A 57436-nucleotide genomic window follows, 5' to 3' on the forward strand; every position below is an offset into this window, starting at 1 on the left:
AGCTTGTTCACGTCGAGCCCCTGCCCCATGGGGACGACCAGGGCGTTCGGCAGCTTCTTGGCTACCTCGGTGGCGAACTCCTCACCGGCCTTGTCTCCGTCGGCCAGAACGTAGACCGTCCGGTACCCGAGGAACAGCTCAGTGAAGTAGTCCTTCCAGCCGTTGACTCCCTGGATGCCGACGGCGGGTATCCCGCACATCTCTGCCGTCCAGGTGTCCGGCTCGCCCTCGCAGATGGCTATCTCGTCGTGGGCCCTGAGGATCGCCTCGGCGTTGTAGACGCGGTGCGTGTCGCCGGGCATCGACTCCATCTTGCCGTGGCCCACGTGGGCTTCCTCGTCCCGCCAAGACCCATCGGGGTTCTTGATGCACTCCGCCCGCACGCACCGGAAGCGGATCGCCGCGACGGTCGTCTTCCCGAAGGGATTCCGGCGCAGGTACGGCACGGCCAGGCGGCCCATGTATCGCTCGAACCCGCTAGGAGCCGAATCGTCGACGAACCCCAGCCTGAACCTGTCGGCCAGCAGCTCGGTGTCCAAATGTCGGGCGGACGCTAGGTACTCCTCGGCCGGGCTTCCCTGGAACTTCAGACTCATGTCGTACGCCGTCTGAGTCAGCAAGCTCTTCCGAGATGCGGAGAGCCGTTGCGTAGTCAACTCCCTCTTCCTTCCTGATGATTGAGATGGCATCCCCCTTGAATCCGCACGCCTGGCACTTCACTGCCCCAAGCTCGTAGTTCACGGACGCCGATGGTGTGGCCTCGTCGTGTGCGGGGCAGAGCGTCTTGAGCCAGCCTCGACCCGGCTCCGGGGGTAGCCAGTCCGGGTAATACCTCTCCAGCACTCCCCTGATCGGTCCAGCCTGGTGGATATCAAGTCGTCGAGCGCCGAAACGGGACATGGCGAACCTCTACAGGGAAGACGCGGTGAGCCTCAGACATGAGGGACCAGGTGGGGTCGAGAGTGTCAGCCGGAAGCCGGTCGAGCTTCTGAGAGTTGCCGGACCGCTTCGGGCCGTACTGCTCGTTCATTCTCAAGGTGCCTTTGCTCGTTGGTGGATGTCAAGTTGACTGGCGATAAAAACGCTCTCCTATGAGCCGGGGAGCGGGTGGGTCGTCGAGATAGTCAGCAGCGGATCTAGCCACTTGCGCGGAGTCCCTGAGACCTCTTGCAAGCAACTGGCGATTGCAGCGAGCGCACAGCAATCCTCGGACGACGTTCGTCTTGTGGCAGTGGTCCACATCGAGGCGCCTAGTGCGTGACTGGCGGCATATGGCGCACAAGCCGCCCTGTAGGGCTAGGAGCTGGTCGTACTCTCCCGGTCCAAGTCCGTACGTAGCCTGGACGCGTGCCGCGTGGGATGCCTTGGACCGCTTGCGCTTCTGACATGGCTGGCACACGCGCCCACGGGTCCCAACGAAGAACCTCAAAGCCCGACACCGTTCGCACCGTTCGCATCGCTTGTACCCCTTCTTGCAGCTTGGGACTTTCGCCTCGCCGGCCTCGGGACCTACGCCCCTCCGCGGGGCGCTCACAGCTCGATGACCCTGACCCGCTCGTCGATGACGAGGCAGACGTACTGAGCCCTGTCCCTGGCGGCTTCCTCGGTCGGGAACTCCTCGGTCACGTCGTGGCCTCCCGAGTGGTGGTACTTGATCTCGTAATTCATGGGTCAGCTCCTTTCGCACGCGGCCTGGAGGCCGGTTGCGCACAGCTCGGCGGGGGTGGCGTTCTTGAACCACTCCGCGAACTCGGGGGTTCCTACAGGGGCAGGGAAGACCGTCGGTAGCGGTGCGGGCTCCGGCTTGGGGGCTGGGGCCTCGACTGCGGGCTTCACGGGCTTGGGCTGAGGCTTGGGAGCCTCCCGCTTCTTGCGGGCTTCCTCGGCGTCGTTCTGGCGCTTCTCCTCGGCCGCAGCCTCGGCGGCCTGGTCGGCCTGGCGGTGAACGTCACCGGCCGGTGCGTGCGGGATGGTCAGGTTGGGCAGTGCCATGACCCGTCTGTCTCGGTCCCGCTGCTCGATGTCCTTCTCCACGGTGACGTATATCCCCGCGACCAGTACGGCGAGGCCGACACAGAGGGCCGCGAACGCCCTTCCAAAGGTCATGACGCGAACTCCGCGGTGCTGAACGCGTCGTCCCGGAACTGCATCGTGCTGCCCTCGAACTCCAGCTCCACGAAGGTGCCTCCGCTGGGGTCGCTGCGTCCGGCCCTGTTCTTCACGGTCGACACTGCGAGGGTGTTCTCGTCCGGCTTGTGGAGCGTCAGCACCAGGGCCGGAACTCGGGTGATCTGGCCCTTCACTCCCGACATCGGGATGGGGCTGTTGCCGTCGTTGTGAGGGCCTGTCGTGTGGTGCAGTCCGGCCACGTGCGCGCCCGTCGTGCGGGCCATGTCGTTCGCCCAGTCCATGAGGGCTTCGAGCCCTCCAAACGGGTCCTCGTCGTTGGCGGCCGTCCCGCCCCTGATGTTGGTGATGTTGTCCAGTACGATCATGTGGGCGTCCTCGCCGTACAGCTCGTACCAGGCGGCCACCACGCGCTCAACGTCGTCGATGCTCGGGGCTGCGTCGTAGTTGAAGCGGACCGGGTGCCGGTTCAGGACCTCCGCGTACGGGCCCACGTTGTTCTTCCGTACGGCCTTCATCGACTCCGCCATCTCTATGCCGGTCAGCATCGAGATTGCCCGTGAGAGCTGGATGTCTGCGCTTGAGTCTGCGCTGAAGTAGATGCAGGGAATCGGTGTCTCTGCGTTCAGGATGCGTGCCAGTGTGTACGCGCTCTTTCCTGTGCCTCCACCGGCCACCGTCAGGGAGAGTTGTCCCCGCAGGTACTTTGTTCCTAGTCGAGACATACTCTTGAATGCTTCTGGAAGAGGGTCACCCGCATCACCCTTAGCGCGGATTGACTGACTCAAGGTGAACACTGCTCGACCTCCTTTCTGTCCCGTAGATACCTACGATGCAACTTGCTTGCCTTGGTGCGTTCCGTCTAGGTGGATGTCAGTTACAGAGCGTCCGATATTGGCCTGGGAACGAGTTGCTGTACCAGGGAACGCAGCTCCCGCATCTCCTGACGAAACTCCATGATCACTTTGGACTGGTCGGCGATCTTCCCGCGAAGAATCTTCCGCTCCTTCTGCGCCATCTCGTCGTGCGCCCTCAACTCGTCCCGCTCTTTCATCGAGATGTCAATGGCTACCTGCACCCCCGCGAGGGCCCTGGGGTCTACGACGCCGTTCTCCGTCAGGAAGTCCCTCGTCTCCTGGAGCTGCTCCTCCACGTAGTCCTTGATCGTCTCCTCGTTGGCGCTGATCATCCGTCCAGCAGCTTCCGCAACGTCTCCCCGTGTGGCGTACGCGTCAGCGTCCGAGACGTTCTCTCGCGCGATGTCACCGGCCTCGTCCGCGTCGCCGTTGTCGGGAATGAGGTGGGCGAACTCGTGGATCATGTGTGGTAACTCTTCCTCTTTGCCGGAGCTTTTATTGCGCTTTGCCGTGCTGAGTGTAGGACTTCTTGGAGTCCGGTTTCATACGCCGTAGGTACAACTTCTCTGCACTGGACACCTGCCACAAGCCTCTCCCGGCTTGGGTCGAAAGTCCTGGGCCTTTACTCCCTCGTCCATGGTCTTAAAGACCTCCACGATTTGATCCCGTGAGGCGGAAAGTTTGCGGGCTCGGGACGGTCTGCCCGTCTTTCCTGACCAGAAGTCCCCTGTCTCGCAGGAAATACCGTACTGGTCCTTCATGGCTAGGGCGTACGTATCAAGCTGGAACGTGTCGTCAGCCTTAGGTATGACGCCAGTCTTGATATCCCTGGCCCGGGGACCGTTCTTCTTGGTCTCGATTACCTGGTCAATGAAGCCGATGACCTGCACCCCGTCTAGGTCTAGGTCGAACTTCAACTCGATGGCCGCTTTACCTTCAGCGTCCTTCCAGATGACCTGATCCGGGTTGGCCTCGTACCAGTCCAGGTACTTGCGAACCTGGTCGAGCCCCAGGCCCCAGCGCCGTTCCAGGTCCACGAATCCCGTATACGGGCCGCTGGCCTGCCATCCGGTCTCGTTCGGCTCCGCCTCAAGGCCGCGGTTCGCCATCTTGGCGTACTCACCCTTGAAGACTTCCTGTGCGCCTTCCAGTCCCAGCGACCGGCCCGACTTCTCCCAGGCTTCGGCCGCAGCGTGGACGGCGACACCGTGACCCAGCCATGCGGCTTGCAGCTCAGGTTCCCGCTTGATCCGGGCCAGGTAGTACCCGTAGGGGCACTGGTCATACTGCTTGGCCTGGCTCACGGACCGGGGCCGGGTTGCGTAGTCCGCTAGCCGCTTCTCAGTCTTGTCATCCATCACTAGAACCTAACATACTCTTGGTGGGTGTAAAGCGCGAGTCCTAAGCTAACCCCCGGATACCGGGGGCTGCTTGCTACAGGCTGTCGAAGTCCACAGAGAGCGCCTTACGCTGCTCGTCCGTCACCTCGCCGTGCGGACGGACCACCATGTCCCCGTCGGTCGGCATGCGCTTCTCATACCGCCAACCACCGCACCTCGCGAGGTCGTTGGGCTCCTGATCCGGGTCGTGGACGATGATCAGATTCCGCGTCACGGCCAGATTCTTCCACCAGCTCTTCAAACGACCGGTCTGGTACGCGCTGAGCCCCTTGGGGTCCAGCCGGTATTCAAGCTGAGCGGAGAGCATGTTGTACACGCCGCACTTCTGCTGAGGGGCCGGGACTGAGAAGGGGCGGAGCTTCTTTACCGCTTCCTTGTTGGGCTGGGAAAGCTGCTGCTTGTCGCCCTTGATGTGGTGGTACACGCCCTGGCGGGTGATCCCGTACAGTCTGGCGATCTCGGCGACCGGCATCGGCGGGTCCAGCGTCCGAAGCGTCTTGATGTTCGCCGGACTGACCCCTTCCCTCTGCAATCGATCGATCGTCTGTTGCCGTGTCTCACTCATGATCTCTAACCTACCACCTTCATGTGGCTGTCAACTTGCTCTCGTCCCCAACTCCTCGAACCCCCGAGGTGCTTACAGATTTGCATTTTTGGCTGGTGGTTGTCAAATTACATCCGGTCACTCTGGCTAGCTCCCGAATAAGGTGGCTGTAAAGCTGCACCCGTTAACGGTCGACCCCTTCATACGTCTTCCGTACACTGCGTAGGGTCTGCCGCCCTCATGCTCCGGGCCCCCTAGTGGCCCGCTTTGCGCATGGCCGCCTTCTTCCGAAGGTCCCCAGCTACCACTGCCAAGCCGAGTAGCACTATCGCGGCCATGGCGTATCGCACGGTCTCGAACATGATCAGCAGACCTGCCCATGCGGCCAGCGCGAACGCCCCGGAAACGATGCTCTTCACGTCCTCTGCGCCTCTCGTCAGACTGCCGGGGTGTCTATCCAGATGCCACCCCGGTTCATGCAGTGGTGATTGATGCCCGCGATCATGTGGCGCCGCTTGCCGTCGACCAGGAGCTGTACCGGGTCGGGAGCCTCCCCGGCTTCCTCAAGGGCGTTCAGAACGGCCGTGAGCTGTCCCCACAGCGCCGCCTTACGGTCGTAGTCCGTAGCGTGCCCGTACCCGTCCACGCCGCGCGCTACGAGCGTCGCGGAGTACACCCACGCGTTCTGTACGTCCGCCCGAGCTCGACCGGTCTCCGGGTCGTAGACCCGCATCATGGACCCGCGATGGGTCACGTCCCCCGCGATCTCCTCGCCGTCCGGGGACGTCGCCAGGATCACGAGCGTAAGCCCGGAGTCTTTGGCCTTCCACCACATGTCAGACAGCTGCATTGCGGTCGGGTTGATGATCACTGCTCTACTCCGGTTACCAGGGGTGGTCATCCAGGCCGGCTCGGTAACTCCGGTTCCTGGTCTTACTTTTGAGGGGCCTTCACCCATACGTCACGCTGCGAGGCACCAGCGGCCATACCGGCCGCCCCGGTTACCCCCATGGCCGCGCCGCCCGCTGTGGCGGCTGCACCGCCGCCCATGGCCGCTATGCCAGCCATGACCAGGGGGATTCCAAAGGGAAGGAGGATCAGGGTCAGGCACATGATCCCGCCGATCACGACCATGAAGAGCCCGCCCACGACTCCGGCAATCCCTACGGTTCCAACTGCCGCGCCGGTGGCCGCTGCTGCGGCTCCCGCGCCCATCGCTCCCGTACTGGCAGCGTTGTGCGTCTTCATGATGTCCGCCCGGGGGCCCCACTGAGGGGCGCTGTACTTGTTCGTCATGGGGCCTAATTTGTCGGCAACCAAGGTGCTCACGGTAGGGCCTTTCGTCGTTACTTCTAGGTGGTTGTCAGTTAGAAAGAGCGAAGAATGTGCCAGGTCCCCCCACCCTCGTACAGTCCGAACATTTCGCCGCCGCACCGTGCGTCACGCGCCATGCCTTCCGCGATGCGATCGCGGTACATCTCAGCCCACTCGGGGAGGTCAGAGAAACAGCCGTCATCCATCAGGCTGAGGATGTGTTCCGCAATGGCGTCCTCTTCGTCGCCCCAGCAGTCTTCGACCGTCTCCGCCAGGCGCTCGCTGATCATGTCCTCGATCTCGTCTACGTCGTCCGCCTCGTTGCGGAAGTGCTCCACCAGGAAGGCCCCGTGACTGTCCACCAGTTCGGCGAACTTGGCGACGTCCTCGAAGGTCTCCCACTCGCTGAGTCGAAGCTCCCCAAACCCGTCGTAGTCGTGAATGGCCCACTCCTCAGCCGTGCACCCCTCAGCCTTGGCGGTCGGCGACAGGGTGAGCATGCTTTCGACCTCTGCCATGATCGCGCCCGGGTCCTGGTTCGCATCGATCCACTCGCCGTGCAGCTCTCCCGCGTTGTAGTCCGTGAGGCTCGCAACGTAGATGGTGGCGGTCATGATGGTGTCTCCCAGTTTCTAGGTGGCTGACAAGTGGGGAGTAAGAAGATGACCCCGAGGGTTGTAGCAACGAACCGGTTTCGAGTAGTGGTTTGTTCCCTCGGGGCCCTGTACCCGTGCCAGGCTTTGCACTCTGGCTAGTGGCTAGCGGCTGACTGCCGCCCCTTCCGGGCCCCTGTCGCGTTTCCCGCTGATATGTAGAAAGTTACGTGGTTTTCTAGGTGGGTGTCAAGTTAGTTCACGGTGAACCAGGCCACACCCTTTATGTGCCACGCTGCGGCGATACAGAGAACGCCCATACGGTCCACTCGCGGACTTTCATCGCGCCGGGGTCCTCCGGGTCCCCGACGATGCGCCGGACGTTCCCGAACACCGCCCACGGGTTCCGTGCCATGCGTCGCGCTACCGCGTCCGATGCTTCCTGCGGAGTCCCGAACTGAGTGCCGTACTCCCCAACGTCAATGCGTCCGTCGGCGTCGACGCTCGTAACTGTGTAGTCGTACATCCCGGTTACCACCCTCTCTTCGTTCGGGACTTTGGCCCCGCGGCCGGCATGGCCTTTAGTCCTGGTCCAGGCCCATGGTCTTGACTGCCCTCCGTCGGGCCGCTTCCCACTCGGGGTAGTGCGTCCCCATCTGGACGTGGCCTAGCGCGTACCGGGCTTTCCGGAGCGCCGCTAGCGCTTCGTTCACCCTGTAGTCCGCTACGTGCGGGTTCGCTTCCTGCCACTCATCTACCGCCTCAATACCCGCGTCTATCTCCCCCAGGGTTCTGCCGATTTGGTCGGCGTAGGCAAGACCCAGAATCCCGCCGTCGTACATCCTCACGCGCTCGCTCCGTCCGTCTCGTCAAGGGGTCGCAACAGGGGGTTGTTTGCCATCTTGCGGCGCCCGACTACCTCATACCGGCGCCCGTCCACCCTGATCACGTCGCCGCACCGGATCGGCCCGTAAACCGGGGGGTGGTCTAGCGGGTGACGACTGATCACCCCAGCAACCGGAAAGAGCGTTGCCGTTCCGTCGTCCCAAATGGCCACGTGGTGACGGAAGTTGGGGTTATGGAATCCGGGCCCATCCGTTGTGAAGACTCCCCGACTCTTGCGCCCGTAGGTGTCCGACACGGTGGTCACGTCGTACATGTCGCTTGCTCCTTTCCTCGTTCGGGAGATTGGGAGCCCTAACCCCTGTCCATTAGCGCGCTTACCGATGACCGGCCTACGCACCCCCTGGGTTAAGGCACCGAATCCCCCGACGCATTCAGGTGGATGTTAAGTGCGGGACCTAGATAAGGGTCATCTGTCCTGCGGCCTCCAGTTCCTTGCGGAACGCTTCCGCGTAGGCCCGTCGTACGGCCATATCCAGCGGCTCACCATCAATGAGCGCGTCAAGGTCCGCCCGGTACGCGGCACCCTGGTTCGTGGCGTAGTCCCGTACGTATCGGTCGTACACGTCCGGTTCTACGTCCTCCCCGCGCACGTAGAACTCTGCGCACTCGGCACACAGAGGCTCGCCCGTACGGCAATCCCCCGGGGTGACGTAGTCGTTGCAGTCCGAGCAAGGCTCGTAACCCTGGCTACCAAGGATTTCGTCCGCATCCCACGAAGAACACCCCGTGCAAGAGCTAAGGCCCATGTCGTGGCCCCACTCGATAACGTCGCCCACGTCGACACCATCGGGAAGGTTGCGGCACTCCCAGCTACTCAGGTTTTCGTGAAGGTATTCGTCTTCGAGTTCCGAGCAACGCATATCGTCAAGCATCGGGTAGTCAGACAGGGCCCTGCTGATCTCTTCCGCGCACTCCCGAAGCGAGTCAACATCGCTGCGGTACACGATGTACTCGCCCCACTGCACAACCTTGTCCGTGTCGTGTCCGTGACCGTCGCCAGACGACTCCCGCATGAGGTAGAACGCCTGATTAAAGTTGCTGTGGTGTATCGCTGCCTGGCACGTGTGGCCGTTCAGTTCGTTGTCGGTGCAGTCCTCCAAAGGCTCATCCGTGCCGTCCAGAACCAACGCCCATTCCCCGCCCGTCTCCTCTCCGAGCCAGTCGATAAGGTCCCATGCCCGCATTCCGTAGGGGTACCGGTCCAGAATGCTTTCCGTCTGAGTGGTTACGGCCGTGGCGTTCATGGGTTTTGCTCCGTTCCGTTCTTCCTGCTTACGTCTACGACTCTATGCGTGTTCTAGGTGGATGTAAAGCTAGAAGCCAGTGAGCTGGGTCACAGTGCGTTCTAGTCAGCTTCTATCCAGAGAGTGTCATCCCCGTACTGTTCCCCGATGCTGGTCATGATGCGCTCCGCGAGCGCATGACCGGGTACAGAGGCCACGACGATGCACTCCCCGTGACTCGCTCCGGTCCAGTCACGACGGATCCAGATGGTGTAGCTACGCATGCCGCTTTCTCCCTCAGCCGTTCGATGACGTCCCGCAGATACTCGGCGTCTTCCCATGTCGCATCCGTCTGCAACTCGTCTAGATCATCTGTGTCCGCCCCGCCCGCAGCATCGTTGTACGCAGGGTCATAGCTAGGAACGTTCTCCGCGTAGCACTGGACATGATCACGCTGCCTCTGGTCATGCTCCGCGATGATCTGCCGCACTAGGTCCAACATCATCGGTCCTCTTGTTCCTCAATCGCCCATGATCCGTCTTCCATGAACTCAACCGGGAAGTCGTCCCCGCCCCACGTCATGCGGTAAGTCCCGTTGACGTCGTCAAGCACTCGGTTACACGCTTCGGGCCCGTTCCCGCACTCTGCCCGCACGTGCTTACCGATCGCGTCCGCAGCACCCGTAAGCGCTTCGTTCATGACGTCCGCTGTATCCGGCCGTGCCTCACTCGCGGCCCCTGGAGAGACGCACACAAGCCCGATGCACGCTGCCGCTGTAGCGATGACGGTAAGGAGTTTCTTACGCATGGTGGATGTCCAGCCTATCAGGGTGGTTGTGAAGTCCTATGCCGCAGAGTAGGCGAACGTATCGGCCAGAGTGTCAAGGTCGTTGTTTCGCAGCCTGCCACTCAGGTACCGCATGCGACGCTGCCATTTCGCCTCTGCCGCCGTCTGCGCCCGCTTGTGCAGGGTTACCGCTCCCGTGGACTTGCGAAGCTGCCGCATCTCCCTGTGTCGGTCACAGAGGCTGTATCGCACGTGCCCAACGCACGTCCATCCGTCCCCGTATGAGTCATCTGCGCATGCCGCCTGGTCTGCCGCTACAGCCTCTACAGCTTCGGCCCACATCAGATCCTCGTACTCAGCCATGGTCATGATCTCCCCGATCCAACGACGCTTGCAGGTCTCGCAGATCGGTACGTTCCGCTGGTAGCCCCACTCTGCGGCTACGTACTGGGCTTTGACCGTCATGTGCCACGTGAGACAGATCGTGCAGTTCATCGCGTGTTCTCCGTTTGCTGCGCTTCCTTCGTTCTGTCTCAACAGTCGCATGCGTCTAGGTGGATGTCAAGCACGCATCTCGCGCGTGCATATAGGGGACAAGGTGAGACAAGGACTGTGCACAGCCGTAGATGTGAGCGTGAACACATGCGTGATTAAAGGTGTGCGATACAAAGACATATGCATTGAAGGCTTGATGCATTGAACTATTGACAGTGCAACGTGTGCGTATGCATGCATAGCTAAGTGCATGGGTGCATAGGTAGAGGGGTGAGAGGGGGAGGGTGCATAGGTGATTGATTGAATCAAAAGCAAATTGTTTTGTTGTTTGTTTTTCTTTCTGTTTCTTTTTAATCAAAACATTTTGTTCAACGAAATTGTTTCAACGTTTGGTTTAAGTGCGACGAAAACAATTCAATCAAAACGAAACGAAGGGGATAGATGGGGGGTCAGGGAAAACACCAATTCTTCTCGGCCGGGGCGTCATAGCGGCTCAGATCGCGTACGGGTCTGGAGACGTGGAGTGGGCATAGGTTCACCGACTGTCAGCAGCCCTAATCCACTGACGTTGGCTTCGACGGATTAGCCGTCAGCGACTGACATCACCGCAGGTCAACCGATGGATCGCATCATCGCAGGTCAGGACGTTGGGGTCCATGCCGGCCAGTGACCCGCATCACTCTTTCTGGTACCGCGGCCTCGCCCCCTATGGCTGAGGCCCCTCTATGTAAGAGGAAGCGAGTTTCACGAGCGCCAGGAGGCGCTAGCCGACGCAGCGCGAGTCCGAGCGGCTTCGCCGCACGAGCGCCGTAGGCGCACGACAACAAGCGGCCCTTAAAGGCCGCTCGATTCGATATCGATATTGACAGCGCCTAAAGCGCTGATCGAACGATTACTCCTTCCTTCGGTCGTCGTAATCGTGTGAATCGACTTTGATACCGATGGCCACTTTGGAGTGGCCGATCAAACTACCAAACTAACTAACCGGAGGATCAGTGACCGATGCTCGACCCACCTTCGAGGGTGGGAAAGTCTCAGCACCGTCGCACCGCTGGGGTTCTCGCTCCGGTGAGCGTCAGGGCCTCGGTCGCCAGTGGCACATCAACCGCCCTATCGCCTGGAAGCGGGCCGCGGGCCTCTGCCAGCACCACCGGTACGACATCGACGCACCGTGCCTTGCTCCTGGAGCTGCGGTCGACCACATCAGGCCGCACCACCTTGGCGGCACGAGCGATCTTCAGAACCTTCAGATCCTCTGCAAGTTCCACCATGACCAGAAATCGGCTCAGGAAGCTGCCGACGCGAAGCGTGAGAAGCGGCGTAAGGCGTCTCTATCGACGAATCGGAAGCGCACTTTGGGCGCTATCTGAATATGTGGGCCGGCTCACACTCTTATGGGGTCACAGGAAGGGCCGTGAGGCCACTCTATATAAGAGAGGGAGAAACAATCTCTCACCTAAGCCGACCGCGCTGGGACTCCGGATTGAGTTCGTCAGACGATCCCTGCGGGTCTTTTGGTTGCGGTTGAGGCCGCCTGTTGTAGCGAGAATGCGCTCCAGGCGGCTTCCCGCCGAATCTAAGGATTTGAAAGTGATGAGCGATGCCTCGTAAGGCATGGAATAAGCGACCGTCTTCGTTCGAGGAACGAGCTGGTCGTCGTCAGCGTGCCGATCTTCAGAAGACGCGCGAGTTCGACGAGCTGCTTGCCGACTGGGAAGACGTACTGGACGACGAGGAAGCGCTTGACGGCTCTTCGTACTGGAAGGTGGCCTGATGGCCCGCAACGGGTTCAGCGGACCTGCTCCGAAGGCCCCTGAGGCTCGACGGCGACGCAACGCCGATCCGGTCGAGACGGTGAAGGTCAGCAAGCAGACGTACGCGAACGTCGCGGCCCGCGAGGACAACTACAACCCGTCCTGGCACCCGGCCGCGCAGCTCCTGTACCGCTCGTTCTCGGAGTCCGCTCAGAGCTACCTCTACGAGCCGTCGGACTGGGCGACGCTCCGCATCGTCATCGAGTCGGCGTCGGCCTCGCTCCTCCGCTACGAGGACCGCGTGTCCATGGACATGGCTGCGTCGGTCATCAAGGGCCTGGAGGAGTTCCTCACGACGGAGGCCACCAGGCGCCGCGTGCGCGTCGAGCTGGAGAAGCCTGAGGGCCTCTCCTGGCCCGAGCCTGAGGAGTACTGGGCCGACCTCGCCGCGGATTGGTACGAGAGCCTTCAGCGCTCCGGCCAGGCCGCCTTCTACCAGTCGACTGACGTCGCCTTCGCCTACTACATGGCGGAGGTCATCACTCGCTACCTGGGCGCCGGGCTGAAGATGTCCGGTCGTCTCCTCGATGTGGTCATGAAGGGCTGCACGCTGCTGCTCGCCACCGAGGCGTCTCGCCGGATCGCTCAGATGGAGCTGACCAAGGTCGAGTCCAACGAGATGGACGAGCACATCACCAATCTCATGGAGGCGTACGCCTCCGTTGTCTAACGAGCGGAAGGAGGCGGAACGTGAGACAGGTCCGCACGGTCCCAGACCGCGTTCCGCAGTGTCCTTCATGCGAGACCTTCGGCATCTCCCAGTGCGAGCATCGGACGCTCGGCTGGGAGATTCTTCGTTGGTCGGCAGAGCACTTCAGGTCCTCGTGGAAGTTCACGCCGTCGCAGATCAAGCGCGTCTTGCGCCTGTACGAGATAGACGAGCACGGGAAGTTCATCTGGAACCAGATGGTGCTTCAGCTCGCCAAGGGCACCGGTAAGGGTCCGTTCTTCGCGACGCTCGCCGCCATCGAGTTCCTGGGGCCGGTCCGGTTCGACCGCTTCGACGAGGACGGCAAGGTCGTCGGCAAGCCCGCTGACGAGTCCTGGGTCCAGCTCTTCGCCACGAACATCGACCAGGTCAAGAACGTCACGCTGACGCTCCACAGCCTCTTCAACGATCACGCCAAGGAGAAGTACCAGATCGACCCGGGCCAGGAGCGCTACCACGCATACCAGCCCGACGGACGCTTCTGCCTCCTGGAGGCGAAGACGGCGAGCTTCCGTTCTGCGGAGGGCGCCCGCCCATCGGCTCTTTTTGCGGACGAGACGTGGCACTGGAACGAGTCCAACGGCATGGTGAACGTGTTCAACACGATCACTGCCAACGCCGCCAAGGTCGGCGGCCGCCTGTTCTGCGCGACCAACGCCTACGTCGTGGGCGAGGAGTCGGTAGCGGAGCGGATGCACGTCGCCTGGCAGCGGCAGCAGGACGGTCGCCAGAAGCGCACGGGCCTGTACTACGACGCCATCTCGGCCGACCCGGACTTCGACATCGAGGACGAGGCGGCCCTGCGGGCGGCTGTGACGGCCGCGTACGACGACTGCTTCTGGGCGGACATCGACACGATCATTGACCAGTGCTACTCGGGCGTGATCACGCACGACGAAGTGCTGCGGAAGTACTGCAACTTGGTCACCGCGGCCGGTGACGCTCTGATCGATCCGGTGTCGTACGAGGCGTGCTTCGTCGAGGGCCTGGAGCTCAAGCGCGGAGACCGCATCACGCTCGGCCTGGACGGCGGCGTATCGGACGATGCGACTTGCCTGGTGGCTCTCAGGCTCCGTGACTCGTTCATCCACCCCATCGCCTTGTGGGAGGCCCCTGACGGGCCGGAGGCGAAGAACTGGAAGGTCGATCATGACGCAGTCTCGGACATGGTCGACTGGGCTTTCGCCAACTACAAGGTCGAGGCGTTCTTCAGCGACGTCGCCTTCCTGGAGTCGTACGTCGACAAGTGGTCCGAGGAGTACGGTCCCCGCCTCGCCGTGAAGGCTTCCGGCAAGTCGACCTGTGGCTACGACATGCGTGGCAACCAGGCCACCATCACGACCTCGAACATGGCGCTTGTCGGTGCCATCGAGAACCAGCGCATCAAGCACAACGGGCACTTCGGCCTGTCGCGTCATTTCAAGAACGCGAAGAAGCGAAACAACAAGTACGGGACGAGCTTCGGTAAAGCCTCCCGTGATTCTCAGTACAAGGTCGACGCCTATGCGGCGTCCCTTCTCGCGTACATCGCCCGCAACAAGCTCATTGAAGCGGGCAAGTTGAACCAGGCACCGAAGCGCATTGCACAGATGACGACGGTTGGAGGGTTCTAGAACAAGGGAGAGTGCATGGAGACGGCAGACACGCGCATCAAAGCGCTTCGAGCCCGCGTGAAGCATGGTCTTCAACGCCTCGATACCGATAACGAACGGCTTGAGATCGTCGATCGCTACGTTCGCGGCTTCCAGAAGTCTCCCTACCTTCCTCGCAAGGCCAACCCTGAGTTTCGGGAGTTGGTCAGGCGGTCGACTCACAACATTCTTCCGCTCCTGATCGATGCGCCCGTGAACGCGCTCGCGGTCGAGGGCTACCACCGTCCGGGGAAGAAGGGGGCTCCCGCCGAGTGGAAGATGTGGCAGGAGAACCGGCTCGACATGCGGCAGACGTACGTTCACCGCACGGCTATCGAGTCGGGCCAGGCGTACGTGTCGGTCCTGCCCAGCGCGAAGGACCCGAGCAAGCCTGAGGTGCGAGCCCATCACCCGATGCAGATGTGGGCGGCCTACGAGGATCCGCTGTTCGACCAGTTCCCGATGTACGCGGTCTGGGTTGAGCGTGAGGGCGGGGCATCTGAGACCAACCCCCTGCGGGTCCGGTACTACGACGACAAGGCCGTGTACGAGCTGCTGATCGGCAGCGAGGTCAAGGTCGTCAAGAAGACGGTTCACAACCTTGGTGTGTGTCCGATCGTTCGCTTCGCTCCGAAGCTCGACCTGCGCGGTCGGGCAGTCGGCATGGTCGAGACGCTGATCCCGCTCCAGGACAAGCTGAACCAGATGTGGCTCAGTCTGTTGATCGCGCAGCACTACACCGGTCACGCGATACGGACAGCCACCGGCCTCGCGCCGATGGAGAAGGTCGACGAGTACGGCATGCCGGTTCTCGACGAGGACGGCCAGCCGGTCTACATCTCTCCGGTTCTCGACCCGTCGACGATGCTCATCTCCCCCAACCCTGAGACCCAGTTCGGACAGCTACCTTCCGCCCCGACCGGAGACTTCCAGCACGCAATCGAGCTCGTGACGAGGCACATGTGTGCCCTCACTGAGACCCCGCCGCATTACCTGATGTCGGGCGCCATGGTGCAGTTGAGTGCAGACGCGCTCGCCGCAGCCGAGTCGGCGTTCACGCGGAAGTGCGACGAGTACCGCCAGGCGTTCGGAGAGGGCTGGGAGTCGGTGTTCCGGCTCTGTGCGCTGATCGCTGGTGACCGTAAGGGCTTCGAGGCCCCGGACGTTCAGGTCCAGTGGGCCGACAAGGGCAACCGCTCGATGGCACAGACGGTCGACGCTGCTCTGAAGCTGACGCAGATGGGTGTTCCGACCGATGTGGTCCTGAAGTTCATCCCTGGCTTCACGCAGACAGACATCGCTGACGTGAAGGACCGCCTTGAGGACCAGGACGGCATCAACGGCATGGCCGACAAGTTCGCCGCCCGCCTGGCGGGCGACGTGAAGTCGCCGAAGGACGCCTCGGTCGAGCGGAGCAAGGAGAAGGAACTTGAGCAGGCAGCGTGAGTCTCATCGGCTCCTGAAGTTCTACCAGCGGGCGCAGGCCGCCTTGGGCAAGGAAGCCTACGAGCGGACTCTGCGTCGCTGGGACGACATGCGGCCGGACACGCTACTGACGAGCCCTGACCGATGGGTGGTCGACTGGCACCGAGAGACGGACGAGCTGAGAAGGAAGTCTCGCCGCCTGGGCCAGTCCTACTACCGCCTTGAACGTGCGATCTGGCTGGACGCAACTGTCGACGACGGCACGGCATTTGGGCAGGACACGACGCTCGCGAAGTTGTGGGAGGAGTTCAACACCTCCGCAGGCCGGCGAGTGAGCAAGACGACACAGAGCGTGAAGCCGGTGAAGGTCGATCCGTCTCCTTGGAAGGAGTACGACGCGGCCCACTCCTGGCGCACGACGGCGTCCTCGTTCTACGTGAAGGGCGCCCAGCGGATGAAGCGCGAGGAGCGCAAGCAGCGTGCTGGCGGTCGGTCCGTCCTGGACTCGATTGACGACCTAGAAGCGACGTTGGAGTCCATCGGCAAGCAGATCGCTGGGGAGGCTCAGCGCATCACGGAGGACGGGGGCCGGGAAGCGATCAGCGAGGCCGTTGACCACGACCGCAAAGCTCTCGCGTACATGCGAGTTCCGAACCCTGGCGCTTGCTACTTCTGCTTGATGCTCGCCTCGCGAGGGGCTGTCTACAAGAGCAAGCACTCGGCGGGTGACCACGAGGTTCGCAAGTTCCACCCCAACTGCCAGTGCGCTGCGGTGCCGATCTTCACGAGGTCTTACGAGTATCCGGCTGCGGTGAAGCACGCCGTTGAGTTCTGGAAGAACAACTGGAACGGCGACATGCGGGACTTCCGCAAGGCCGTGGAGCAAAGCAAGAAACGTCGTTAGCTGAAAGGGAGAGAACATGGCTGACAACACCGAGACTTCCGAGACCGTCGAGGAAACTCCGATCGAGGAGACCGAAGCTGCGGCTGAGGTCGAGGAGACGGAAGAGACCGTCTCCGAAGAGACTCCCGAGGAGGAGTCGACTGAGAACCGTGAAGACGAGGAGTCCGCGGAGCCTGCCGACGAGCCGGTTTCCAAGGATGACGACCTGGACTTCAAGGGCATGTACGCCGCTGCGAAGAATCAGCTCTCTGACCTTGAGTCGAAGTTGGCTGAGCTTGAGCAGAAGGCTTCTGAAGGTGAGTCCATCAAGGCCGAGCTGGAAGAGATTTCCAAGCAGGCTGCGGCTGACAAGCTGGAACTCACGAAGAAGGTCGTCGGCACCAAGTACGAACTGCCGGACGAGCTGATCGGTCGCCTCAGTGGCGACTCGGAAGAGGCTCTTGTCGAGGATGCGAAGAAGCTCGCCGCCCTGGTGGGCGGCACAGGTTCTTCTCTCGGTAAGGGTGGGCTCGAACCGGAGGTCGAGGAGTTTGACCCGACCGATCTGGTTTCCGCGTACCGGAAGCAGATGAACGGCGGTCTCTGACTTCACATCCACCTGAATCCCCAGCCCCCGACATAGGGGGCTTTCTTATGTCCTCTTTCAAAGGAGAGAAGAATGGCTATCACCCCCACCACTCGCCAGTTCCAGAACGCTGACAAGCTCGTCGCTGCGTCCATCAAGAACCTTGAGGCGCAGGCGGTTCTCGCCGCGACCGTCCAGAAGCAGGCTGCGGGCCAGTTCGACGGCACCGTGGGTCAGGCCGTCGCGATTCGTCGGCCGTCGATGCTCGTCGCCAACCAGGGCCGAGTCGACGCCCTCAAGGGCGACACCTCGAAGATCACCGTGACCAGCCTCGCTGAGACGGTGCTGAACATCGAGCTGGATCAGCACATCTACAGCGCCGTTGCGCTGTCCGACGCTGAGCTGTCCCTCGAAATCCCCGACTTCGCCGCGCAGGTTGCCTTCCCGCAGGCTGACGCCGTGGTCGACAAGCTGGAGCGTCTGATCGTCGGCCAGATGGAGACCTTCAAGGGCTTCAAGGACGCCAAGACTGGTGTCCCTGCCGCAAAGTCTGAGCTGGACCTTTCCACCGGCGACGAGATCTCCAAGGCTCAGAAGATTCGCTTCGCGCTCGCCCAGGCCGCCGCTCAGCTCACCGGCTTCAACGTTCCGACCTCTGGCCGCTTCGCGGTCCTGGGTGCCGAGGCCGCGGGCATCCTGATGAATGACCCGAACCTCACCCGCGTCAACGAGGCCGGTACAGGTTCCGCGCTGCGCGAGGCCGTCATCGGCAAGCTCTACGGCTTCACGCTCGTGCAGTCGAACCACATCGACCCGCTCGCGGTGTACTGCTACCACCCGTCGGCCGTGCAGCTCGTCAACCGCGCCCCGATCGTTCCCCCGTCGGTCAAGGTCGGCTCCTCGCAGGCCCGTGACGGCTACGCGATCCGCTGGGTGCGCGACTACGACGCCTCGATCGCTGCGGAGCGTTCGTTCTTCTCCACCTTCGCTGGCGCCAAGGCTGTCGACGACAAGGTTCGCGACGCCAAGACCGGTGACGTGAAGGCCGGTGGCGTCGTCCGTGGTCTGAAGTTCTCCCTCAAGACCGCCAACGCAGGCGGCTGAGTCCATCTCCACAGCTAGCCAAAGGAGTTCATCATGTGCAGCCCCTTGGCAACCCTGACGGAGCTGGAGGCCCGCATGGGCGAGCCGTTCGCGGATGAGTCGGCACGTCGACAGGGCACTGCTGCTCTCGCTGACGCTTCCGACTTCGTTCGCGGGTACGGCAATCCCCGCTGGGGATGTGACTGCAACGGCCCGCGCATCAAGCCGGTTGGAGCCGTCAAGGCTGTCGCTCTGGCCATGGCCGAACGACGGATGCGCAACCCGGAGAACTTCGTCTCCGAGGGGGCGGGCGAATACAACTACCGCCACGCAGAACAGGGTTCAAACGGTGCGGCCCCCTCGAAGCAGGAAGTCGACCTCCTTGAGCGCCTGTCCAACAAGAAGGGTCGACTGCTCACGCCAACCGTGACTCGCGCGATCCGCGTGAACCGCCATCAGCTGTACCCGTACGGCGCTGACACCAACAGCGTCATCTCTGACTACTGAAGGGGGCCCGATGGGAATCTTCGATCGGGCTCCCCTGGAGATCACCGTTCATGAGTACGCCGAGGTCGATGACGGCTACGGCGGTACGAGGCCAGGCAGAGGTCCGGCCCACACGTTCAGGGCCTTCGTTCAGCCGATGGACGCTGACGACAACAGCTCGCAGGGCTGGACAGAGCCGGGCCGGTACAAGGTGTTCGCGAAGTCGTTCCCGACGCACCGATGGGGTGAGGTCGAGTTCGACGGACGGTCCTGGACGGTGAGTGAGCTTCCACGCCATCACCGCGGATCGAAGCGAACTGAGTTCATGTCCGCAGTGATTGAGAGGAGGGGCTGATGGGCTGGGTCAACCCACGATCCGAAGTGATCGTCGCGGGGATGGAAGGCGTCATGGCTCACCTCGGGGAAGTCACCGAGCGGCAGTACAACAAGGTCATCGCTGCGGCAGGCGAGCACGTCGAGACGGGCCACCTGATCAGCCACATCCACATGAAGCGGCACAACAAGGGCTACGCCATCGTCTTCGACGATCCCAACATCCTGTCGATCAACTGGGGCCACTTCCAGACGTACACGAACGACAAGGGCCTGAAGCAGAAGCGTTGGGTCGAGGGCATTCACATCGCAGAGAAGGGGCTGACATGACGGCACGCCTCCTCCCTGACAGCGAGGCCCTGGCACTGGAAGCCGCCCGCTGCTACATGGCGAAGCTCTACGGGGCTGAGTGGAAAGCGAAGGGGCATGAGGTCACCTTCGTCGTAGAGATGCCTACTGACTGGCACTCGCGGGGCCCCTTCGTGATGATCCGGAGGTCCAGCGGCACGGCGCGGGATTCGCGCGTGCTCGACTCCGGAGTCTTCACGGTCCACACCTTCGCCGGTTCGCGGCGCGACGCCTCTCGGCTTGCTCGACAGGTACGGCAGTGCCTCTACATGGCGGCCCTGGAGAGGTTCCACAACGAGGAAGGAGCCCTGACGTACTTCAAGGAAGTGACGGGCCCCCTCTACTCGTCGGGAGACACGCAGCTCGACCACCCGGACGTGAACCGGTTCGTGGCGAGCTACATCCTCTACAGCCACCCGCTCTGACTACCAAACCAACTAACCAAGTTCGCCCCCTCTCCAAGGGGGCTTTTTTCATGCCCTCTCAAAGGAGACTTCTATGGCAGAGATTGAGATCACTCAGAGCGATGCTCTGGTGCCCGCGACTGGTTTCGTCTTCATCGCGGAGGCGAACACGCCTGCCCCTGACTTCCCGCTTCACAAGCTGACCTCCAGCGACACGGACATCAAGCTCGACGGGTATAACGAGTCCGACCCTGACAAGAAGAAGCTCATCTGGAAGTCCGTCGGCAACACCTCGCTGGACAACGGCATCGAGATGGCGATCGACGGTGACGACCCTGAGACGCTGGGCTCCTGGCAGGTTGCGGCTCTCGCCGCGACTTCCCCGAAGAAGTCCTTCTCGCTGACCATCAACCTCCACGACATCACCGTGGAGACGATGGGCCTGTACTACGGCACGAGTGCCGCCGAGGCTGTGCAGAGGGCTGGCCAGTTCGTCATCCCCTCGTCCGCGACGGCCCAGAAGCGCGGCCTGCTCATCGTCGGCCAGGACGCGACGGACATGATCGCCTGGTACTACCCGAACACCGACATCATCGGCGCCGACTCGATCACGCTCGACCCGTCCGCACTGACCGAGGTCCCCGTCAAGGCGACCATCGTCGAGGGCGTCGTCGACAAGGACGGCGAGAAGCCGATCCGTGCGATCGGCAAGGTGTTCCAGAAGCGGCCGTTCAAGCCGTCCTCTGCGTACTTCACCGATGGTTCTGCCGTACTCACGGACTGACATCCACCTAGAACCACCCCCGGGACATGTTTCCTCCCCTTTCCGTGTCCCGGGGGTTTCGCATTGAAGAAAGCGGGAGGCGAAACCATGACTGCAAAGGGAGAACCACATGAAGACTCTTGACTTCAACGCCATCGCCGAGGCTGCCGACAAGGACCCCGGGCTTCAGATAACCTCGCTGGACGGCGAGAAGATTCAGCTCCGCAAGTTCGAGAACCTGCCGGGCGATGACTTCAAGACGGTCATGAAGCTGATCAACATCATCCAGGACGAGAAGGTCGGCCAGGACGCGAAGCTCGACGCGATGGACCAGTGCCTCGTAGCCGCGTCCGACAAGAAGGAGTCGATGAAGTACTCCCTCGCGCGCCTTCCCCTCTCCGCTCGCAACGAAGCGTTCGACGCCTGGATGGACAGCGATGAAGTGGGAAACTCCTAAGCCTCTGCAAGTACCTTGACGAGTACGGCGGGGAGATCGCGTCTGATCTGCTCAGGTTCTACGGCATCGATATCCGGGACCTGTTCGGCGGTGGCCTGTCTCCCCGCTTCTGCATGGCTCTCTTGGAGAACCTTCCTACTGAGTCGTGCCTGAAGAGTGCTCTGCTTGCCGACGGAGGCCAACAGGACCCCGGTTGGAGCCGCACGGCTTTCATCACGGCCGATCTGATCGATGCGATCCAGGCCGTTCACACATCCGTGGTCCGCTCGAAGGTGAAGAACCCGAAGAGCATCCCTGACCCGAAACCGTATCCACGGCCGGGCAAGGTGCGGCCTGAAGAAGACCGCAAGAAGAACAACCCCTTCTCTTCCGCGTTCAGCGATGACACCACTGACACTTCCGCCATGACTGGCGGCAAGGCCGTAGCAATCCCCAAGGAGATTCTTGCTCGTTCAGGCATGAAGCCAGTCGAGGACGAACCTGCTCCTTTCAAGGTTTCATGAAGGAGGTAGCACATGCCTGGACCGGGAGGAGAATCGCTTGGTCGCGCTCATATCCGAATCCTGCCTGACACGTCCGGATTCACTCAGAAACTCCGCGCCATTGTCGAGTGGGCCGAGAGGCAGACTCTTGAGCTCACGCTCGACCTAGACGCGAAGCAGGCCGAGGCCAAGATTGAGCGTCTGACCCGCGACCGCCGCCTTGACGTAGATGTCGATGCGGACACCACTCGGGCCAACGCAGCCGTACGCAAGCTGGAACGACAGCGGGCCAACGTAACGGCGATCGTGAACGCCAAGATCAATGATCTGGATGTTCAAGCTCGTCTTCTCGCTCTCTCCAACCGCAAGGTCGACGTAGAAGTTGAACCGAAGTTGGACGAGGGCATGTTGGCCGCGCGGCTGGAGGCCCTGTCCCGCAACCGAGATTTCGAGCTGAAGCCCGACCTGAACCTGGCTTCGGTTGAGGCTCAGCTCAAGACCCTCGAAGAAGACGCCGTCCACCTGAAGGCCGAGGTGGATACGGCTGCCGCTCGTGCTGAGTTGCAGTCGATGACAGCACGGCAGCGCGTCGTGCGAATGACGGCGAATCTCGACACGGCCGATGCGAATGCCCGCATCAACGCCCTTGTCCGTCGCCATCGCGTGATGGACGTCCAGGTCGACCTGGACACGGCTATCGCCAACCTCAAGATGCGCCTGCTGTCTCGCGACCGCATGGCCAGCATTCGGGCGAACATCGACGGTGCCGCGAAGGCCGAGGCGATCCTCAAGTTCCTCGCCCGCGACCGTACGGTCAACATCAAGGCCAACCCTCGTAACAACGCCCTGAACGCCTCTCTGCGGGCCTTCGAGGCGGGCACGCGGCTGGTGTCCACGTCGCTTCGCGGCATGGTCTCTGTGGCCGGTGTGGGCTTCAAGGCAGTCGGCTCCTCGATCGGTGGGGCCGCTGGCCTCATGGGCAAGCTCTCCGAGGGCACCGCGGAGGCCGGAAGCACGATCGGCCGGATGGTCTCTCGGGTCTCTGGCCAGATGGCCGAGATGGGCAGCCGGGTCGGTGAGTCGGCTACTCAGTTCGGCAGCATGGCGGCGCAAGCTGGTGGCTCTGCCCCGATGGCTCTCGCCAAGATGGGCGGCTCGCTCGCTTCCGTGTCCGTCGCAGCCGGTGCGATGGCCGCCATGGTCGGCGGCCTGGTGCTCGTCCTCGGGTCCCTCGTCCACGCGCTCGTAGCGGTTGGCGGCGCCCTTATCGGCATCGTCGGACTGCTGGGTGCGGCTGCTACGGCTATGGCTGCGGCGGCCGTAGGTGCCGTTGCTCTGGCTGCTGTGCCGCTGGCACCTATCGCGGCTGGCCTTGGTCTCGCAGTTCTTCAGGGTGACCGATTCAAGAAGAAGCTCGAAGAACTCAAGGGTGCCGTCACCAAGTTCGTAGTACCTGCGGCGAAGAGCATGTTCACCGCTTTCGATGGTGCTTTCAAGGACATTCAGAGCTGGCTCGAACGAAACCAGGACATGTTCCGTCGCTTCTTCGAGGCGGGTTCTAAGTTCGTTCAGCCCATGGTTCAGTCCCTGACGGACTTCGCGGACAACCTGATCCCGCGAGTTACACAGGCCCTCGATTCACCCGGGATGAAGGCCGGAATCGAAGGAATGAAGCAGGGCTTCTCTGGCCTTGGAACTGCCTTCGGAAACACCGCTATTGAGCTGTCGCAGCACGGTCAGCGCTTCGGTGCCGTTTTCAAGCAGATCAGCATGGACCTGAACCAGCTCCTTCCAGCGCTGGCGAGATTCATGGGTCAGGTCTCTGTTGCCCCAGCACAGTTGAGCAAGTTCACCGCTGGCATCACCGGCTTCTTCGAGAAGCTGGGAGCGTCGATGGAGCGTGCTCTCGACTCCCGCGGCTTCGAGGAGTTCATGTCGAGCATCCAACGAGGTCTGACTGATCTCGGTGGGGCCATCGGCAGGTGGGTCGAGGAAGCAGCTCGTCACGGCGCAGACTTCGGCTTGGCCTTCGAGTCGATAATCGGCTTCCTGGACCGCACGGCGGAGCCGATCGCCCGCATCATGGCGGCTGGCGCTCGACAGATGCCTGAGCTGATGGACTCCTTGGCTGGAGCCATCGAGAAACTGGAGGGGCCCCTCACCCGCTTCATGGATGCCTTCACTCCAGTGACGGCCACCGTGATCGACGAACTCGCCCGAGTTCTAGGGGTGTTGTTCGATAAGCTCTCCGAGCCGGCCATTACGTCGGCCCTCCAGGAACTCGCCACGCAGTTCGGCGACTTGCTCGTCTCCATCATCGGATCAGGGCTCCTTGAGTCCCTGCTCGACCTGGCCAACTCCTTTATGGAGCTGGCAAACGCGGTGACTCCGACGCTCGTCTCGACGCTGACGATGGTGGCCGATGGCCTCTCCAAGGTGAACGGTGCCCTGACGCTCGGAAGTCAGCTCCTGACGGGCGACTACACCAGCGCCTTCGGCACGATCGGCGGCCTGTGGGACTCCCTGAAGGACAAGATCACCGGTGGCACGTCAGAGGTCGCTCAGCAGCAGACGACGGTCTTCTCGGACCTGCGGAGCAACGTGTACGACACGCTGTCTGGCATCCAGCAGCAGTCACTCGTCGCCGCCCGCCAGGTCGCGGCCGACCATGGCCAGATGTCGGGCGATGTCCTGTCGAGCTGGTCGAACATCCAGCAGTACACGAACCAAGTGAACTCTGGGATCGGCACTGCGTCTGAGGCATCTGCCGCCCGTGTCGCTGTCGCTGCGGCGGAAGCTGACGCGGCCTGGACGTCGCACATGCAGACCATGCGCGACAACACGAAGACGGTCTTCGACTCGATCAGCTCCTCCGGTGAGGTCACCCGCTCTCAGCTTGAGCTTCAGGCGGAGCAGATGGCCCAGAAGGCAACCGAGTCCGGCAACAAGGCCGGTAAGGGTGTCGGCGACGGACTGAAGAAGGGCGAGACCGCAGCCAAGGGCGCCTACGACGGCATGTCCTCGTCCTCGAAGAAGACGTGGGACAAGATCGTCAACGATGCCAAGACTGGCTCGTCCAACATGAACGTCACCTCGGTTCAGGCGTGGAACGACCTGGCGAAGAAGATCGAGTCGACGCTGACCGCAGCGACGTCCCGTATCAACTCGCACAGCAAGGACGCCACCAAGCAGCTCGGTGCGGTCCCGAAGGACGCGGGTGGCAAGTGGCCGCAGTACGCCACGAAGGTCCAGTCAGCCATGTCCAAAGCCGTCTCTGCCGTACGCAACGCGTGCTCGCAGATGAAGTCAGCTCTCAACCAGGTGACGTCGGGGACGTACACGATCAACGTCAAGGTCAACACCACGAAGACCGTGACCGAGATCAAGAAGGCCGCATCGGCGGCTAAGGCCAGCGCTCAGGCGATGGCTCGGGCTCCGCAGATGCCGCCTCCGGGTCTGTACGCCGCTCCCCCGATGTTCGCTGCGGAGGACGTCTACGAGACTGGCACGTTCCTCTCCAGGGCCGCCGGGAAGCGGGATGACCGCGAGGTTCAGAAGGTCGAGCGACCGGTCAACAACTACAGCGCAATCGTCAATGCCAACACGAATGCTGATCCGAATGAGATCGGCAGGGAGGTCACTTGGCAGTTTAGGAGGATGACACGATGAGGACGACGGCCTACGTCGGCACCTACGAGCCGGAAGACTGGACTCTCTTCTATCGAGGAGTCCTCCTTGGCGGCGACTCTCCGCTTCAGCCCATTGAAGTTTCGGGGATCGCCGACATGCCGGATGTGAAGTCCTACGACCTTGAGATGGTCGCTACTCATGGCCTCTGGCCGGGTACCGACTGGATGCGAGGACGGACGATTCACATGTCCTTCCGTGTTCTCGCGAAGGACAGAGAACAATTGGCGACGCTCATGGGTGAGGTCAACGCCGCGTTCACATACGGCGCGACGGAAGAAGACCTTGAGTTTCAGATCCCTGGTGTCGCTCAGGGTGCCACGGCGAAGGTTAGGGGGCGGGTGAGGAAGCGTGCTTCAACGATCGACGACAAGTACGCGACGTCGCTCGCCCCCGTCGTGGATGTGGAGTTTTCATGCACTGATCCATGGATCGTTGCTACCTCCATCAACGAACGCGAGATGGAGGCATCCATCTTCGATGCAGGCGGTATCGACCTTCTGAACGACAGCGTCTTTGACTTCACGCCGGAAGGTCTCCTCATCCCGAATACGGCGAAGATGACACCTGCCAAGCCTGCGGTCATAACCAACGGTTCAATGGCCGAGACTCCCATCAAGGCAGAGATCTACGGTCCGCTTCAGGGCGGCGTGTTCTTCGAGGCCCGTGTAGGCGCTGCTGCCGCTGACGGTCAGCTTCTCGCAAGCGAGAGGGTGAGCGACGGTGTCGGCATCGACGTTCTAGACGGGTTTCCACTCAACATGGAGATAGGCGACAAGCTCGAACTCGACTCAGGAACCAAGAAAGCGTTCCTGACGAAGCGTGGATACAACGGAGATCTCCGCACTGACATCACGAGCAAGCTCACTAAGAAGCAGTGGTTCAGCGCAAAGCCGGGCACCACGATGCAGTGCTATCTCTCCGTTGGCGACACCGGAGCACCCGTCTACTACAGCGCCGAGTTCGCCGACATCCCGAAGCCGCACGGCAAGGTCTTCTGGCAGCTCAGCAAGTTCATCTGAGCAAGGCGGCCGATCAAACTACCAAACTAACTAACCGGGGAGCTTGAATGGCTAACATCAACTTCACCAACGGGGCCAAGTACCCCGCAAGTAACTTCCGGAGGATGTTCGGGTCGTTGCAGGACTTCGCCAAGGGGTTCGATGACCTGAAGTCCTTCGCCGTACCTGAAGGCTCGGACTCGCAGCGCTTCGTTGTCATTCAGCCTGGCCGCGCCTGGATCAAGGCCGACGAAGGCAAGGGCAGTCAGGGGGTCTTCTGGGTCGAGAGCCAGGAGGAGATGCGTATCCAGCTCGGTGCAGGTGAGGGTCTTCTCTACCTGACCGTGGTTGGTCCCGAGTTCGACTCCAAGTTCACCGCGCCTGAGCTGAGGCTCGCCGCGACGATCGACATAAACCAGTCCGCCCTTCCCGAGCGGGCCATCGCCTTGGCCGAGTACAGGCGGACAAGTGAGACGACCTACGCGCTCCGGGACGTCCGGTTCGACCCGGCGTACTCACAGTTCCTCATCACCCGCACCGGCCCTGGTGGTCTCGGCGCTCCGGTTGAGGCCATGCTCGCCGTCTTCCGGCCTGGCACGCAGTACACGGACATCGCGACGGGTTCCCGATGGGTGAAGCGCGAGAACGGCTCCTGGCTGCGAGACGGCAACAGCATCTTCCAGAGCGGCGACGCACCGGACGAGACCGCGGGGCACGTTGGAGACCTGCACATCCGGACTCACACGGAGGACAACCCGCTTGCTCCTGGGGCTGCCTGGCACGAGCTGTACGTGCGCACTCCGGAGGGCTGGGACAACACGGGGTCTCTGCGGGCGAACAAGTGGCTCGCGGGAGCCGGTGAGCCTCAGGACGAGTACGGCAGTGACGGCGACCTGTATGCCAGCGGTGACGGCAACGGCAACATCTTCCAGAAGGTGTCCGGCGAGTGGGTCTCGCTCGGCTCGATCCGTGGGCCGATGGGCCCCCAGGGCGTACAGGGCCCCCAGGGCAGTCGAGGCGCGACGGGAGCCACCGGAGCCAAGGGCGACAAGGGCGAGCCTGGGAACGACGGCAAGGACGGAACGGGCCTTGAGGGCGGCAACCTGAACGTGAACGGGGACACATCTCTCAACGGCGTCCACATCGCTGGCAACGTCGTCGCACAGGGAACGCTCACGCTCGGCGCCTATGACGTCGGTGCGACGCTGGGCGACCTCAACTCGAAGACGGCGACGCTCAGCACCAAGATCGACAGTGTTCAGCAGAGTGTGGGTACCGACATCCAGAACAAGGTGAAGGACCTTCAGTCCAAGCTCGACGCCCTCACGACTCGCGTGGACAAGGTCGAGAAGATGCCGAAGTACTACCAGCCTCGTGCGGGCGCGGTTCGCTTCGCCAAGAACAGCGAGACGCTGCATGTGATGTGGGCCGCTAAGGAGAGCGGCGGAGCGGTGATTCGCGGCATCGGCGTCAAGGGCACGCAGAACCTTCCGACGAGCGCTGGCACCGAGTCTTGTGGTGACGAGGTCGAGATCAAGGAGACGGGCAAGTACCGCGTTCTCCTGGGCATCGGCATGGACCGCATGTCGGGCACCGCCACGACGAAGACCGAGTGGTCCAACTCCGCGGAGTTGATGGTCAAGCGGGCCGGTTCGACGACCCTGACTCAGCTCAAGCACTCGAATGCCGGATCGTCCACGCGGACGGTCTACAAGGTGTCCCTCCAGGCTATTCGTTGGGAGGGCAACCTCAACAAGGGCGACAAGCTCGTTGCCCGCGCTTGGTCGGGCCTGTTGGGCGTCAATATCGCCGCCGCAGGTGCCTCGCGCGAAGGCACGTACTTCAGCGTGGAGAAGGTCGCGTAACTCAACAGCACAGCCATGGCCCCCGGCTTCGTAGGGGGCCTTTTGCATGACCAAGCACGGAAAGGGAGACCATGGCAGACGAGAGCCGTTATGAGGTGCGCCTCTACAAGTGGCAGCAGCAGGGCAATCCGGCGTACGACGACCCCAAGCACGCCAAGCACCAGGAAAGCCTGAAGATCAAGGGATGGAAGCCACTCATCGCGGCGCGCAACATCCCCATCCACAGCGTGAGTTGGACGTACCGCCTGGACGAGATCTCGCAGGCCAACGTCTCCATCCCGATTGACCTTCGCGACGAGGTTGGTCTCCCTGGCCACGTCTTGAAGGACTTGGAGCCGTACAAGTACTGCGTCGGCATCTTCAAGAAGCTCAAGGGCAAGTGGCACCTGATGTGGGGCGGCATCATCTGGACGATGCGCATCGACCTCACCGATCGCACGCTCGACATCTCGGCACGGGACTTCTTCTCGTTCTTCGAGAACCGGCATTGGGCAGGTACCGGCAAGGACAAGCCCCTCGGTGAACTCATCCACAACGTCTTCCGCAGCACGCAGAAGGACTGGGGTATCAATGTCGCTCTGACGACTGACGAGAACGGGAAGAGCAAGCAGAACATTCCGGCAATGGCAGACCGCAAGGTGTCGTGGCAGTACACGTACGAGGAGTGGAAAGAAGGATGGGAGATCATCCAGGACTTCGTGGACAGCCAGAACGGCTTCTTCATCAACTGCTACCCGTACATCGAGCAGGGCACCTGGGACACGAAGAACGAGAAGCTGAGGTTCGCTCCTCACTGTACTGAGAACCGAGTCCCTAGGCATCCAACGACGAGGTACTGCCTCTGGACCGATGTCGGCATTCGAGACTGCAAGATCGAGCAGTACGCCGACGTCTACGGGAACAAGGCACTCCTCGATCACATCAACTGCGAGGTCGAGGAGATCTACTTCGACGGCACGCAGATCGCCAACGTCGCTTACGCGATCGGCACCAACAACACCACGACCGTGAACCGGCGCCGCAACAACAAGAACGGCATCAAGAAGTGGCCCGTACGAGACGCGGTAGCGCGCTATCACCAGGTGGCCGGTAACGCGGACTTGGACGCCAAGGCTGACACGCTTCTGGCTTTCGGTGACCCCGGCATCCGTGTTCCGCGCATCGTCACTTACCCGAACGCTTTTGAAGACCCGACGAGGTTCAACCCGAACCTTGGCGTGAAAATCGCCGTGAAGGTCAACACCGGCTTCATGAACGTCAGCGAAGACTTCGTTGTGACACAGGCCGACATCCGCGTTGAAGCAGACGGTACGGACCGTGTTGCTCTCTCGCTGACGCAGGCGGCTCTCTTCAGGAAGGAGAAGTTCAGTGGCTAACCCTCGCATCATGGCTCCGGGACTCAGTACGGGCCTGGCCGATATGGACGGTCGACTCAAGCTCCTGGAAGCGCTCACGACTCAACGGCCGGTCATCGACCGTTTCAACGTCACCCATCACGCGGCGTCCCAGTACCTCAGCGCCTGGCAGCCCACGAAGTTCGACGGCGAGACCATTGTCGGCTCGGGCCAGTGGAACGGCTCCAGGACGGTGTCGGGTGACACGACGAACAAGGGAGGCCACTCCCACTCGGTTGGAGCCGTAGGTGGCCACTCGCACGGCATTGGCGGCTCGACTGGCAGCGCTGACGGGCACTCGCACAGCCTTCCCGGCTCCACCAAGAGTGGTGGCGGCCATGGCCACAGTCTCAGTGCGGTCGGTGGGCACACCCACTGGTTCAGCCGGACCATCACGGGCCTGCTCAGCGGCTTCAACTACAAGACGGTTCGGTACCCGAGCTGGAAGGCGCTCACGAGCGCGAACGGGTGGGTGCCCTGGTACTCGATCCAGGCACACGGCTCTCTCACGGACACGCTGAAGTTGAACTTCCTGTACGCCGGTAGTGATCGGCACCAGGTCGAGATCATGGTCACCAAGGAGACGGCTCGACCTCTCCCCTGGAACGGCCAGCGCCCCTCGTACTCGCACCCCTGGCATCTCATCCGTAAGGGCGAGCGGAGCCGAGTGCACTCCTTCGAGCTGGAGTGGCAGCACACCCTTCCTGGTGAGCCACTGTCCCCGTCGAGCGCGATGTGGTTCGTGATCTGGACCAAGACGTCCAACACCGACGACCGCGGTGAGCCCGTGAGCGGTCAGTGGAACCGTGACGGCGCCATGATCGCACCGCCTGAGCTCGCGATGGGCCTTCGTCGAGGCAGGACGAACATGCAGTACCTGAGCGACGACGGTAAGCACTCGGGCAACACGGGCAACGCCGCTAACTGGGCTTTCAGTACCTACTACTTGAACCGCAGTCCGACCTAAGGAGGACACATGGAAGAGGACGAGTTCGAAGGCGCTCCCCGAGCGACAGTTCGCGGGAAGTACCTGACGCCGACCGGACTTCCCTACAAGGGCGTCATCCAATTCAGCATCCCTCAGTGGGCGTTGACTGAGGTGGGCATGGTCGGCGGCGTCAGCGATGTGGTGGAGCTGGACGAGGCCGGCGAATTCGAAGTCCGCCTGATACGCGGGGAGTTCGCCTACGACGTCATCGAGACCTTTGAGGGGATGCACCCCAACCGATACAAGATCACCATCCCTCCACTCGCCGAGGACGAGGGGGACGAGGAGGCCGTGTGGAACATCCGCGACCTCTACACCTCCCCCGACTATGAAGGGCTGATCGTCCGCTACCAGGGGCCGCGCGGAGAACGCGGAGCCGACGGCAAGGACGGCATGCCTGGGATGCCTGGCGTGAAGGGCGAGACCGGCAGTGAAGGGCCCGCTGGCATGGAGGGTCCCGCTGGGCCTGAAGGACCCGAGGGCCCGGAAGGCAGGCCAGGATCACTGGAGGCCAACTCCGGAGCGACCATCAACGGTCCTCTTGTGGTGGAGGGTTCCGACTTCACCGTCAACGGATCAGACGGGGGCACCTTCAAGGTGGCTCAGGACGGATCGACGCACACGAACTGCGATGTGGTGGTCAACGCGGAGGTTGGCACCAAGCAGCTCTCCATTCGGGTGGACCCCGAGGCGGAACAGCCCTGCACTGACGCCGACGGTCCAGTCATCAACCTGGGCAACATCACGACCAGCCCCACGTACTGCCCGAGCAACGGAGTCACCCTCTACTCGCAGGGCGGCACGCTGCACGTCTCCGGTGCCGCTGGCGACGTGAACATGAACAGCGTCGTCGACCTGACCAAGGACAACGCGAAGAAGGTCACCGACCTTGGGACGCGAGTGCAGTCGACCGAGGGTTCCATCCGGCAGCTTGATCAGAAGATCGACAACATGGCCGACTTCACGAAGCCCGTCGAGTTCAAGGACACGCTTGTCGTCTGGTCGAAGAACCAGCCCACTCAGAAGGTAATCGACATCACTACCGGTGGCGACGTCGGCTCTATGTGGCTCAGCCGCAAGACATCTACCAGCAGCTCCAATTCCACCACGTTCAACGTCGCCAAGGAATTGGCTGCGGCCGAACAGCTCCGAAAGGACTTTGACGCCCTCAAGAAGGCGTATGACGCGTTGGTAAAATAATCGGGGCGAAGGCAACACCGAAGAGGGCAACCTTCGCCAACAACTCCATGCAGTCGGTTCACTGGAATCCGTCCGAGCGTAAGGCCGTCGGAATTCCGAGCGCATGGGACTTTGAGTGTCGAGTAACCGGCTATTACTCAGTCGAGTCACAGGTGACCGTCACTACAAGCATCGCCAACAGCTCAATCCTTCGCAGCAAGGTTGTGGCAGGTGGACGCGATCTCACGAAGACATACACGGGCTCGCAGACTCACGCATCCGTGAAGACCACCGAGAAAATGCAGGTAGCCAGGTTCAAGTGGAACAAGGGCGAAAAGCTCGGGGTTCAAACAAGCCTTAGCTTTGGCGGCTCGACTCACACATGGACAGGCGGCAGCATCACCATCAAGTACCTCGGGAAGACGTAAGGGAGGTGACATGAAGACAGCAGAGATCATCACCGCCGTGTTCGGCGCTGGAGGAATTGCTTCCCTCGCAATCCTCTTCAAGGCATGGCAGGTACGCCGAGACGGCTTCAATCAGGCCCGCGCCCAGCACATCGAAGACCTCGCCCGCTGGCGGTCCGAGCTCCAAGACCAGGTCCAGGAGCTACAGGACATCGTGGAGAAGTACCGCCGCAGGGCGGCCTCGTTCGAGTACCAGCTCCGGTCGAACGGTATAGAGCCCCTGTATCCAGACTCGCCCGATGACACGCCGACCAGCGGCATCCGGGCCGTCTCACTGACGCGCCCCCCGACCTAGCTACCAAACTAACTAACTCATGCCGCACACTTGACAGCCATCCTGATCCACTTGACATCCACCTAGGATGGCTGACACTTTGAGACCGAGGGGGGTCGTGGAGCCTCAGGGCTCCCTACAGAGAAAGGAGGTCGACATGGCTTACACAGCAAGCGAGGCGATACGCCTTGCCCGGAAGGAGACGGGCTACCGAGAGAAGGGACAGAACGACACCAAGTTCAACCGGCGCTTTGGCCGCATCGGGGGCTACCCCCATGACGGCTACGGCTACCCGTGGTGTCAGTCCTTCCAGTCGATCATCCACAAGGACGCTGGGGGTCGCCCCAACGTTGAGTACCCGTACACCGCTGCCTGTGCCGCCGCTACGGCCTGGTTCAAGCAGCGCGGCCTCTGGTCGAAGAACAGCCCGAAGCCGGGCGACTTCATCATGTACGGGGCCAACGGCGGCACTCACGTCGACATGGTGACGGAGGTCGAGCTTGGACGCGTCCGCGTCATCGGTGGCAACACCGGGGGCTCGATGAACGGCGCCTACTACAACGGCGACGGCGTGTACGAGAAGTGGGTGGCCAGGTCCAACAGCCGCATCCATGGGTACGGCCGACCGAAGTACGTGGCGGCCGGGGCCGACGACAAGACGTCGGTGCTCCCCAGCATCGGCACGGACAAGCCCAACAAGCCGATCGTGTCCGGGAACAAGTTCACGATCAAGAAGGGCATGACCCTGCTGGGCATCGCCGCGCTCCTGGGCGTCGGCATTGGTGAGCTGTTGGACGCCAACCCGCAGATCAAGGACAAGAACAAGATCACTGAGGGACAGCAGATCAACGTCCCCGAGAAGAAGGAGGCCAACAAGAAGCCCAAGCCCGACGAAGGGAAGAAGCCGAGTGAGAAGCCGCCTGTTTCGAAGCCTGGTACGTCTAAGCCGACGTCTCCGGGAACGCCAGACCGGAAGCCAGGATCGTCCAGCGTGGCGGCCACTACCTACAAGGTGAAGAAGGGCGACTCGCTCACCAAGATCGCCGCTCGCCACGGCGTGAGCTACAAGGCTCTCATCGCGGCGAACAAGCAGATCCGCAACCCGAACATGATCTACGTCAACCAGACGGTGAACATCCCCGCCAAGCACGCGGTGCAGCGCTCTGCGCCTGCCCCGAAGGTGGAGACGATCAAGCCTGCGGCGAAGAAGTACATCGTGAAGCGCGATGACACGCTCTCGGGTATCGCGGTGAAGCACGGCATCTCACTGAAGGCACTGCTCGACATGAACGAGGGACGGTTCCCTGACCCGGACCTCATCTTCAGCGGCCAGCACGTGTACCTCTCCCCTGGCGCCAAGCTGGTGGTACCGGACACGGTCAACAAGGACCGCGGTGGGACTAAGGACCCCCAGGCCGGCGAGTCGAAGGTCCCGAAGCCCTCGAAGCCGGTCACGCCGAAGCCGGTGACGCCTCCAGCGCCGCAGGGCCAGGCCGTGACTCTTGAGTCGCTGCTCCAGTCCAAGCCGGTCGGTATGCAGCGCGGCTGGGATCGTCCGCTCACTGCGGCCGAGATCCAGAATGCTCGGGTCATCTACCAGGAAGCGATCCGCATCTTCGGACCGACCGACGGTCCGCGGGCTGCCGTAATCGGCATCGCGACGGCCTACCAGGAGTCGAGGCTCCAGAACCTTGGCCATGGCGACCGTGACTCCCTTGGGCTGTTCCAGCAGCGTCCTTCGATGGGCTGGGGCTCCGCCGCTCAGGTGCGTGACCCGCACTACGCGTCGGCCAAGTTCTTCGGCGTCCTCAAGGGCGTGAACTGGAAGGGCATGCCGCTGTACCAGGCGGCACAGGCCGTGCAGCGGTCTGGGCACCCGATGGCGTTCGGCCAGTGGGAGCTGTCGGCGGCCAAGCTCGTCGTGCAGCTCTCTGGCGGCTCCGGGAAGCACGCCAAGCAGTACGACCCGTCCAAGGACGCGCCGAAGCCGGAGACAGCCGCTCAGGGCTGGGTGAAGCCGGTCGCTGCCGCCTTCGGGACGCCGTTCGGTAAGCCGGGGCCGATGTGGTCCAGCGGCTACCACACGGGGCTGGACTTCCCTGCGCCGCAGGGGACGAAGGTCGTTGCGGCTAGCTCTGGGACCGTCGTGAAGACGGGCTGGGCGGGCGCCTACGGGATGCTCGTCGAGATCCGGCACCAGGACGGCAAGGTGAGCCGCTACGCCCACCTGTCGGCCATCTCGATCGGCCAGGGCCAGACGGTGACCGCAGGACAGCAGATCGGCAACGTGGGCTCGACTGGGAACAGCACGGGCCCGCATCTGCACTTCGAAGTCCTGGAGGGCGGTAAGCAGGTTGACCCGATGCGTTTTCTGCGCTAACGCTTGACATCCACCATGACGGGGGTGGCTTTGTGCTGCCCCCGTCCGTGGCCAGAAAGGAAGAGTCTGTGAAGACGGGATTTGAAGACACCCCCACTGTGAAGGTGTGGGGCAACACGTTCGATGTCGGTAAGGGAGGTGCTGAAGGACTCATACGCTTCAAGCCCCGTGGCCCAGTCGTTCTTCCTTCGGGAAAGCTGGTTCCGGCTGCGGTTGAAGCCGTCGTCGAGGACGGCCGGTTCGAGATCGGCCTGATCCCTGGCGACCTGGAGGGTTCCAACCCGAAGCAGTGGGTCTACGCGGTCGAGTTCGAACCGAAAGACGGCAGCGGTCAGGGCTGGGACACCGAGTGCTTCGTCTCACACAAGTACGTGGATGACAAGGACGGCGTCGACTTCCTGAAGACCACGAACTTCGGACAGCTCGACTCTCGCGTCTTCCCGATCGAGGGTCGGGATGGTCAGTCGGCGTACGAGGCCGCCGTCGAGCTGGGCCTCTACGTGCCCCATGGGGACTGGACGCTCGAAGAGAACATCCGTGGGTGGATGTCCGGCTTCAAGGGCAAGGGCGATCGAGGCGACACAGGCCCTGGAGGGCCTCGCGGAGAGCGTGGCGAGACAGGAGCCCAAGGCGATCCGGGACGGCCGGGAGAGCCCGGCCAGCCCGGCGAGAAGGGCGACCCTGGCGAGACAGGCCGAGACGGTAAGTCCGCCTTCCAGGTCTGGCAGGACCAGAACCCTGGTGGGACGTACGAGCAGTACCTCACCGCGCTCAAGGGGCCCAAGGGCGCCCAAGGGGACCCTGGCGCGGAGGGCAAGCCAGGGAAGGACGGGTCACTCGACGGCATCAAGCCGATCGTTGAGCAGGAGATCAAGGACGCCCTTTCGAGCCTGGACGTTGTCTCTCCGGGCGAGCTGACGCAGGAGATCGAGACGCACGACGTCGACCCGGCTGCGCACACGGACATCCGTCAACTGATCACCGACATCGAGCTGAAGCCCGGCCCGCAGGGCGAGCCCGGCGAGAAGGGCGACCCTGGCGACCCCGCGACGGTCGACTTCAGCAACGTGAAGGGCCCGCTCATCGTTCGCCCCGTTGCGGACTCGTCGAGCCCGTACTTCGCCGTCCACGACGAGAACGGCACTCAGCGACTCTGGTTCGCCAAGGGCAACCAGGTGGTGCACAACGGCACGATGATCTCCCGGTCATACACGGTCGGTAACCCCAGTTCACAAGACGATTACCGCTCTGACTGGGGGTTGAAGCTAGCCGACGTCCCGAGCGGCGGAACCATCCCGGACACGATGACCGGTGGCGCCGTGTTCAAGAGCAAGGACGGGGTTCTCTGGTTCACGGACAAGGACGGGAAGGTGAACGTCTCCGAGAACCTGCGCAGTACAGGGGGCCGGTTCGACCCGTCCAAGGAGTATGAGATCGGGGCCCCTTGGAAGTTCATGAGCACCGAGTCCACGTCCTTCCTTGCGTCGATTGAAGCCGTTGGGGGTGTGGCTTCGGTGTCGGAGTCGAGCTTCCAGCAGGGCCTTCGAGTCGGGCTCAAGGCACAAGGTGAGGATCCTGCTGCCCGCATCAACGCTGACGGGACCATCGAGTCCCCGACGATCGACGAGCTTCGCAGTAAGCCCGGCACTCCCGGTCCGCAGGGCAAGCAGGGACCGGAGGGGAAGCCGGGCAAGGACGGCAAGTCCCCGAAGGTGATCATCGGTGGCACGCGGCCGCCCACTGCCGACGTAGGAACGATCTGGGTGGAGGTCTGATGGCGCAGATATATACGACCTCCGGCTGGAAGATCCCGAGGAACGTCCAGGTATGGGAGGGGAGTTGGAAGCCCGCCAAGTCCGTTGAGATCTCGACCGAGGTCGGTTGGCGAGTCGTGTTCTCCGGCACCGATCCCGACGTGGTTCAGGGCCTGGCGGACAGCGCCAACGCGACTCAGGAGCAGGCGACTCGAAACGCTGCGCTCATTCAGGCGGCGATCAACAAGGCTTCCGCCAAGGGCGGCGGCAGGGTAGTGATCCCGCAGGGCACGTACTGCGTGTTCGGCGCCCCTGTGCAGACCCCCAAGCCTCCGACCATCTCTGTCCGCTCGAACGTCGAGGTCGCCATCCCCCAGGGGGCGACGCTCAAGAACACCGGGCACAGGGACATGTTCGGCAGCTTCCTGGACGGCGAGACATTCCAGGGGTACACCGGCCCGAGCAACTGGACCATCGGCGGCGAAGGCACGATCGACAACAACGGCCACTGGGCCAAGTCCCAGAACGTGAAGACGGTCGCCTTCCGTCTCACGCACACCAGCGGTGGGACGATCAAGGACCTGACGGTACTCAACACGTTCGCCGACCACTGTGTAGATGCTGGTGGGAACCGGAACCTGACTGTCGACGGCGTGAAGTTCAAGGGCTGGCTGCCGGGCACGTCCTGGGGTGGCGACCATGGCTGGCCGTACATCGAGGTGATCCAGGTCGACGCTGCTCACAGCCGTTCTGGTGGTGGGCCTGCCTTCGACAACGCGACGACCGACGGCCTGTTCGTCCGCAACTGCTGGGCTGGCCCGTCCGAGACGGCCGGGGCGCCCCCGGTCTTCGTGGGCTCCCACGGCGCCAACCTCACGTTGGATGGCAACCCGGCGCACCCGTACCGGAACATCCACATCGAGGACAACGTAGTTGCTGACTACCTTGGTTCGGCGGTTCGCGTCTTCGGCTGGCATGACAGCTCGATCAAGAACAACCAGTTCTCGTCGAGGCATGATCACCCCAAGGTGGGCACTGCCGACGAACAGAGCAAGGCCGCGATCCTCGTCCACTCCCCCGACAAGAACGCCCACCGGAACGTGAACGTCGAGATCGAAGACAACACGTTGACCAACACGGGCCGTCCCGGCTGCCGCTACGCCGCCATCTCTGTGAACCAGGCTTGGCGCAAGTACAACGCTGACGGGACGATCAAGGAGACGCAGGCCCCTACGGCTGGATCTACGGGCATCACCATCCGACGCAACCACAGCGTCAACCACGCTGGCACCGACGTGATCTCGTCGCAGCTCGTTCCCGGGATCGTCATCGAGGACAACACCTGGGACGCGCCGAAGACCAACAACGGCGTCTGGTGCGACGACATGTCGAACGTGTCCAACAACGGGAAGGTGGTGAACGCGAAGGACTTCGGCATCAAGGAAGGGAACGTCAACAACACGGATGCCGAGAGGAACGCTGATGCGTTCCAGCGGGCGATCGACGAGGTTGCACGTGCGCCGCACGGCGGCACGGTGCTGGTGCCGGATGGGCAGTACGCGGTCCGTCATTCCCCGAGTCAGCCGGGCGGTCCGATCATGCGCATCAAGACGGACGTCCACTTCAAAATGTCGGACGGCACCGTCATCCTTCGCCAGGGCGGCGGACAGACCTTCGGCTCGTTCAGCGTCGAGGACCAGTTCAAGAACTACAACGGGCCTGCGGACTGGACGATCTCTGGTGGCACGATCGACGGCAACGCGACGAACTCTGCCGAGTGGGGTCACATCTCCGTGATCATGGGTCTCTGCCAGACCACCCGAGGGACCGTCCGCGACATGCGGATCACGAACGTCTACGCGAACCACGCGATCGACTGCATCGGCAACAAGGATCTGACCATCGACAACGTCACCTTCGAAGGGTTCCTCCCTTCGAAGGCGAATCGGTTCGATGCGCAGTACCCCGACTACAAGGGCACGGTGTGGCGGTCCCACGGATACCCGTACATCGAAGCCATTCAGGTTGACCGAGCCTTCGAGGCGGGGGGAGCACCTCCAGGCGCTTCGGACGGGTCACCGACCGACGGCCTCACGGTGCGGGACTGCACCGTCAAGGCGTCGTCCACACACGGCACGTGGCCCGTATTCGTCGGCTCTCACGCTGCAAGCAAGAAGGACGGTGCGACCACCACCAAGCCGTACACCCGGATCACGATCGAGGAGAACGATGTTCAGGACTACCTCGGTGCTGCGGTGCGTGTGTTCGGGTGGACGGACTCGATCGTCCGCAACAACACCTTCAAGTCGCGCCATGACCACAAGAAGTACGGGCGCATCGACGAGGGTTCGAAGGCCGCAGTGGTCATCCACTCGCTTGAGGCGGCGAACCACGCCAACGCGAACATCACCGTCTCTGGCAACAAGTTCGACACCACGGGCAACCCGGCCTGTAAGTACGCGGCAGTCAGCGTCGAGGAAGCCTGGCGCTGGTACAGGGGCAACGGGGAAGCAGTGACGTACACCGGAGCCCCAGCATCGTCCGGCATCGTGATCAAGGACAACGAGCTGAAGGGTCACCGCGGATCGCACGTCATCAATGCGAGCAACAGTCCGGGCGTCACGATCACGGGCAACAAGTGGTCTGGCCAGTCGACCACCGGACGCTCCCTGTACGCGCCCGATGCGGTGAACGTCTCTGGCAACGGTTCGATGTTCGCCCCGATGTCGAAGCCGTCCTTCGCTCAGGCTTCCGGCAAGTGGCCACTCGGGTCTTGGTCGGCCTATTCGGGCGCCGAGAAGTACTACGTGCAGTGGCGACGCAACGGGGGCACCTGGTACCCGTCGACCGCTCCCGAACCGCTGGGTCGCGATGTTGGCAACACCCTGTCGTTCCAGATGGTTGCAGGTCACTTCAACACGGCCAAGACCGGCGACACGATCGACTTCCGGGTTCGAGCGTGGAACACGCACTCCTCGTTCAGCCCCTGGTCCGATGCGGGATCGCTGAAGCTCACCAAGCAGCAGGCGGCACCGGCCAACCTCCAACCCTGGAACAAGAGTTGGAACACCGCGGGCCTCAAGTGGGATGCCGTGGAAGGCGCTGCGGGCTACGACGTGCGAGTCAGGGACGACGCATCCGTCAAGGACGAGAGGGAGGCAGTAGTCGAGACCGAGGTCGAGTTGAAGCCTGGTGGAGACTCGGGCCCCGAATGGGGCAAGGCATACGCCTACGAGGTCTGCATTGCTGGCACTGGCGGGTGGGTCACCGTCGAGCATCCATGGGGCAACGTCGAGCCTGTCCCACCGAAGGTCGCTCGGGTCGAGCACAAGGCCGGTGACGACTTCGAGGTGGCTTGGGACGCCCGCGCTCACGCCGACCAGTACACCGTGACTGGCTGGGCAGGGCATGACGTCGACTCCCCCAAGGTGTCGCAGGTGTTCATGGCGCCTCCGGTTCCGCAGGGGATCATCGCCGAGACGGTCACGATGCCCGACACACAACCGGGCACGTACGGCTTCGCCGTGACGGCCGAGAACCCTTACGGCGTATCCGCTTCTGAGCACATGTACGTCATCGTCTCGGACGTCGAGGAGCCGGGCGAGAAGCCCGTTATCGAGAAGGTGGAACGGGACTACGCGCAGTACGAGGCCATGGGTCTGGTCGTGGTCATCAAGAAGCCCCTCAGCGAGGGCTACGCAGAGCAGTACAAGGTCACGGCCACCGACAAGGACGGCGTCGTGTCGACGGTCACCGACTCCACCAAGACGGACTGGCGGGGCACCTTCGTGCCCATCTACGCCAAGCCGAAGACGGCTGGCCAGTGGGCCGTCACCGTTCGAGCGGTACGCGGCGGCAAGGAAGGACCGGAGTCCGAGCCGTTCGTAGGCAACTTCAGCAACTAGAAGGAGGTCCCATGGATCTGATCAAGAAGAACCCTGCGCTCATATCGAGCGTCGTGAGCGCCGTCCTGGCGCTACTGGCCACGTACATCCCGAACCTGCCCAACGAGGCGATCCTCGGCGTCGTCGCGGCCCTCCTCGCTGGTGGTGTGGGAGCACAGCGGGTTGAGGACCAGAAGACCGACGAGGCCCTGCACGAAGCCCCTCCGGGGTCACTGGAAGCGGAGGGTGGTCAGCTCGCCATCCTGGCTGCTGAGAACCTGGCGCTCCAAGAGAAGCTGGAGGCCCTGAGCGGCCCTCAGGAAGACACTCAGATGTTCGGCGGTCCGCCTGCGGAGCAGACCTCCGAGCTGCCTCCGGTCATCGACGAGTTCAGCCTTGAGGACGGACGAGCCCTGTTCAGGTCTTAAGTCCCTGAGCCGGCCAGGTCGTTGGACCCTGCGCACGACGAAGCCCCCGGCTTCCCTTCATGGGAGGTCGGGGGCCTTTTCGTGTTCCCTCAGGACAGTGGCTTGTCCAGGTTCGAGGGCTCCTCCGCCTGGAAGTGATCAGGGTGGTAGACGATCCTGAAGGGCGGTCCCCCGCTCGGGTTGTGCCGCTTCTTCTCGATGGCGCCTACGGCTTCGATGAGCCCTGCGACCTCTGCCGACGAGCGTCGGAACTTCAAGACCTTCGTCAGGATGTGGGTTCTCGTCAGGCCCTCGTCACCGGCCTGCTTCAGTGCATGACTCAACATCTCGCGGTCCTCGGAGAGCGGGACCGTCTTGCTGCGGTCACGGCCCTTCCCGCTGTTGAACTCCTTGGCGACATAGCGCGCCGACTCGATGGCGTAGTCGATGACGGCCTTGGCCGCTTCGAGGTCAGCCTTGCTGATCTTGTCCCGGTGGTTCATCAAGGCGTAGACGGCAGCCACGCGAAGCAGGTAGGGCAGACGCCTTGTCGTGAACTGCTTCATGACCTCGGTGTCGCCTGAGGTGTCGTTGTATTCGGCGTAGATGCTCTCGGTGTAGAACTTCTTGGCCGCAGGCTGGAACGTGACGGGCTCGGCACCCTCGCGGGCGTACCGGATGGCCTTGCCGATGTCATCGCCGAACACCCGGAGCTGCTCGTCGTAGTCGTCCGGAGGCTCGGGCCAGGCGAGTTCCTGCGTCATGTGGACGTAGAGAGGCAGGTACCTGTTCCAGGTGCCGCCCGCCATCTCAGACGGCTTCAGCCTGTCCGCGAACTCGTTGGGCGTGACGTGTCCGAGGATCGTGATGTGAGGGTGGGTGGCAACCTCTGAGTCCTTGGTGTGGATGTTGAGGTTCTTGCCGTCCCAGGCATCGCGCATGACCGGTCCGAGGGTGCCGCCATGGCTCTTGCTCATGATGGTGGCGAACTCGGTAGAGACCACGAACAGGCGCTTGTCCCAGACTCCGCGGTCGATCTTCAGGTTCGCTTCAAGGCGCTCCGCGACCTCGTCTTCATCCATGCCGTCTCGTACGGAGTAGATGAGACCTTCACCGGAGGACAGTGAAGTCGTGGTGTTGTCATCCCAGAACAGCGGCGAAGCCGGGCGGAGGATCTCCTCACCGAGATCAGTGGCAGTGCCCTTGCGGCCGTTGCCGGTCTCACCCATGAGGATGGTCCACACGTTGATGTGCTGCTTGATCGGCCCATGAACCATGCGCTCGTTGCCGATCATGCACGAGTACCCGGAGATCAGCGTTCCAAGAACACCCGCAGGGTCAGCCTCGGTGTGAGGCTCTACGTACTTGAGGATCTTCCCGGCGATACCGTGGTACGCCTTCTTCCCCAGCCTGGGGCGACCCTTCGGTTCTTCAAACGCCACTTACATTCCCCTCCTAGAACTAGGCTTGCCGATCTTCTTCGGCGTCGGTGCGATCTTCATCGGGAACGGACCCTCGGGGAGAGAGTCGAAGTACGCCTTCTGGAGGCGACGTATGCTCAGTTTCTGCACCTCTACGATGAAACCTGCTTGACCCTTCAATGAGCTGTGCTTAGAACTAACAGCCCGCCTCACGGTGGCTGACAAGTCCTTCTCTCGCACTGGCTTCAAGCAGCCACCACAGCAGTGCCAGGGTGACGAGTAGTCCTTCGTCGCCCCGGTTTCAGGATCGTGCATCCTGATCTGCTTCCGGGGGATGAAGACGTACCGCACGTGAGGTGACGCGCAGAAGTCACAGATGACGTTGGCTTCGAGGGGCGTAGTCGGTACTGGCACCGCTTCATGGTCGTACGCGCACTCGTCGGTCAGCGGTTCGACTTCGCCGGTCTGCGGGATGAAGCGTTCCCGAGGGTGGACGTAGATGACGGGGGTCTCATCCCACTCGTCATCCGGGTCCACCATGGAGAACAGGGTCAGGGGCTCGCCGCACTCGCGGCACTTCATCATCTGACCCATCTGACCCAGGCGCAGGCCGGGCTTCTTCTGGTCCGGTCCACTCATGATCGTTCACCAGGTCCGCTTCGTTGCTACACGATCGACGGTACCAGGGTGAAGCTCGACCAAGTCACCAAACTAACTAACCGGGGCCCGAGCCAGCAGGGGTAGGGTGTTTATGAGAGTGACGGGATCTTCACCCGGTCACCATAGTCGATGGGCCCCACAGGCACCGTCCCGTGGGGCAGACTTCGGCGGATGAGCGCCGTTGCGTGGATCGCCACCGGATCGCTTGCCGCATGGCTGTGGCTGCTGTTGGGGCAGGGCTTCTTCTGGCGTACGGACATGCGTCTGCCACCACGCCGGGACCCCGCCGACTGGCCTTCGGTCGGTGTCGTCGTCCCCGCTCGCGACGAGGCGGCGGTGCTGCCGCTGAGCCTGCCCTCGCTGCTCGCGCAGGACTATCCGGGGCGGGCCGAGGTCTTCCTTGTCGACGACGGGAGTTCGGACGGCACGGGCGAGCTGGCGCGGGCGCTGGCCGAGCGCCACGGCGGGCTGCCGCTGACCGTCGGCTCCCCCGGCGAGCCGCCCGCGGGCTGGACGGGCAAGCTCTGGGCGGTACGTCATGGCATCGGCCTGGCCCGCGCGCGGGACCCCGAATACCTCCTGCTCACCGACGCGGACATCGCCCATGAACCGGACAGCCTGCGCCAGTTGGTGGCCGCTGCGGGCAGCGGGGGCTACGACCTCGTGTCGCAGATGGCCCGGCTGCGGGTGGAGAGCCTGTGGGAGCGCCTGGTGGTCCCGGCCTTCGTGTACTTCTTCGCGCAGCTCTATCCCTTCCGGTGGATCGCCGGGAAGGGGTCGCGGACGGCCGCCGCGGCGGGTGGCTGTGTGCTGCTGCGCACGGACGCCGCCGAGCGCGCCCGGGTTCCCGATGCCATCCGGCAGGCGGTGATCGACGACGTGGCACTCGCGCGGGCGGTGAAGCGCTCGGGCGGCCACATCTGGCTCGGGCTCGCCGAGGGCGTGGACAGCGTGCGCCCGTATCCACGCCTCGGTGACCTGTGGCGGATGGTCTCGCGCAGCGCGTACGCCCAGCTGCGGCACAACGTCCTGCTGCTCATCGGCACGGTCGCCGGTCTCGCCGTGCTGTATCTCGCCCCTCCGGCCGCGCTGTTCGCGGGACTCGCCACGGGCAGCCGGGCGGCGGCGGTCGCCGGTGGCCTCGCCTGGCTGGTGATGACGGCGACGTATCTGCCGATGCTCCGCTACTACCGCCAGCCGCTCCCGCTCGCACTGCTGCTGCCCGGCACCGCGTTCCTCTACCTCCTGATGACGGTGGACTCGGCGGTGCAGCACTACAGGGGGCGTGGTGCCGCGTGGAAGGGGCGTACGTACGCACGCCCCGACACCGCGTCTCCGGAGCCCTCGCCCGAGCAGCCCTGACCTGCTACTTCCTGCCGGGCGTCCAGTTCATGCCCCACCCGTAGGTGTGGTCCATGGTGCGCTGCGGGCTCACGCCGCGGTCCGGCACCAGATAGCGGGCCTCCCGCTGGACGACGAGGTCGCCGCCGTTGTTGGTGATCAGGGCCAGCGCGCAGACGGTCGAGGGGACCGTGCACTCGTCGAGGGAGAAGTCGACGGGGGCGCCGTGCTGCGGCTGGAGGGTGACCGTGGCATTCAGATCGGCGAAGCTGCGCGCGCCTTCGTAGATGGTCACGAAGATGACGATGCGCCGGAAGTCCTTGATGTGGTCGAGGTTGATCGTGAGGTTCTCACCGGTGGCGACGGCGCCGGTGCGGTCGTCGCCGTCGAGCAGGATGTACGGCGGCTGGTTCAGCGAACCGAAGGCGTTGCCGAGCGCCTGGACGACTCCCTTGCGGCCGTCGGTGAGTTCGTAGAGGGCGCAGAGGTCGAGGTCGAGGTCGGCGTGCATGGCGACGGCCCTGCCGAGTTTGGCGCCCCAGCCCTTGAACTGCTTGCGCACCTCCCAGTTGAGGTTCACGCGCATGCCGCCCGAGGTGCCGCCCTGCTTCGTCAGGGAGACGGACGGCGCGTCCTTCGTCAGCGTGACCTTGGTCAGGCGCACGGGCGCGGGGGCCGCGGCGGGCGGCGGCGCGGGGGCGGCCGGGGGCTGGGTGACCGGGGGCTGGGTGACCGGGGGCTGGGTGACCGGGGCGGGAGGGGCCGGAGGCGCCGCGGGAGCGGGAGGTGCGGCGACGGGTGCGGGCGGGGCCGCCGGAGCGGGGGCGGCCTGCTGCGGCTCGTCCACCGAAATGCCGTAGTCCGTGGCGAGCCCTTCGAGGCCGCTGCCGTACCCCTGGCCGACGGCGCGGAACTTCCAGGCGCCCTGCCGACGGTAGAGCTCGCCGAGGACGAAGGCGGTCTCCACGGTCGCGTCCGCGCTGTCGTAGCGCGCGATCTCGGCGCCGCTCGCCGCGTCGAGAACGCGGATGTACAGGCCGGGGACCTGGCCGAAAGTGCCGCCGTCGGCCGACGCGGCGAGCACCACGGACTCGATCCCGGGCTCCACGCGCGCGAGGTCGACGCTCAGCACGTCGCTCACACCGCTGCCGGAGCGCTGCTTGCCCTCATGGCGCACCGCGCCGGAGGAGTGCCCCGGCTGGTTGTAAAAGACGAAGTCGGCGTCCGAGCGCACCTTTCCGGAAGGTGACAGCAACAGCGCGGACGCATCGGCGTCCGGCACTCCGGCTCCGGAACCCCAGCCCAATTCGATCCGTACCGCGGGTGCCGGTACGGGAACATTCGATCCTTTAGACATTGTCATGTCCGCCCCCATCGTAAGTCGCCATCCGGCTGGGCCCGCCGTTTCCGTTCATGACCAACCTATTACCCGGACCGAGCGAAGGCCCACGACGGTGCCGCGCGGGCCCCACGGCCAACCCCAGGTAACCCCTCAGGAGCTCGGCCTTTACACGATCCGAACATCGTTCGGCGACCGATTTTGCCAAGTTCGCTCGCATTGGGGATCCACAGTCACAGCCGACACGTAAAACAACCCTCTTATCGGTCTCCCCAACCAGCACATCAAGGGCTTAACTTATGGAGCATGACCTCCCCCCGCTCCACCTATGGCGGCGGTTACTACTCCGCGCCGTCCTTCCCGGACACTCCGATCTACGACTCCCTCGTTGCAGAGCGGGGCACTCCTCAGATCGCCCCGATCCGGGTCCCCTCCGCGTACGACACGGGCAGTCACCTGCCCGCGCTGCCGCCCGCACTGCCCGCGCTGCCCGCCGCCCCTTCCCATCCCAACCAGGCGTACGGCTACCAGCAGGCGCAGCAGCACGCACCGCTGCAGCAGGCACCTGCGCCGTACATCCCGCAGCAGACCGCGGGCCCGCGCGGCTATCCGGGAGCCCAGCCCCAGCGGCCCGCCCCCGGCACGGGGTACGAGGCGATGCGCCCCGCGGCGCCCCGCCCGGCCCCCGCGTCGTACGAGGATCCGTACAACCGCCCCTACCGCGGGTACTGATCACCGGCGGCCGTCCACTGTCAGCGGCTGCTGGCAGGATGGCCGCATGCCGTACCCAGCACTGAGGTCCATCCACGTTCACCCGCTCAAGGCGGCCAGGGGGCACGCTCCGCGTGAGGCCGTCGTCGAGCCCTGGGGGCTCGCGGGTGACCGTCGATGGATGCTGGTCGACGGCGACGGACGGTTCGTGTCGCAACGACCGCATCCGCGCATGGCGTTGGTCGCCGCCGAGCCACAGCCCGGCGGCGGCATCCGTGTGTCCGCGCCCGGCCGCGAGCCCCTCACCGTCGGCGTGCCCGAGCCCGGCAGGACCGTGCCGGTGGAGATCTGGCGGGACAAGATCGAGGCGGTGCCCGCCGAGGACGCGGCGCACGCCTGGTTCAGCGCCCACCTGGACATGGACGTCCGGCTCGTCCACCTCGACGACCCCGCGACCCGCCGCCCCGTGGACCCGGCGTACGGCAGGGCCGGTGAGACGGTCGGCTTCGCGGACGGCTTTCCGCTGCTGCTCACCGCCCTCTCCTCACTCGACGCGCTCAACTCCCTCATCGCCCAGGGCGACCACTCCGACGAGGGCCCGCTGCCCATGAACCGCTTCCGGCCCAATGTCGTCGTGGCGGGCACCCCGCCCTGGGCCGAGGACGACTGGCGGCGCGTCGCCATCGGCGACGCCACCTTCCGCGTCGTCAAGAAATGCGGGCGCTGCGTCGTGACGACCACCGACCAGCACACCGCGGAGCGCGGCAAGGAGCCCCTGCGGACGCTCGCCCGGCACCGCCGCTTCGGCGACCAACTCGTCTTCGGGCAGAATCTGGTGCCTGAATCCACCGGAAGGATCCGCGTCGGTGACGCGTTCACGATCCTCGAATGACCGCTGCCCGAACGGGAACTCGACGCCGGGGCACGGACGTTGGGATCGTGGGCATGAAGCGCAGCGGAGGAAGGCGGCTGCAGAGAGTGATTTCGCTCTCTCTTCTCGCCTCTCGCACGTAGGCCGTGCCGTTTCCGGTTAGGACGGACGCGGAAGGGGGTGCAGGGCAGTGCGAGCAATCGTCGGCCTGTGGCGGTGGCGGCGCAATCCGCTGCGCCGCGGCACCGACCTGGTCGAGGCCTGGCTGGCCCTGGCCGCCCTGATGCTGATCATCGTCGGCGTCCCGGTCGTCGGCGTGTTCACCGCGAGCCTGTCGCGGGACGCCCTCCTCGCCTCGGTGCACCAGCAGCACGAGGACCGCCACGCGATCACCGGCACCGTCCTGCGCAAGGTCGGCTCGTCCCCGATCGACCCCGACCCCGAGACCTCATCGGCACGCGACGCGCACAGCCGCGTCCTGGCCCGCTGGAAGGCCCCGGACCACACCGAGCACTACGGCGTGGTGCTGTCCGACCTCAAATCCCCCGACCCCGGCGACCACTTCAGGCTCTGGACGGACGAGCACGGCCGCGTCGTCGGCCGCCCGCTGGACGGCGCGACGGCGACGACCCACGCGGTCCTGGCCGGATTCGGCGCCGCCACGGCGAGCGCGGGGCTCATCGAGGGCACCCGCAGGCTGATCCTCTGGCGCATGGTGCGCGCGCGTCACGCACGGCTCGACCGGGCGTGGGAGAAGGCCGGACCCGACTGGGGGCGGACCGGCACCGGCTCCTGACGGACCCGCCCCGGCCATCGGGTCAACTCCGCCTGCTCGCGCGCGCTACGGTGGACCGGCCGAACTCCTCGGCTCCTTGCGCAGTGCCACGACATGCAGTGACACACCACAACGCCGCAAGGTCCCGCGTACGACAAGGTGGGGGCAGAGCAACTCCATGGCACAGGGCACGGTCCAGGTGACGCACACCGGCACGTCGCGGTGGCGGCGCCGCACCGGCGAGTACGCATCGCTCGCCGCTGCCTTGGAGGCCGCGAGCGACGGGGACGTACTGACCGTTGCCGCCGGCACGTACCGCGAGAACCTCGTCGTCCAGCGCGCGGTGACGCTGCGCGGCCCCGAGAGCTCCCCCGGCTCGGTGCGCATCGCGCCGTCCGACGGGGTGCCGCTGACCGTCCGCGCCTCCGCGGTCATACAGGACCTGCACGTCGAGGGCCAGGACTCGTCCGCGCCCGCGCTGCTCGTCGAGGAGGGGGCACCGGAGCTCATCGGCATCCGCGTGGTCACGCGGTCCGCGGCCGGGCTCGAAGTGCGCGGCGGGGCGCGTCCGACGGTGCGCCGCTGCACCGTCGACAACCCGGGCGGCATCGGCATCGCGGTGCTCGACGGCGGCGGCGGTGTCTTCGAGGAGTGCGAGATCGTCGCGGCGGGCCAGTCCGGCGTCGCGGTGCGCGGGGGCGCCCACCCCCGTCTGGAGCGGTGCCGGGTGCACCACGCCTCGGGCGCGGGCCTCTCGGTGACCGGGGAGCACACGGGTCTTGAGGCGATCGGCTGCGAGGTGTACGAGGTCAAGGGCTCGGGCGTGCAGGTCACCGGGCGGGCCGCGGCGCACCTGACCGACTGCGACGTGCACCGCACCACCTCCGACGGCATCACGCTCGACACGGACGCCGTGCTCACCCTGGCCGACTGCCGCATCCACGACATCCCGGAGAACGCGATCGATCTGCGCTCGCGCTCCGTGCTCACCCTCACCCGGTCCACGGTGAGCCGGTTCGGGCGCAACGGCCTGTCGGTCTGGGACCCGGGCACGCGCGTGGACGCCAACCAGTGCGAGATCCACGACAGCACGGGCGACTATCCGGCGGTCTGGGTCAGCGACGGCGCGACGGCCGTCCTGGAGTCGTGCCGGGTGCACGACGTGCCGGACGCGCTGTTCGTCCTGGACCGCGGCTCGCGCACCGACGTCGTCGACAGCGACCTCTCCCAGGTGCGCAACACCGCGGTGTCGGTGAGCGACGGGGCGACCGCGCAGCTCGACGACTGCCGCATCCGCGAGGCCGCGACGGGCGCCTGGTTCCGCGATCACGGCAGCGGCGGCACCCTCGCCAACTGCACGGTCGACACCGTCCAGACGGGTGTGATCGTCACCAAGGGCGCGGACCCGACCATCGAGCGGTGCACGGTCACGGCACCCGCCGAGGCAGGTTTCTATGTGTCGGCGGGCGGCCGCGGCAGCTTCCACGGCTGCCGGGTCAGCGACAGCGGCGGCTATGGCTTCCACGTCATAGACGGATGTCGTACGACGCTGAAGAAGTGCCGCACCGAGCGGTGCGCGCGCGGCGGCTTCGAGTTCTCGGAGGAGGGCCCGCTCGTCGAGGACTGTGCCAGTGACGAGAGCGGCGGCCTGCGCTCCCCCGGGGCACCGGCACAGCCGGCACCCAGCGTGCAGACGGCCACCCAGACCGTGGGGCTGCTCGGCGCCCTGCCCGCCCAGCAGGCCCCGCAGCCGACGGCGCCCCCGGCCGAGGAGAAGAGCTCCCGGGCCTCCACGGAGGTCCTCGGTGAACTCGACGCCCTGGTCGGCCTGGACAGCGTCAAGCGCGAGGTGCGTGCCCTCACCGACATGATCGAGGTGGGCCGCCGCAGGCAGCAGGCCGGGCTCAAGGCCGCCTCCGTCCGCCGTCACCTGGTCTTCACCGGCTCCCCCGGCACCGGCAAGACGACGGTCGCCCGCCTCTACGGAGAGATCCTCGCCTCGCTGGGTGTCCTGCAGAGCGGCCACCTCGTCGAGGTGTCCCGCGTCGACCTGGTCGGCGAGCACATCGGCTCGACGGCGATCCGCACCCAGGAGGCCTTCGACCGGGCGCGCGGCGGCGTGCTGTTCATCGACGAGGCGTACGCCCTCTCGCCCGAGGACTCCGGGCGCGACTTCGGCCGCGAGGCAATCGACACGCTGGTGAAGCTGATGGAGGACCACCGCGAGGCCGTCGTGGTGATCGTCGCGGGATACACCGCGGAGATGAAGCGGTTCCTCTCCGTCAACCCCGGAGTGGCGTCCCGCTTCTCACGGACCATCACCTTCAGCGACTACGCCCCCGAGGAACTGCTGCGGATCGTGGAGCAGCAGGCGGACGAGCACGAGTACCGCCTGGGCACGGGCACGTCCGAGGCGCTGCTCAAGTACTTCACGGTGCTCCCCAAGGGGCCCGCGTTCGGCAACGGCCGTACGGCGCGTCAGACCTTCGAGGCGATGGTGGAGCGGCACGCGGGCCGGGTCGCCCAGTTCGGCGAGCCGAGCACGGACGACCTCACGCTGCTGTATCCGGAGGATCTGCCGGAGCCGGTGTGACGTCTTCCGCCGCCGCGGACGCCGGGGCCTCCGCCGGGAACGCCGAGGGCCTCGGCGCCGGTACGTCCGGCTTGAGGCGGGCCAGGAGCCGTGCCCGTTCCTCCGCGAACGCGGGGTCCGCCTGGTAGTCGCCGTGGCCGAGGATCGGTGCGGGCAGCGGGTGTTCCTCGGTGCGGCCGTAGGCGAGGGGGTCCTTGAGGGCGGCGCGGTCGACCTGCGGGCCGCAGTCGCCGTGCAGCTGGATGGGGCCGCCGATCGGGTCGGTGGTGCGGTACAGGTTGCGCCAGCAGTCGACCTCGCGGTGCAGGGAGGTCAGGGCCGCCGGGCCGAAGTGGGCCGGGAACCACCTGCCGTACAGCCGCTCAAGGGGCGAGCCGTAGGTGAGCAGGGCGACGCGCCTGCGGACCGAAGGACGCAGCTGCCAGGCGGCGGCCGCCGCGAGGACACTGCCCTGGGAGTGTCCGGAGAGGACGAGCCGACCGCCGGTGGCGCTGGTGGCGCGCGTCCAACTGGCCATCCGCCAGGTGAGGTCGGGCACCGCACGCTCGGCGTAGCAGGGCGGGGCGAAGGGGTGGGCGGCACGCGGCCAGAAGGTGCCGACGTCCCAGAGGATGCCGATGGTTCGGCGGGCCGAGGGGTCCTTGTAGGCGCGGCGGCCCCAGGTGACGAACAGTATGAAGCCGAAGCCGATCAGCCAGGAGCCGAGTGCCTGGGAGGTCTGCGCCGCTCCCTCCAGGACGTCGGGCATGCCGTCCGCGGCCTGCCCTGGCACCTCGTCCGACATCCATGCGCCCGTGAGCGCGGCGGCGCCCAGGAGCAGGGTCACGGCCGAGATGATGCCGACGAGCAGGGGCGCGCGGTCGGTGAGGGCGGCACGCGCGCGGGTGCCCGCGATGCGGCGGGTGCGGGTGGAGTCCTTGCGCTCGTCGGGGTAGTCCACCGCCATCCGCGCCATCTCCCTGCGCTTGCGCTGGACCGTGCGGAAGCCGAACCAGCCGCACAGCACCGCGACGACCACGAGGAGCGGCGGGATCACGGAGGCCTGCCAGGTGAGCACCAGGGCGGGCCCGTCGATCGAGCCCTGGGTGCCGTCCAGCCAGTCGGATACGCGCTGCGCCCCGCCGCCGGTCATGACGCCGCCGAGCGCGCAGGACAGCATGGCGACCGCGGGACCGCCGAAGCCGCGGATGGCGGTGCGCGCGTCGGGCGAGGTCCGGTAGAGCAGGTGGGCGATCACCGCGAGGCACAGGATCAGGAGGCCCTGGACGAGCGCGATGCCGCCGAACGTCGCGTCGCCCGGCAGCCTGCCCTCGGAGCGCCAGCCGGGGCGCGACCAGCCCGCGTACAGCAGGACGAGGGCGAGCAGGACGAGCGCGCCCAGCGGCAGCCAGCGGACCAGCGTCTTGTCCAGCGCCTTGTCCAGCCTGTTCTCCGAACGCCCCCTGCGGCAGACCACCCACACCACGACTCCCCCGCCCAGTACGAGCGTCGCGTCGAGGGCCCAGCCGATGGAGTCGAGCGGTCCCGGACCGCCGGGACGCCGGTCGTACCGCGCCGCCGAGGTGCCGACGGCCGCGGCGACGGTGAGCAGGCCTGCGGCCGTGTGGGCGGCGCGCAGCCGGGCCACCAGCCTGCGTCCGTACCAGAACCCGGGCCTGCCGAGTGCGGTGCGGCTGGTCTCCTCCTCCGGGTCGGGCTGCTGGGGCAGCGGCTGCTGGGATTCGTACGCGCTCCACGTGCGGTGGGACAGGTACCAGAGGAGGCCGGTGAGGGCGGCGGGCAGGAGGGCGGCGAGGGCGAGGCGGCGGCCGGGCTGGGACCACCAGCCGCCGTTGCCGGAACCGTCGGTGGCGAGGAAGCCGAGCCAGGCGCGGTCGCCTGCGCAATCGGGGGTGCCCGCGCACTGCCAGGCGGTGAGGTCGAGCGCGATCTCGCAGGCGGCGGCGACGAGCAGCACGGTGAGGGTGAGACCGACGAGCCGCACCAGAAGGCCGTAGGTGCGCACGAGCCGTTTGCGGTGGCGGGAGGTGGGCCGCATCCAGTGGGCGAGGTTGACCACCATGAAGGGCAGCAGCAGGAGCCACAGGGCCCGGGAGCCGTTGCCGGAGGTCAGATTGCACCAGACGTACGCCTCGGGCACCGGTTTGCCGCGGTAGTCGTCGGGGCGCCGCTCCGCGTCGGCGTCCTCGGTGCGGCGGAACACCGCCGCCGTGTCGTCGCCGGAGACCCGCACGGTGCGCGGGTCGCCCAGCATCTCTTCCGGTGTGGTTCCCCCGACTCCGTGGACCAGGAGTTCGAGGGCCGTCTCGTCCTGCTTGGCACGCTCCACTGTTCCGCTTCCCCCGAGATGCGTCTGGTGAGGGGAGAAGGATCTCGACTCGGGGCCCCCTGCGCACCCCTCGTCACGCAATCTCCCCCTCCTGATTGTTCCCAGCCGCGGGCGGCTCACCCGGTCGGTGGCACGGCTGTCGGTGGCCCGTGCGAGGATGAGGCAGCGCGCCGGGCGGGCGCGCCGGGCATGACGGGGCAGAAGGGCCGGACCGGGCGTGAGCGACAATCAGAACCTCCTGGCCGAGCAGCGCCGCGCCCTGATCCTGGACGAGGTGCGCCGCCGCGGCGGCGTCCGGGTCAACGAACTCACCCGCAAGCTCGGGGTGTCCGACATGACGGTCCGCCGCGATCTCGACGCGCTGGCCCGCCAAGGCGTGCTGGAGAAGGTGCACGGCGGCGCGGTCCCGGTGATGGAGGCGAGCACGCACGAGCCGGGGTTCGAGGCCAAGTCGGGCCTGGAGCTGACGGCCAAGGAGGACATCGCGCGGACCGCGGCGTCCCTGGTGGCCCCCGGCACGGCGATCGCCCTGTCAGGTGGTACGACGACGTATGCGCTGGCACACCACCTGCTGGACGTGCCGGACCTGACGGTGGTGACGAACTCGGTGCGGGTTGCGGACGTCTTCCACTCCGCGCAGCGCACCTCCGGTCAGCGGCAGGGCGCGGCGACGGTCGTGCTGACCGGCGGCGTGCGGACTCCGTCGGACTCGCTGGTCGGTCCCGTCGCGGACCAGGCGATCAGGGCGCTCCACTTCGACGTGCTCTTCCTCGGTGTGCACGGCATATCGCTGGAAGCAGGCCTTTCGACGCCGAACCTGGCCGAGGCGGAGACCAATCGGCGCCTGGTGCAGTCGGCGCGGCGCGTGGTGGTCGTCGCGGACCACACCAAGTGGGGGACGGTGGGGCTGAGTTCGTTCGCCTCGCTCTCGCAGGTCGACACGCTGGTGACGGACGGGGGGCTTGCGGCGGAGGCGCGTGTGGAGATCTCCGAGCATGTGAACCGGATCGTGGTGACGGGCGAGCTCGCGACGCCCCATGAGGGCGACGGTGTGGCGGCTGCCGACGACGACGCCGTGGACGTCGACGACTCCGGGGCCCGCGCAGACATCTGACGGGCCGCCAGCTATGGTGACGGTGCCCGGTCAACCGTCCCGTTCCGCTGGGGGGCAGCGTTCAATGGCACGCCGACTGAGCCCTGTTGGGCTCGACTTCGTTCAGACCGCTCCGGTGCGTCTGGTCTTCGCCCGTGAGATCGGCTCACCTCCCGATGCGGTGTACCGCGCCCTGGCCGACGACGTGACCGGCTGGCCCCAGTGGTTCACCGCGGTGACCCTGTGTCGGCCGACCGGGGGCGGCGCGGGCCGCGAGGTCCGCCTCAAGGGCGGCACGCGCTTCCAGGAGTCGATCCTGGCGGCCGAGGGCCCCGAGCGGTACGCCTACCGCATCGACGAGACGAACGCGCCCGGCCTGCGCGCCCTCGTCGAGGAGTGGCGGCTCTCCCCGAGCGGCGGCGGCACCGGTACCGGCACCCGTGTCCAGTGGACGTTCGCCGTGGACGGCGCCGCCCCGCTGCGCGTCGCCCTGAAGCTCGGCCGCGCGGGCCTCGGCCGGGCGTTCCGGGACGCCGTCACGACCTTGGACGAGCGGCTCGCCTCTGCCAAGGCGTAGCCACTTCCACCAGCCGGGGAGGCACAGCCGTGCCCGAGCCGGTTACTCGGCCCACGCCCCCGTGGCCAGCAGCGTGTCGATCGCCTGCGCGTAGGGCGCGATGTCCAGGCCCTGTTCGGCCAGCCACGCGTCCGAGTAGTACTTGTCCAGATAACGGTCACCGGGGTCGCAGAGCAGTGTGACGACGCTGCCCGTACGTCCCGCGGCCACCATCTCGGCGACGATCCTCAGCGCGCTCCACAGGCCCGTGCCGGTCGAGCCGCCCGCCTTGCGGCCGATGGCCTGCTCCAGGGCGCGTACGGCGGCGACGGACGCCGCGTCCGGCACCTTCATCATGCGGTCGATGGCACCGGGCACGAAGCTCGGCTCCATGCGGGGCCTGCCGATGCCCTCGATGCGGGAGCCGCAGTCGCTCGACGCGTCCGGGTCGTTCTTCGTCCATCCGTCGAAGAAACAGGAGTTCTCCGGGTCGGCGACGCAGAGGCGGGTGTCGTGCTGCATGTAGTGGACGTAGCGCGCGATGGTCGCCGAGGTGCCGCCGGTGCCCGCCGTCGCGACGATCCAGGCGGGCTCGGGGTAGCGCTCCAGCCGCAGCTGCTGGTAGATCGACTCGGCGATGTTGTTGTTGCCCCGCCAGTCAGTGGCGCGCTCCGCGTAGGTGAACTGGTCCATGTAGTGCCCGCCCGTCTGGACGGCGAGGGCAGCGGACTCCGCGTACATCGTGCGCGAGTCGTCCACGAAGTGGCATCGGCCCCCGTGGAACTCGATGAGGCGGATCTTCTCCGCGCTGGTCGTGCGGGGCATCACCGCGATGAAGGGCACCCCGATCAGCTTCGCGAAGTACGCCTCGGAGACGGCCGTGGACCCGCTGGACGCCTCGATGACCGGACGGTCTGGCCTGATCCAGCCGTTGCACAGGCCGTAGAGGAACAGCGAGCGGGCGAGGCGGTGCTTGAGGCTGCCGGTCGGGTGGGTCGACTCGTCCTTGAGGTACAGGTCGATGCCCCAGTGCTCGGGCAGCGGGAAGCGCAGGAGGTGTGTGTCGGCCGAACGGTTGGCATCGGCCTGGACCTTTCGGACAGCCTCTTTGAGCCAGGCCCGGTACGTTTCGTCGCTGTGGTCGACGTCGAGCGTCGGCATGGGCTCGTCGGCTCGAAACTGCTGTGCGGTGCTCACGGCGGGGCTCCTTCGCGTCGTGCCGGACGCGATTCGGACGCGGCCGTACACCTCGATCTTAAACACCCCCAACACCGGTCTCACCTGCATAAACACACCTTTGAGAGCCTCAAAGCAGCGACTGTCACAGCCTTGGGGAGAGCTTGACGGCGCGCCGTCGCGGGCGTCACAAAAGCCCCTGGCCGACGTCTCCATGCGTACTGGTGCTCGACGCCTGGGCCGTGCAGACTTCACCGCACAGGACAGCTGTCTCGTATCGGAGCGGTTGACCCACGACGCACTAGGGGGCGGAGTGTCATGGCGGAGCCGGAGTTCACGGCTACGGGTGTACGGATCGGGAGGCGCTTGCGCTCCCTCACCCGGGCCGGCGAGGTCCGCATCACCGACGGCAGGCTGGAGTTGCTGACCAGCTACGGCACGGAGATCGACAGCGCTCCGGTGCAGGCGGTACGCACGGGCAAGCCGTGGTTCGCCCCGGACGGCCGGGCTCTCGCCGAGGTGAACGGCACCCGCTATCGGCTCACGCTCGGCGAGCACGAACCACGCCCCGGCGAAGCCGGTCCGCCGACAGTGCGCAGGTTCATCGAGGCGGTGCGCAGCGCCACGGAGCACCGCCTCCCCCAGTAGCTGACGGGGCCGCTCGGCGCGTCGCGCGACTTGCATGCCCACACCCCCTGAGTCACTCTGGTTTCACATCACTCTGGGTTTACCGGTGATGACGCTGCGAACCAGCGCCGCCGGCCATACAGCAGGCAGCAGACCCCGCGGCCCCTGCTGGATCCGATCGTCGTCTTCTTCCGGACCTTCATTTTCGGGGAGTCGCACCGTGATCAGCCAGCCAAGCAGGCATTGCACGGTAGAGCTCCAAGCCCTGCCGTCGCGGATCGGCCAGGTCCGCAGAATCGTATCTGCGCAGTTGCGCTACTGGCATCTCGATCCATTGATAGACCAGGCAGCCCTAGGTGTGACGGAGCTTTTGACCAACGTCCACCGGCATGCCGAGCCCGACAAGATGTGCACCGTGGAGATAGAGCTGCTGCTCGACCAGCTCACGGTCTCCGTCCACGACCACGATCCACGCCTCCCCCAGATCCGTGACGCGGACGCCTTCGCCACGTGCGGCAGGGGACTCGCGATGGTCGCGGCGGTGAGCGAGAGCTGGGGCGTGCGCCCGCAGGGCGACGCGGGAAAAGTCGTGTGGTTCACGCTCCCCGCACCCTCCCCCGCGGTGGCCATGTCCCCGTATCCCGTGTACGGGGCGGCAGAGAAGACTCCCGCCCGGTCGGCCGTTGTCGGCTGACCGGGCGGTGATCATCCGTTCCGGGTGCGCTCCCCCGCCTGCAAGTCCCTGCGTGTACGCGGGCGGGGAGGGCGTCACCCGGCGGCCGGGCGTCACTCGGTGGCGATGGCCCGCAGCACATCGAGGCGCGCCGCCCGCCGAGCAGGACGCAGGCCCGCCAAGGCGCCCGCCGCCAGCCCGACCAGGGCGACCACCATCAGCTGCACCGGTGGCACGGCGAACGCGAAGGCACTCTCGGTCGTACTGTCCGACGCCTTGACGAGCACCCAGCCGAGGAAGCCGCCCAGCACGAGCCCGCCCGCCGTGCCGAAGGCGGCGACG

Annotated in this window: 54 protein-coding genes and 1 pseudogene (2 of these 55 cut by a window edge); 35 read left to right on the top strand and 20 right to left on the bottom strand. The window is 64.7% G+C overall.

Annotated features, from left to right (window positions below; genetic code table 11):
• The 14 genes from ABZV77_RS11445 to ABZV77_RS11510 form a co-directional block, all read right to left on the bottom strand.
• Positions 1–596, bottom strand: partial view of a toprim domain-containing protein gene (locus ABZV77_RS11445; RefSeq protein ID WP_356254341.1) — the 5' portion only. The gene continues 49 nt to the left of window position 1, outside the view; only the first 596 of its 645 coding nucleotides appear in the window; it begins with the start codon at positions 594–596; its stop codon lies beyond the left edge, outside the window.
• Positions 478–900, bottom strand: a complete 423-nt coding sequence (locus ABZV77_RS11450) for a CHC2 zinc finger domain-containing protein (RefSeq protein ID WP_356253691.1) — start codon at positions 898–900, stop codon at positions 478–480. Before ABZV77_RS11450 ends, ABZV77_RS11445 begins: the two co-directional genes overlap by 119 nt.
• Before the next feature lie 160 nt (positions 901–1060).
• Entirely contained in the window at positions 1061–1534 is a 474-nt protein-coding gene (locus ABZV77_RS11455; RefSeq protein WP_356253694.1) for an endonuclease domain-containing protein, read from the bottom strand.
• Entirely contained in the window at positions 1531–1668 is a 138-nt protein-coding gene (locus ABZV77_RS11460) for a hypothetical protein (protein ID WP_356253697.1), read from the bottom strand. The genes ABZV77_RS11455 and ABZV77_RS11460 overlap by 4 nt, the downstream gene beginning before the upstream one ends.
• A gap of 3 nt (positions 1669–1671) precedes the next feature.
• Complete coding sequence (locus tag ABZV77_RS11465) at positions 1672–2106, bottom strand: hypothetical protein (RefSeq protein WP_356253700.1); 435 nt, start codon at positions 2104–2106, stop codon at positions 1672–1674.
• Positions 2103–2852, bottom strand: coding sequence for an AAA family ATPase (locus tag ABZV77_RS11470; protein ID WP_356253703.1), 750 nt, complete (start codon positions 2850–2852; stop codon positions 2103–2105). The genes ABZV77_RS11465 and ABZV77_RS11470 overlap by 4 nt, the downstream gene beginning before the upstream one ends.
• A 152-nt stretch (positions 2853–3004) precedes the next feature.
• Positions 3005–3448 (bottom strand): hypothetical protein, encoded by a 444-nt coding sequence (locus tag ABZV77_RS11475; protein WP_356253706.1) that lies wholly within the window; start codon positions 3446–3448, stop codon positions 3005–3007.
• A gap of 78 nt (positions 3449–3526) precedes the next feature.
• Positions 3527–4342, bottom strand: a complete 816-nt coding sequence (locus ABZV77_RS11480) for a PD-(D/E)XK nuclease family protein (protein WP_356253709.1) — start codon at positions 4340–4342, stop codon at positions 3527–3529.
• A 76-nt stretch (positions 4343–4418) separates the two neighbouring features.
• Positions 4419–4949, bottom strand: coding sequence for a hypothetical protein (locus ABZV77_RS11485; RefSeq protein ID WP_356253712.1), 531 nt, complete (start codon positions 4947–4949; stop codon positions 4419–4421).
• A 415-nt stretch (positions 4950–5364) separates the two neighbouring features.
• Positions 5365–5778 (bottom strand): hypothetical protein, encoded by a 414-nt coding sequence (locus ABZV77_RS11490; RefSeq protein ID WP_356253715.1) that lies wholly within the window; start codon positions 5776–5778, stop codon positions 5365–5367.
• An 83-nt stretch (positions 5779–5861) separates the two neighbouring features.
• On the bottom strand, positions 5862–6224 hold the full coding sequence (locus tag ABZV77_RS11495) for a hypothetical protein (RefSeq protein ID WP_356253718.1): 363 nt from the start codon (positions 6222–6224) through the stop codon (positions 5862–5864).
• A 71-nt stretch (positions 6225–6295) separates the two neighbouring features.
• Entirely contained in the window at positions 6296–6856 is a 561-nt protein-coding gene (locus ABZV77_RS11500) for an antirestriction protein ArdA (protein ID WP_356253721.1), read from the bottom strand.
• A 560-nt stretch (positions 6857–7416) separates the two neighbouring features.
• On the bottom strand, positions 7417–7683 hold the full coding sequence (locus tag ABZV77_RS11505; RefSeq protein WP_356253724.1) for a hypothetical protein: 267 nt from the start codon (positions 7681–7683) through the stop codon (positions 7417–7419).
• A 453-nt stretch (positions 7684–8136) separates the two neighbouring features.
• Positions 8137–8985 carry a hypothetical protein gene (locus ABZV77_RS11510; RefSeq protein ID WP_356253727.1) on the bottom strand — a complete coding sequence of 283 codons (849 nt, stop codon included), beginning with the start codon at positions 8983–8985 and terminating at the stop codon, positions 8137–8139.
• A 2255-nt stretch (positions 8986–11240) separates the two neighbouring features.
• Here ABZV77_RS11510 and ABZV77_RS11515 point away from each other — a divergent pair.
• The 26 genes from ABZV77_RS11515 to ABZV77_RS11640 all read left to right on the top strand — a co-directional run bounded on the left by ABZV77_RS11515 (position 11241) and on the right by ABZV77_RS11640 (position 40950).
• Positions 11241–11615: an HNH endonuclease signature motif containing protein gene (locus tag ABZV77_RS11515; protein ID WP_356253730.1), complete on the top strand. Its 375-nt coding sequence runs from the start codon at positions 11241–11243 to the stop codon at positions 11613–11615.
• 230 nt (positions 11616–11845) lie between these two features.
• A complete protein-coding gene (locus tag ABZV77_RS11520) occupies positions 11846–12019 on the top strand; it encodes a hypothetical protein (protein WP_356253733.1) in 174 nt (57 codons plus the stop codon).
• Positions 12019–12729, top strand: a complete 711-nt coding sequence (locus ABZV77_RS11525) for a hypothetical protein (protein ID WP_356253736.1) — start codon at positions 12019–12021, stop codon at positions 12727–12729. The genes ABZV77_RS11520 and ABZV77_RS11525 overlap by 1 nt, the downstream gene beginning before the upstream one ends.
• A gap of 188 nt (positions 12730–12917) precedes the next feature.
• Entirely contained in the window at positions 12918–14381 is a 1464-nt protein-coding gene (locus tag ABZV77_RS11530) for a terminase (RefSeq protein WP_356253739.1), read from the top strand.
• Between the two features lie 15 nt (positions 14382–14396).
• Positions 14397–15845 carry a phage portal protein gene (locus ABZV77_RS11535; RefSeq protein ID WP_356253742.1) on the top strand — a complete coding sequence of 483 codons (1449 nt, stop codon included), beginning with the start codon at positions 14397–14399 and terminating at the stop codon, positions 15843–15845.
• Complete coding sequence (locus ABZV77_RS11540) at positions 15829–16728, top strand: hypothetical protein (protein WP_356253745.1); 900 nt, start codon at positions 15829–15831, stop codon at positions 16726–16728. Before ABZV77_RS11535 ends, ABZV77_RS11540 begins: the two co-directional genes overlap by 17 nt.
• Positions 16729–16744: 16 nt before the next feature.
• Complete coding sequence (locus ABZV77_RS11545; protein WP_356253748.1) at positions 16745–17314, top strand: hypothetical protein; 570 nt, start codon at positions 16745–16747, stop codon at positions 17312–17314.
• A 72-nt stretch (positions 17315–17386) separates the two neighbouring features.
• Entirely contained in the window at positions 17387–18397 is a 1011-nt protein-coding gene (locus tag ABZV77_RS11550) for a P22 phage major capsid protein family protein (protein WP_356253751.1), read from the top strand.
• A 33-nt stretch (positions 18398–18430) separates the two neighbouring features.
• Positions 18431–18883, top strand: coding sequence for a hypothetical protein (locus ABZV77_RS11555; protein WP_356253754.1), 453 nt, complete (start codon positions 18431–18433; stop codon positions 18881–18883).
• A gap of 10 nt (positions 18884–18893) precedes the next feature.
• A complete protein-coding gene (locus ABZV77_RS11560) occupies positions 18894–19217 on the top strand; it encodes a hypothetical protein (protein WP_356253757.1) in 324 nt (107 codons plus the stop codon).
• Positions 19217–19525, top strand: coding sequence for a DUF5403 family protein (locus tag ABZV77_RS11565; protein WP_356253760.1), 309 nt, complete (start codon positions 19217–19219; stop codon positions 19523–19525). The genes ABZV77_RS11560 and ABZV77_RS11565 overlap by 1 nt, the downstream gene beginning before the upstream one ends.
• Complete coding sequence (locus tag ABZV77_RS11570; RefSeq protein ID WP_356253763.1) at positions 19522–19968, top strand: hypothetical protein; 447 nt, start codon at positions 19522–19524, stop codon at positions 19966–19968. Before ABZV77_RS11565 ends, ABZV77_RS11570 begins: the two co-directional genes overlap by 4 nt.
• Before the next feature lie 73 nt (positions 19969–20041).
• Positions 20042–20731: a hypothetical protein gene (locus ABZV77_RS11575; RefSeq protein WP_356253766.1), complete on the top strand. Its 690-nt coding sequence runs from the start codon at positions 20042–20044 to the stop codon at positions 20729–20731.
• Positions 20732–20840: 109 nt separating this feature from the next.
• Complete coding sequence (locus ABZV77_RS11580; RefSeq protein ID WP_356253769.1) at positions 20841–21167, top strand: hypothetical protein; 327 nt, start codon at positions 20841–20843, stop codon at positions 21165–21167.
• 122 nt (positions 21168–21289) lie between these two features.
• A complete protein-coding gene (locus ABZV77_RS11585; RefSeq protein WP_356253772.1) occupies positions 21290–21670 on the top strand; it encodes a hypothetical protein in 381 nt (126 codons plus the stop codon).
• Between the two features lie 12 nt (positions 21671–21682).
• Positions 21683–25318 carry a hypothetical protein gene (locus ABZV77_RS11590; protein ID WP_356253775.1) on the top strand — a complete coding sequence of 1212 codons (3636 nt, stop codon included), beginning with the start codon at positions 21683–21685 and terminating at the stop codon, positions 25316–25318.
• The gene (locus ABZV77_RS11595; RefSeq protein ID WP_356253778.1) at positions 25315–26358 is read left to right on the top strand and encodes a hypothetical protein; all 1044 of its coding nucleotides are present in this window, start codon (positions 25315–25317) and stop codon (positions 26356–26358) included. Before ABZV77_RS11590 ends, ABZV77_RS11595 begins: the two co-directional genes overlap by 4 nt.
• A gap of 47 nt (positions 26359–26405) precedes the next feature.
• Positions 26406–28202 (top strand): hypothetical protein, encoded by a 1797-nt coding sequence (locus tag ABZV77_RS11600; RefSeq protein ID WP_356253781.1) that lies wholly within the window; start codon positions 26406–26408, stop codon positions 28200–28202.
• Between the two features lie 71 nt (positions 28203–28273).
• Positions 28274–29578 carry a hypothetical protein gene (locus tag ABZV77_RS11605; RefSeq protein WP_356253784.1) on the top strand — a complete coding sequence of 435 codons (1305 nt, stop codon included), beginning with the start codon at positions 28274–28276 and terminating at the stop codon, positions 29576–29578.
• Positions 29579–29588: 10 nt separating this feature from the next.
• The gene (locus ABZV77_RS11610) at positions 29589–30563 is read left to right on the top strand and encodes a hypothetical protein (RefSeq protein WP_356253787.1); all 975 of its coding nucleotides are present in this window, start codon (positions 29589–29591) and stop codon (positions 30561–30563) included.
• 9 nt (positions 30564–30572) lie between these two features.
• Entirely contained in the window at positions 30573–31784 is a 1212-nt protein-coding gene (locus ABZV77_RS11615) for a collagen-like protein (protein ID WP_356253789.1), read from the top strand.
• A 417-nt stretch (positions 31785–32201) separates the two neighbouring features.
• The gene (locus ABZV77_RS11620) at positions 32202–32525 is read left to right on the top strand and encodes a hypothetical protein (protein WP_356253792.1); all 324 of its coding nucleotides are present in this window, start codon (positions 32202–32204) and stop codon (positions 32523–32525) included.
• Between the two features lie 136 nt (positions 32526–32661).
• Positions 32662–34884 (top strand): LysM peptidoglycan-binding domain-containing protein, encoded by a 2223-nt coding sequence (locus tag ABZV77_RS11625; RefSeq protein ID WP_356253795.1) that lies wholly within the window; start codon positions 32662–32664, stop codon positions 34882–34884.
• A 47-nt stretch (positions 34885–34931) separates the two neighbouring features.
• A complete protein-coding gene (locus ABZV77_RS11630) occupies positions 34932–36659 on the top strand; it encodes a hypothetical protein (RefSeq protein WP_356253798.1) in 1728 nt (575 codons plus the stop codon).
• Complete coding sequence (locus ABZV77_RS11635) at positions 36659–40543, top strand: hypothetical protein (protein ID WP_356253801.1); 3885 nt, start codon at positions 36659–36661, stop codon at positions 40541–40543. The genes ABZV77_RS11630 and ABZV77_RS11635 overlap by 1 nt, the downstream gene beginning before the upstream one ends.
• Positions 40544–40554: 11 nt before the next feature.
• Positions 40555–40950, top strand: a complete 396-nt coding sequence (locus ABZV77_RS11640) for a hypothetical protein (protein WP_356253803.1) — start codon at positions 40555–40557, stop codon at positions 40948–40950.
• A gap of 89 nt (positions 40951–41039) precedes the next feature.
• On the opposite strand, the gene ABZV77_RS11645 is transcribed toward ABZV77_RS11640, so the two are convergent.
• Positions 41040–42371: a DUF3987 domain-containing protein gene (locus ABZV77_RS11645; RefSeq protein ID WP_356253806.1), complete on the bottom strand. Its 1332-nt coding sequence runs from the start codon at positions 42369–42371 to the stop codon at positions 41040–41042.
• Positions 42372–42989, bottom strand: coding sequence for a hypothetical protein (locus ABZV77_RS11650; RefSeq protein ID WP_356253808.1), 618 nt, complete (start codon positions 42987–42989; stop codon positions 42372–42374).
• Between the two features lie 192 nt (positions 42990–43181).
• Between ABZV77_RS11650 and ABZV77_RS11655 the strand changes: the two genes are divergently transcribed.
• Positions 43182–44372 (top strand): glycosyltransferase, encoded by a 1191-nt coding sequence (locus ABZV77_RS11655; RefSeq protein WP_356253811.1) that lies wholly within the window; start codon positions 43182–43184, stop codon positions 44370–44372.
• A gap of 4 nt (positions 44373–44376) precedes the next feature.
• Here the strand turns inward: ABZV77_RS11655 and ABZV77_RS11660 are convergent, their stop codons facing one another.
• Entirely contained in the window at positions 44377–45726 is a 1350-nt protein-coding gene (locus ABZV77_RS11660; RefSeq protein WP_356253814.1) for a TerD family protein, read from the bottom strand.
• Positions 45727–45996: 270 nt separating this feature from the next.
• On the opposite strand from ABZV77_RS11660, the gene ABZV77_RS11665 reads away from it, so the two are divergent.
• From ABZV77_RS11665 to ABZV77_RS11680, 4 genes are all read left to right on the top strand, one after another.
• Positions 45997–46422 carry a DUF6643 family protein gene (locus ABZV77_RS11665; RefSeq protein WP_356253817.1) on the top strand — a complete coding sequence of 142 codons (426 nt, stop codon included), beginning with the start codon at positions 45997–45999 and terminating at the stop codon, positions 46420–46422.
• A 46-nt stretch (positions 46423–46468) separates the two neighbouring features.
• Complete coding sequence (locus tag ABZV77_RS11670) at positions 46469–47293, top strand: MOSC N-terminal beta barrel domain-containing protein (protein ID WP_356253820.1); 825 nt, start codon at positions 46469–46471, stop codon at positions 47291–47293.
• 169 nt (positions 47294–47462) lie between these two features.
• Positions 47463–48068 (top strand): hypothetical protein, encoded by a 606-nt coding sequence (locus tag ABZV77_RS11675; RefSeq protein ID WP_356253823.1) that lies wholly within the window; start codon positions 47463–47465, stop codon positions 48066–48068.
• A 157-nt stretch (positions 48069–48225) separates the two neighbouring features.
• Positions 48226–50640, top strand: coding sequence for a right-handed parallel beta-helix repeat-containing protein (locus ABZV77_RS11680; RefSeq protein WP_356253826.1), 2415 nt, complete (start codon positions 48226–48228; stop codon positions 50638–50640).
• Here the strand turns inward: ABZV77_RS11680 and ABZV77_RS11685 are convergent.
• The gene (locus ABZV77_RS11685; RefSeq protein ID WP_356254292.1) at positions 50600–52894 is read right to left on the bottom strand and encodes a hypothetical protein; all 2295 of its coding nucleotides are present in this window, start codon (positions 52892–52894) and stop codon (positions 50600–50602) included. The two genes, ABZV77_RS11680 and ABZV77_RS11685, sit on opposite strands and share 41 nt — an antisense overlap.
• 292 nt (positions 52895–53186) lie before the next feature.
• Here ABZV77_RS11685 and ABZV77_RS11690 point away from each other — a divergent pair, with 292 nt between their 5' ends.
• Together ABZV77_RS11690 and ABZV77_RS11695 are read left to right on the top strand one after the other, a co-directional pair.
• Positions 53187–54083 (top strand): DeoR/GlpR family DNA-binding transcription regulator, encoded by an 897-nt coding sequence (locus tag ABZV77_RS11690; protein WP_356253829.1) that lies wholly within the window; start codon positions 53187–53189, stop codon positions 54081–54083.
• 64 nt (positions 54084–54147) lie between these two features.
• Positions 54148–54639, top strand: coding sequence for an SRPBCC family protein (locus ABZV77_RS11695; protein ID WP_356253832.1), 492 nt, complete (start codon positions 54148–54150; stop codon positions 54637–54639).
• Between the two features lie 42 nt (positions 54640–54681).
• Here the strand turns inward: ABZV77_RS11695 and ABZV77_RS11700 are convergent, their stop codons facing one another.
• The gene (locus tag ABZV77_RS11700) at positions 54682–55779 is read right to left on the bottom strand and encodes a PLP-dependent cysteine synthase family protein (protein ID WP_356254295.1); all 1098 of its coding nucleotides are present in this window, start codon (positions 55777–55779) and stop codon (positions 54682–54684) included.
• A 333-nt stretch (positions 55780–56112) separates the two neighbouring features.
• Between ABZV77_RS11700 and ABZV77_RS11705 the strand changes: the two genes are divergently transcribed.
• Both ABZV77_RS11705 and ABZV77_RS11710 read left to right on the top strand, forming a co-directional pair.
• Complete coding sequence (locus ABZV77_RS11705; RefSeq protein ID WP_356253835.1) at positions 56113–56442, top strand: hypothetical protein; 330 nt, start codon at positions 56113–56115, stop codon at positions 56440–56442.
• Positions 56443–56641: 199 nt separating this feature from the next.
• Positions 56642–57076 (top strand): annotated as a pseudogene (locus ABZV77_RS11710) (ATP-binding protein); the annotation flags it as partial.
• Between the two features lie 131 nt (positions 57077–57207).
• On the opposite strand, the gene ABZV77_RS11715 reads toward ABZV77_RS11710, so the two are convergent.
• On the bottom strand, positions 57208–57436 hold the end of the coding sequence (locus tag ABZV77_RS11715; protein ID WP_356254298.1) for an FtsX-like permease family protein. Its footprint extends 2333 nt past the window's final position; only the last 229 of its 2562 coding nucleotides appear in the window; its start codon lies off the right edge, out of view; its stop codon occupies positions 57208–57210.

It is taken from the genome of Streptomyces sp. NPDC004732, from assembly GCF_040609235.1.
Lineage (GTDB): Bacteria > Actinomycetota > Actinomycetes > Streptomycetales > Streptomycetaceae > Streptomyces.

Bases quoted from the DNA above. Each gene is read 5' to 3' on its own strand.
- ABZV77_RS11570 (WP_356253763.1), top strand. From the start codon at position 19,522: ATGACGGCACGCCTCCTCCCTGACAGCGAGGCCCTGGCACTGGAAGCC.
- ABZV77_RS11590 (WP_356253775.1), top strand. From the start codon at position 21,683: ATGCCTGGACCGGGAGGAGAATCGCTTGGTCGCGCTCATATCCGAATC.
- ABZV77_RS11670 (WP_356253820.1), top strand. From the start codon at position 46,469: ATGCCGTACCCAGCACTGAGGTCCATCCACGTTCACCCGCTCAAGGCG.
- ABZV77_RS11615 (WP_356253789.1), top strand. From the start codon at position 30,573: ATGGAAGAGGACGAGTTCGAAGGCGCTCCCCGAGCGACAGTTCGCGGG.
- ABZV77_RS11470 (WP_356253703.1), bottom strand. From the start codon at position 2,852: ATGTCTCGACTAGGAACAAAGTACCTGCGGGGACAACTCTCCCTGACG.
- ABZV77_RS11555 (WP_356253754.1), top strand. From the start codon at position 18,431: ATGTGCAGCCCCTTGGCAACCCTGACGGAGCTGGAGGCCCGCATGGGC.
- ABZV77_RS11495 (WP_356253718.1), bottom strand. From the start codon at position 6,224: ATGACGAACAAGTACAGCGCCCCTCAGTGGGGCCCCCGGGCGGACATC.
- ABZV77_RS11565 (WP_356253760.1), top strand. From the start codon at position 19,217: ATGGGCTGGGTCAACCCACGATCCGAAGTGATCGTCGCGGGGATGGAA.
- ABZV77_RS11620 (WP_356253792.1), top strand. From the start codon at position 32,202: ATGAAGACAGCAGAGATCATCACCGCCGTGTTCGGCGCTGGAGGAATT.
- ABZV77_RS11680 (WP_356253826.1), top strand. From the start codon at position 48,226: ATGGCACAGGGCACGGTCCAGGTGACGCACACCGGCACGTCGCGGTGG.
- ABZV77_RS11655 (WP_356253811.1), top strand. From the start codon at position 43,182: ATGAGCGCCGTTGCGTGGATCGCCACCGGATCGCTTGCCGCATGGCTG.
- ABZV77_RS11525 (WP_356253736.1), top strand. From the start codon at position 12,019: ATGGCCCGCAACGGGTTCAGCGGACCTGCTCCGAAGGCCCCTGAGGCT.
- ABZV77_RS11480 (WP_356253709.1), bottom strand. From the start codon at position 4,342: ATGGATGACAAGACTGAGAAGCGGCTAGCGGACTACGCAACCCGGCCC.
- ABZV77_RS11695 (WP_356253832.1), top strand. From the start codon at position 54,148: ATGGCACGCCGACTGAGCCCTGTTGGGCTCGACTTCGTTCAGACCGCT.
- ABZV77_RS11545 (WP_356253748.1), top strand. From the start codon at position 16,745: ATGGCTGACAACACCGAGACTTCCGAGACCGTCGAGGAAACTCCGATC.
- ABZV77_RS11600 (WP_356253781.1), top strand. From the start codon at position 26,406: ATGGCTAACATCAACTTCACCAACGGGGCCAAGTACCCCGCAAGTAAC.
- ABZV77_RS11520 (WP_356253733.1), top strand. From the start codon at position 11,846: ATGCCTCGTAAGGCATGGAATAAGCGACCGTCTTCGTTCGAGGAACGA.
- ABZV77_RS11560 (WP_356253757.1), top strand. From the start codon at position 18,894: ATGGGAATCTTCGATCGGGCTCCCCTGGAGATCACCGTTCATGAGTAC.
- ABZV77_RS11535 (WP_356253742.1), top strand. From the start codon at position 14,397: ATGGAGACGGCAGACACGCGCATCAAAGCGCTTCGAGCCCGCGTGAAG.
- ABZV77_RS11500 (WP_356253721.1), bottom strand. From the start codon at position 6,856: ATGACCGCCACCATCTACGTTGCGAGCCTCACGGACTACAACGCGGGA.
- ABZV77_RS11625 (WP_356253795.1), top strand. From the start codon at position 32,662: ATGGCTTACACAGCAAGCGAGGCGATACGCCTTGCCCGGAAGGAGACG.
- ABZV77_RS11660 (WP_356253814.1), bottom strand. From the start codon at position 45,726: ATGGGGGCGGACATGACAATGTCTAAAGGATCGAATGTTCCCGTACCG.
- ABZV77_RS11605 (WP_356253784.1), top strand. From the start codon at position 28,274: ATGGCAGACGAGAGCCGTTATGAGGTGCGCCTCTACAAGTGGCAGCAG.
- ABZV77_RS11635 (WP_356253801.1), top strand. From the start codon at position 36,659: ATGGCGCAGATATATACGACCTCCGGCTGGAAGATCCCGAGGAACGTC.
- ABZV77_RS11700 (WP_356254295.1), bottom strand. From the start codon at position 55,779: ATGCCGACGCTCGACGTCGACCACAGCGACGAAACGTACCGGGCCTGG.
- ABZV77_RS11705 (WP_356253835.1), top strand. From the start codon at position 56,113: ATGGCGGAGCCGGAGTTCACGGCTACGGGTGTACGGATCGGGAGGCGC.
- ABZV77_RS11490 (WP_356253715.1), bottom strand. From the start codon at position 5,778: ATGCAGCTGTCTGACATGTGGTGGAAGGCCAAAGACTCCGGGCTTACG.
- ABZV77_RS11550 (WP_356253751.1), top strand. From the start codon at position 17,387: ATGGCTATCACCCCCACCACTCGCCAGTTCCAGAACGCTGACAAGCTC.
- ABZV77_RS11485 (WP_356253712.1), bottom strand. From the start codon at position 4,949: ATGAGTGAGACACGGCAACAGACGATCGATCGATTGCAGAGGGAAGGG.
- ABZV77_RS11450 (WP_356253691.1), bottom strand. From the start codon at position 900: ATGTCCCGTTTCGGCGCTCGACGACTTGATATCCACCAGGCTGGACCG.
- ABZV77_RS11650 (WP_356253808.1), bottom strand. From the start codon at position 42,989: ATGAGTGGACCGGACCAGAAGAAGCCCGGCCTGCGCCTGGGTCAGATG.
- ABZV77_RS11510 (WP_356253727.1), bottom strand. From the start codon at position 8,985: ATGAACGCCACGGCCGTAACCACTCAGACGGAAAGCATTCTGGACCGG.
- ABZV77_RS11465 (WP_356253700.1), bottom strand. From the start codon at position 2,106: ATGACCTTTGGAAGGGCGTTCGCGGCCCTCTGTGTCGGCCTCGCCGTA.
- ABZV77_RS11595 (WP_356253778.1), top strand. From the start codon at position 25,315: ATGAGGACGACGGCCTACGTCGGCACCTACGAGCCGGAAGACTGGACT.
- ABZV77_RS11610 (WP_356253787.1), top strand. From the start codon at position 29,589: ATGGCTCCGGGACTCAGTACGGGCCTGGCCGATATGGACGGTCGACTC.
- ABZV77_RS11640 (WP_356253803.1), top strand. From the start codon at position 40,555: ATGGATCTGATCAAGAAGAACCCTGCGCTCATATCGAGCGTCGTGAGC.
- ABZV77_RS11665 (WP_356253817.1), top strand. From the start codon at position 45,997: ATGACCTCCCCCCGCTCCACCTATGGCGGCGGTTACTACTCCGCGCCG.
- ABZV77_RS11685 (WP_356254292.1), bottom strand. From the start codon at position 52,894: ATGCTGGGCGACCCGCGCACCGTGCGGGTCTCCGGCGACGACACGGCG.
- ABZV77_RS11580 (WP_356253769.1), top strand. From the start codon at position 20,841: ATGAAGACTCTTGACTTCAACGCCATCGCCGAGGCTGCCGACAAGGAC.
- ABZV77_RS11575 (WP_356253766.1), top strand. From the start codon at position 20,042: ATGGCAGAGATTGAGATCACTCAGAGCGATGCTCTGGTGCCCGCGACT.
- ABZV77_RS11460 (WP_356253697.1), bottom strand. From the start codon at position 1,668: ATGAATTACGAGATCAAGTACCACCACTCGGGAGGCCACGACGTGACC.
- ABZV77_RS11475 (WP_356253706.1), bottom strand. From the start codon at position 3,448: ATGATCCACGAGTTCGCCCACCTCATTCCCGACAACGGCGACGCGGAC.